Origin of the sequence: Streptomyces sp. NPDC051563 (assembly GCF_044454225.1) — a bacterium.
Lineage (GTDB): Bacteria > Actinomycetota > Actinomycetes > Streptomycetales > Streptomycetaceae > Streptomyces.
On sequence record NZ_JBITDL010000047.1, the window covers coordinates 1 to 51,708 of the forward strand.

Annotated in this window: 39 protein-coding genes; 18 read left to right on the forward strand and 21 right to left on the reverse strand. The window is 72.5% G+C overall.

Going from position 1 to position 51,708, the window contains the following annotated elements; all coding sequences use genetic code 11:
* Positions 1 to 89: 89 nt before the first annotated feature.
* From ACIA8F_RS36565 to ACIA8F_RS36580, 4 genes are all read right to left on the reverse strand, one after another.
* Positions 90 to 509 (reverse strand): CBS domain-containing protein, encoded by a 420-nt coding sequence (locus ACIA8F_RS36565; protein WP_399385351.1) that lies wholly within the window; start codon positions 507 to 509, stop codon positions 90 to 92.
* 180 nt (positions 510 to 689) lie between these two features.
* Positions 690 to 1,379, reverse strand: coding sequence for a DUF305 domain-containing protein (locus ACIA8F_RS36570; protein WP_399385352.1), 690 nt, complete (start codon positions 1,377 to 1,379; stop codon positions 690 to 692).
* 23 nt (positions 1,380 to 1,402) lie between these two features.
* Positions 1,403 to 2,056 carry a DUF3105 domain-containing protein gene (locus tag ACIA8F_RS36575; RefSeq protein WP_399385353.1) on the reverse strand — a complete coding sequence of 218 codons (654 nt, stop codon included), beginning with the start codon at positions 2,054 to 2,056 and terminating at the stop codon, positions 1,403 to 1,405.
* A gap of 73 nt (positions 2,057 to 2,129) precedes the next feature.
* Positions 2,130 to 2,531 (reverse strand): hypothetical protein, encoded by a 402-nt coding sequence (locus ACIA8F_RS36580; RefSeq protein WP_399385354.1) that lies wholly within the window; start codon positions 2,529 to 2,531, stop codon positions 2,130 to 2,132.
* 172 nt (positions 2,532 to 2,703) lie between these two features.
* On the opposite strand from ACIA8F_RS36580, the gene glnA reads away from it, so the two are divergent.
* Entirely contained in the window at positions 2,704 to 4,065 is a 1,362-nt protein-coding gene (gene glnA / locus ACIA8F_RS36585; protein WP_267757824.1) for a type I glutamate--ammonia ligase, read from the forward strand.
* A gap of 93 nt (positions 4,066 to 4,158) precedes the next feature.
* On the opposite strand, the gene ACIA8F_RS36590 is transcribed toward glnA, so the two are convergent.
* Positions 4,159 to 6,252, reverse strand: a complete 2,094-nt coding sequence (locus tag ACIA8F_RS36590; RefSeq protein ID WP_399385355.1) for a PIG-L family deacetylase — start codon at positions 6,250 to 6,252, stop codon at positions 4,159 to 4,161.
* Between the two features lie 318 nt (positions 6,253 to 6,570).
* A complete protein-coding gene (locus tag ACIA8F_RS36595) occupies positions 6,571 to 8,625 on the reverse strand; it encodes a PIG-L family deacetylase (protein WP_399385356.1) in 2,055 nt (684 codons plus the stop codon).
* A 512-nt stretch (positions 8,626 to 9,137) separates the two neighbouring features.
* Between ACIA8F_RS36595 and ACIA8F_RS36600 the strand changes: the two genes are divergently transcribed.
* The 3 genes from ACIA8F_RS36600 to ACIA8F_RS36610 all read left to right on the forward strand — a co-directional run bounded on the left by ACIA8F_RS36600 (position 9,138) and on the right by ACIA8F_RS36610 (position 14,718).
* Positions 9,138 to 12,125, forward strand: coding sequence for a bifunctional [glutamine synthetase] adenylyltransferase/[glutamine synthetase]-adenylyl-L-tyrosine phosphorylase (locus ACIA8F_RS36600; protein WP_399385357.1), 2,988 nt, complete (start codon positions 9,138 to 9,140; stop codon positions 12,123 to 12,125).
* A 355-nt stretch (positions 12,126 to 12,480) separates the two neighbouring features.
* Positions 12,481 to 14,061: a B12-binding domain-containing radical SAM protein gene (locus tag ACIA8F_RS36605; protein ID WP_399385358.1), complete on the forward strand. Its 1,581-nt coding sequence runs from the start codon at positions 12,481 to 12,483 to the stop codon at positions 14,059 to 14,061.
* Positions 14,062 to 14,079: 18 nt separating this feature from the next.
* Positions 14,080 to 14,718 carry a LysE family translocator gene (locus ACIA8F_RS36610; protein ID WP_399385359.1) on the forward strand — a complete coding sequence of 213 codons (639 nt, stop codon included), beginning with the start codon at positions 14,080 to 14,082 and terminating at the stop codon, positions 14,716 to 14,718.
* A 60-nt stretch (positions 14,719 to 14,778) separates the two neighbouring features.
* Here ACIA8F_RS36610 and ACIA8F_RS36615 read toward each other — a convergent pair whose 3' ends face one another.
* Positions 14,779 to 15,654, reverse strand: a complete 876-nt coding sequence (locus tag ACIA8F_RS36615; RefSeq protein WP_399385360.1) for an NAD(P)H-binding protein — start codon at positions 15,652 to 15,654, stop codon at positions 14,779 to 14,781.
* 113 nt (positions 15,655 to 15,767) lie between these two features.
* Here ACIA8F_RS36615 and ACIA8F_RS36620 point away from each other — a divergent pair, with 113 nt between their 5' ends.
* Positions 15,768 to 16,187, forward strand: coding sequence for a winged helix-turn-helix transcriptional regulator (locus ACIA8F_RS36620; RefSeq protein WP_399385361.1), 420 nt, complete (start codon positions 15,768 to 15,770; stop codon positions 16,185 to 16,187).
* Positions 16,188 to 16,194: 7 nt separating this feature from the next.
* Here ACIA8F_RS36620 and ACIA8F_RS36625 read toward each other — a convergent pair whose 3' ends face one another.
* Positions 16,195 to 16,935, reverse strand: a complete 741-nt coding sequence (locus tag ACIA8F_RS36625) for a PP2C family protein-serine/threonine phosphatase (RefSeq protein WP_399385387.1) — start codon at positions 16,933 to 16,935, stop codon at positions 16,195 to 16,197.
* An 86-nt stretch (positions 16,936 to 17,021) separates the two neighbouring features.
* On the reverse strand, positions 17,022 to 17,711 hold the full coding sequence (locus ACIA8F_RS36630) for a TetR/AcrR family transcriptional regulator (RefSeq protein ID WP_399385362.1): 690 nt from the start codon (positions 17,709 to 17,711) through the stop codon (positions 17,022 to 17,024).
* A gap of 122 nt (positions 17,712 to 17,833) precedes the next feature.
* Here ACIA8F_RS36630 and ACIA8F_RS36635 point away from each other — a divergent pair, with 122 nt between their 5' ends.
* Together ACIA8F_RS36635 and ACIA8F_RS36640 are read left to right on the forward strand one after the other, a co-directional pair.
* Positions 17,834 to 19,357, forward strand: coding sequence for an APC family permease (locus tag ACIA8F_RS36635; protein WP_399385363.1), 1,524 nt, complete (start codon positions 17,834 to 17,836; stop codon positions 19,355 to 19,357).
* A gap of 110 nt (positions 19,358 to 19,467) precedes the next feature.
* The gene (locus ACIA8F_RS36640) at positions 19,468 to 21,069 is read left to right on the forward strand and encodes an amidohydrolase (RefSeq protein ID WP_399385364.1); all 1,602 of its coding nucleotides are present in this window, start codon (positions 19,468 to 19,470) and stop codon (positions 21,067 to 21,069) included.
* Positions 21,070 to 21,081: 12 nt separating this feature from the next.
* Here the strand turns inward: ACIA8F_RS36640 and ACIA8F_RS36645 are convergent, their stop codons facing one another.
* The 3 genes from ACIA8F_RS36645 to ACIA8F_RS36655 form a co-directional block, all read right to left on the reverse strand.
* Complete coding sequence (locus tag ACIA8F_RS36645) at positions 21,082 to 21,987, reverse strand: phosphatase PAP2 family protein (protein WP_399385365.1); 906 nt, start codon at positions 21,985 to 21,987, stop codon at positions 21,082 to 21,084.
* A 126-nt stretch (positions 21,988 to 22,113) separates the two neighbouring features.
* Positions 22,114 to 23,154, reverse strand: coding sequence for a LacI family DNA-binding transcriptional regulator (locus ACIA8F_RS36650; RefSeq protein ID WP_383942357.1), 1,041 nt, complete (start codon positions 23,152 to 23,154; stop codon positions 22,114 to 22,116).
* A gap of 26 nt (positions 23,155 to 23,180) precedes the next feature.
* A complete protein-coding gene (locus ACIA8F_RS36655; RefSeq protein ID WP_399385366.1) occupies positions 23,181 to 24,809 on the reverse strand; it encodes a glycoside hydrolase family 13 protein in 1,629 nt (542 codons plus the stop codon).
* Positions 24,810 to 25,029: 220 nt separating this feature from the next.
* Here ACIA8F_RS36655 and ACIA8F_RS36660 point away from each other — a divergent pair, with 220 nt between their 5' ends.
* The 5 genes from ACIA8F_RS36660 to ACIA8F_RS36680 are packed head-to-tail and all read left to right on the forward strand — an operon-like array spanning position 25,030 to position 30,942.
* Entirely contained in the window at positions 25,030 to 26,304 is a 1,275-nt protein-coding gene (locus ACIA8F_RS36660) for an extracellular solute-binding protein (RefSeq protein ID WP_399385367.1), read from the forward strand.
* 7 nt (positions 26,305 to 26,311) lie between these two features.
* Positions 26,312 to 27,358, forward strand: a complete 1,047-nt coding sequence (locus ACIA8F_RS36665; protein ID WP_399385368.1) for a carbohydrate ABC transporter permease — start codon at positions 26,312 to 26,314, stop codon at positions 27,356 to 27,358.
* Positions 27,355 to 28,266, forward strand: a complete 912-nt coding sequence (locus tag ACIA8F_RS36670) for a sugar ABC transporter permease (RefSeq protein ID WP_399385369.1) — start codon at positions 27,355 to 27,357, stop codon at positions 28,264 to 28,266. Before ACIA8F_RS36665 ends, ACIA8F_RS36670 begins: the two co-directional genes overlap by 4 nt.
* Positions 28,267 to 28,318: 52 nt before the next feature.
* Complete coding sequence (locus ACIA8F_RS36675; RefSeq protein WP_399385370.1) at positions 28,319 to 29,935, forward strand: glycoside hydrolase family 13 protein; 1,617 nt, start codon at positions 28,319 to 28,321, stop codon at positions 29,933 to 29,935.
* Positions 29,932 to 30,942, forward strand: a complete 1,011-nt coding sequence (locus ACIA8F_RS36680; protein ID WP_399385371.1) for a LacI family DNA-binding transcriptional regulator — start codon at positions 29,932 to 29,934, stop codon at positions 30,940 to 30,942. The genes ACIA8F_RS36675 and ACIA8F_RS36680 overlap by 4 nt, the downstream gene beginning before the upstream one ends.
* Before the next feature lie 723 nt (positions 30,943 to 31,665).
* On the opposite strand, the gene ACIA8F_RS36685 is transcribed toward ACIA8F_RS36680, so the two are convergent.
* Positions 31,666 to 32,232 carry a DUF6415 family natural product biosynthesis protein gene (locus ACIA8F_RS36685; RefSeq protein WP_399385372.1) on the reverse strand — a complete coding sequence of 189 codons (567 nt, stop codon included), beginning with the start codon at positions 32,230 to 32,232 and terminating at the stop codon, positions 31,666 to 31,668.
* Between the two features lie 49 nt (positions 32,233 to 32,281).
* Here ACIA8F_RS36685 and ACIA8F_RS36690 point away from each other — a divergent pair, with 49 nt between their 5' ends.
* Together ACIA8F_RS36690 and ACIA8F_RS36695 are read left to right on the forward strand one after the other, a co-directional pair.
* A complete protein-coding gene (locus tag ACIA8F_RS36690) occupies positions 32,282 to 33,526 on the forward strand; it encodes a Twin-arginine translocation pathway signal (protein ID WP_399385373.1) in 1,245 nt (414 codons plus the stop codon).
* A 1-nt stretch (position 33,527) separates the two neighbouring features.
* Complete coding sequence (locus ACIA8F_RS36695; RefSeq protein ID WP_399385374.1) at positions 33,528 to 33,842, forward strand: 4a-hydroxytetrahydrobiopterin dehydratase; 315 nt, start codon at positions 33,528 to 33,530, stop codon at positions 33,840 to 33,842.
* A gap of 28 nt (positions 33,843 to 33,870) precedes the next feature.
* On the opposite strand, the gene ACIA8F_RS36700 is transcribed toward ACIA8F_RS36695, so the two are convergent.
* Entirely contained in the window at positions 33,871 to 34,536 is a 666-nt protein-coding gene (locus ACIA8F_RS36700; RefSeq protein ID WP_399385375.1) for an HAD family hydrolase, read from the reverse strand.
* Positions 34,537 to 34,820: 284 nt separating this feature from the next.
* On the opposite strand from ACIA8F_RS36700, the gene ACIA8F_RS36705 reads away from it, so the two are divergent.
* Together ACIA8F_RS36705 and pulA are read left to right on the forward strand one after the other, a co-directional pair.
* Positions 34,821 to 36,587, forward strand: coding sequence for a carbohydrate-binding module family 20 domain-containing protein (locus tag ACIA8F_RS36705; protein WP_399385376.1), 1,767 nt, complete (start codon positions 34,821 to 34,823; stop codon positions 36,585 to 36,587).
* Between the two features lie 41 nt (positions 36,588 to 36,628).
* Positions 36,629 to 42,019 (forward strand): pullulanase-type alpha-1,6-glucosidase, encoded by a 5,391-nt coding sequence (gene pulA, locus ACIA8F_RS36710; protein WP_399385377.1) that lies wholly within the window; start codon positions 36,629 to 36,631, stop codon positions 42,017 to 42,019.
* A gap of 44 nt (positions 42,020 to 42,063) precedes the next feature.
* Here pulA and ACIA8F_RS36715 read toward each other — a convergent pair whose 3' ends face one another.
* The 7 genes from ACIA8F_RS36715 to ACIA8F_RS36745 all read right to left on the reverse strand — a co-directional run bounded on the left by ACIA8F_RS36715 (position 42,064) and on the right by ACIA8F_RS36745 (position 49,091).
* On the reverse strand, positions 42,064 to 42,609 hold the full coding sequence (locus ACIA8F_RS36715; protein WP_399385378.1) for a GNAT family N-acetyltransferase: 546 nt from the start codon (positions 42,607 to 42,609) through the stop codon (positions 42,064 to 42,066).
* A 39-nt stretch (positions 42,610 to 42,648) separates the two neighbouring features.
* Positions 42,649 to 43,422 (reverse strand): TetR/AcrR family transcriptional regulator, encoded by a 774-nt coding sequence (locus ACIA8F_RS36720; protein ID WP_399385379.1) that lies wholly within the window; start codon positions 43,420 to 43,422, stop codon positions 42,649 to 42,651.
* A gap of 35 nt (positions 43,423 to 43,457) precedes the next feature.
* Positions 43,458 to 44,510 (reverse strand): PDR/VanB family oxidoreductase, encoded by a 1,053-nt coding sequence (locus ACIA8F_RS36725; RefSeq protein WP_399385380.1) that lies wholly within the window; start codon positions 44,508 to 44,510, stop codon positions 43,458 to 43,460.
* Complete coding sequence (locus ACIA8F_RS36730) at positions 44,507 to 45,457, reverse strand: metal-dependent hydrolase (protein WP_399385381.1); 951 nt, start codon at positions 45,455 to 45,457, stop codon at positions 44,507 to 44,509. Before ACIA8F_RS36730 ends, ACIA8F_RS36725 begins: the two co-directional genes overlap by 4 nt.
* Before the next feature lie 111 nt (positions 45,458 to 45,568).
* The gene (locus ACIA8F_RS36735; RefSeq protein ID WP_399385382.1) at positions 45,569 to 47,497 is read right to left on the reverse strand and encodes a hypothetical protein; all 1,929 of its coding nucleotides are present in this window, start codon (positions 47,495 to 47,497) and stop codon (positions 45,569 to 45,571) included.
* A gap of 78 nt (positions 47,498 to 47,575) precedes the next feature.
* Positions 47,576 to 48,391 (reverse strand): tyrosine-protein phosphatase, encoded by an 816-nt coding sequence (locus tag ACIA8F_RS36740; RefSeq protein ID WP_399385383.1) that lies wholly within the window; start codon positions 48,389 to 48,391, stop codon positions 47,576 to 47,578.
* Positions 48,392 to 48,440: 49 nt separating this feature from the next.
* Positions 48,441 to 49,091, reverse strand: a complete 651-nt coding sequence (locus ACIA8F_RS36745) for a rhomboid-like protein (RefSeq protein ID WP_399385384.1) — start codon at positions 49,089 to 49,091, stop codon at positions 48,441 to 48,443.
* A gap of 66 nt (positions 49,092 to 49,157) precedes the next feature.
* Here ACIA8F_RS36745 and ACIA8F_RS36750 point away from each other — a divergent pair, with 66 nt between their 5' ends.
* Together ACIA8F_RS36750 and ACIA8F_RS36755 are read left to right on the forward strand one after the other, a co-directional pair.
* The gene (locus tag ACIA8F_RS36750; protein ID WP_399385385.1) at positions 49,158 to 49,952 is read left to right on the forward strand and encodes a hypothetical protein; all 795 of its coding nucleotides are present in this window, start codon (positions 49,158 to 49,160) and stop codon (positions 49,950 to 49,952) included.
* Positions 49,953 to 50,038: 86 nt separating this feature from the next.
* On the forward strand, positions 50,039 to 51,604 hold the full coding sequence (locus ACIA8F_RS36755; RefSeq protein WP_399385386.1) for a PepSY-associated TM helix domain-containing protein: 1,566 nt from the start codon (positions 50,039 to 50,041) through the stop codon (positions 51,602 to 51,604).
* Positions 51,605 to 51,708 lie beyond the last annotated feature (104 nt).

The following is a 51,708-nucleotide window of genomic DNA, read 5'->3' on the forward strand; positions in this document are numbered from 1 at the left end:
TCGCGTACTGGGCGTACGTGGTCGCCCCGGCAGTGCGGCCGGGTGCGGTGCCGGGCGTCGCGGGCCCGGCAAGATCCGAAAGAGACGGCCTAGCCGCGGGCGTAGACCCTCTCGGCCCAGCCCGCTATCTGCTCGTCCGAGAGGTGCTTGGCCAGATCGGCCTCGCTGATCATTCCGACCAGCCGCTTGTTGTCGATGACGGGAAGCCGGCGGATCTGGTGGCTCTGCATCTCCTCCAGCACCTCGGAGACGTCCGCGCCCGCGTCGATCCAGCGCGGGGTGCCCTGCGCCATGTCGCCGGCCGTGATCTTCGACGGGTCGTGCCCCTTGGCCACACAGCCGATGACGATGTCGCGGTCGGTCAGGATGCCGCAGAGCCGTTCGTTGGAATCACTGATGGGCAGGGCGCCCACATTGAGCCGGCTCATCAGCTGAGCGGCCCGGTCCAGGGTCTCGGTGGCGGGGATCCACTGGGCCCCGCGGTGCATGATCTCTCCGGCGGTGGTCATCTCGTCAACCTCCTGAGCACGCCGTAACGGCCGGGCACGGATGCGCCCGCCTCGGCGTCCTCATCGTCGTTCGCCCGTTCGGAGTACGCGACCCGGCGAGGACGGGAGGGGGCCGTACGGGTGACGCGCGGGGGGTCCGGGTGCGGAGCCCCAGGCGGGGCGCCGCACCCGGACGGCGGGTCATTCCGCGGCCGTCGGATCCGCCCCGCGCTGCTTCAGCATGTCGGCCATCAGCCGGAGTTCCGACTGCTGGGCTTCGACCATGCCCTGGGCCAGCGCCCGCTCGGCCGGGTTCGCGCACACGTCGGCGCACCCCTGGGCCATGGCGACGCCGCCCTTGTGGTGGTCGGTCATCAGCCGCAGGTAGAGCACCTCGGCGTCCCGGCCCTCCGCGGAGCCGAGCCGGGCCAGGTCCTCCTTGGTGGCCATGCCGGGCATCAGCGCGCCGGGCTTGGTGACGGCCCCGCCCATGTCGTGTCCCGCCATGTCGTGCCCGGCCGTGCCGTGCGCGTCGCCCGCCCCCATCCAGGACATCGGCGGCTCGTCGGCCACCACCTTGGGCAGGCCCCACATGTCCAGCCAGCCCAGCAGCATGCCGCGCTGGTTGGCCTGGGTGTTGGCGATGTCGTAGGCGAGGACGCGCACCGGCTCGTCCTTCGTGCGGTCCCGCACGATGAAGGACATCTCCACCGCCTGCTGGTGGTGCACCGCCATGTCCCGGGCGAAGCCCGCGTCGGCGGAGTAGAGCCCGGGCGTACGGGAGGCCTCGGGGGCGGAATCGGCGCCCCCCGCGGTGGCGACCGTGGCCCCCACCGCGAAGAGCAGCGCCAGGCCCACGGCCGAGCCCGCGGCCCAGTATGTACGGGCCACGGAACCGCTGCCGGCCGTACGGGTCACTTGTCGGCCAGCCCGTTCGTGCAGGCCGCGCCCGGCTCGGGGGTCTGCGGGCCCTGCACGTACTTGGTGAGGAACGTGGCCACCCGGGCGTCGTCCGCGTTGTCCACCGTCAGCTGCTTGCCCCACGCGCTGAGCATGATCGTGCCGGCCTGCTCCTTGACGGGGCTCATCAGCGTGTACGGGCGCTTGGCCACCGTGCCGGCGAGCTTCTCGACGTCGGCCGGGGCGGCCTTCTCGTTGTACGTCACCCACACGGCGCCGTGCTCCAGCGAGTGGACGGCGTTGACCTCGGGGATCGGGTTCTTGTAGACGTCGCCGTTGCAGTTCATCCAGCGGGGGTTGTGGTCCCCGCCGACCGGCGGGTTCATCTCGTACTTCACCGGGGTCTCGACGTGGTTGCGGCCGAGCTTCTTGGCGTCCCAGGTCTGCTCGCCGGCGACGGGCGCCTTGGCGGCGGCCTCCTTGGCCTCCGTCTTGTTCTGCTCGTTGATCATCACCCATGCGCCGAAGCCGATGAGCGCGGTGACGATGGCGGCCGACGTGGTGATCGCGATGGCCTTGTTGCGCCGGTCGCGTGACTGGTCGGCGCGGCGCATCTCGGCTATCCGCGCCTGGCGGGAGCTGTTGGTTTCGGACTTCCTGCTGGCCATGGCCCTGAATCCTTCGTGCTGAGGGGGGTGGAGGGGAGTACGCGCTGCCCGAGCGCAGTCGGACCGGGACCGGTCAGGTCCGCAGCACCTGCAGGGCGTACAGGTCGGGGCCGCGTGCGAGCGCCGCGGGGGTCCGGATCCGCGCCGCCGGCCCGGGCCGCTCCGCGGGCGCGGACACCCCGCCGGCCGCCGGGACCGCGGGTGGCGCCGGCGGCAGGAGCCCGGGGAGCACGTGCGAGAGCGGGGAGCAGCCCGGCCGGTCGTACGGCGCCACGCAGACGGCGCGCTGCGCGCCGGGAGCGTGCGCGGTGTGCCCGGCCCAGGTGACCGCCGCCGCGGCGGCCGGATGCCCGGCCCCGGCGGGCCAGCAGAGGAACGCCCCGCCGGCCAGCACCCCGAAGGCCATCAGGAGGACGGCACGGCGGAGCAGCGGACGTCTCCGACGTCCCTGCTCGTCATGCGCATGGCCCCCCATGGGCGCCGATGGTAATGCTCATGACCGGCCGAAGGTCAGTGCGGGGGTGCCACCGGCTTTCGGGGGTGCGTAATCTGGCGGAAACCACCGCTGGCGATACTGGGGCGGCCCGACTGTGCCCACGCCCCCGCGGCTGTGGTGCACAGGCCGCCTGAACTGCGAGGATGAAGCCATGGACAAGCAGCAGGAATTCGTCCTCCGGACGCTCGAGGAGCGCGACATCCGCTTCGTGCGCCTGTGGTTCACCGACGTGCTGGGCTTCCTGAAGTCCGTGGCGGTCGCGCCGGCGGAGCTGGAACAGGCCTTTGACGAGGGCATCGGGTTCGACGGCTCGGCGATCGAGGGGTTCGCGCGGGTCTACGAGTCCGACATGATCGCCAAGCCAGACCCGAGCACCTTCCAGATACTGCCGTGGCGCGCGGAGGCCCCCGGAACGGCGCGGATGTTCTGCGACATCCTGATGCCGGACGGCTCGCCCTCCTACGCGGACCCGCGGTACGTCCTCAAGCGCATCCTGAACAAGACCTCCGACCTGGGCTTCACCTTCTACACCCACCCGGAGATCGAGTTCTTCCTGCTGAAGGACAAGCCGCTGGACGGCACCAGGCCCACCCCGGCCGACAACTCGGGCTACTTCGACCACACCCCGCAGAACGTCGGCATGGACTTCCGCCGCCAGGCGATCACGATGCTCGAATCCATGGGCATCTCGGTCGAGTTCAGTCACCACGAGGGCGCCCCCGGCCAGCAGGAGATCGACCTGCGCTACGCCGACGCCCTCTCGACGGCCGACAACATCATGACCTTCCGCCTGGTCATGAAGCAGGTCGCCCTGGAACAGGGCGTCCAGGCCACCTTCATGCCGAAGCCCTTCTCGGAGTACCCCGGTTCGGGCATGCACACCCACCTCTCCCTCTTCGAGGGCGACCGCAACGCCTTCTACGAGTCGGGCGCCGAGTACCAGCTCTCCAAGGTCGGCCGTTCCTTCATCGCGGGCCTGCTCAGGCACGCGGCGGAGACCGCCGCCGTGACCAACCAGTGGGTCAACTCCTACAAGCGCATCTGGGGCGGCTCCTCGCGCACCGCCGGCTCCGGCGGCGAGGCCCCCTCGTACATCTGCTGGGGCCACAACAACCGCTCGGCCCTGATCCGCGTCCCGATGTACAAGCCGGGCAAGACGGGCTCCTCCCGCGTGGAGGTCCGCTCGATCGACTCGGGCGCCAACCCGTACCTCACCTACGCCGTCCTCCTGGCCGCGGGCCTCAAGGGCATCGAGGAGGGCTACGAGCTCCCGGCCGGCGCCGACGACGACGTCTGGGCCCTCTCCGACGCGGAACGCCGCGCGATGGGCATCGAACCCCTCCCGCAGAACCTCGGCGAGGCCATCGCCCTGATGGAACGCAGCGAACTGGTGGCCGAAACCCTCGGCGAGCACGTCTTCGACTTCTTCCTGCGCAACAAGAAGCAGGAGTGGGAGGAGTACCGCTCGGAGGTCACGGCCTTCGAACTCCGCAAGATGATGCCGGTGCTGTAACCCCGGGCTCCCGCACCACACCGCCTCCGGGCCGCCGGTCACCGACCGGCGGCCCGGAGGCGTGTGTGCCGGGCCCCGGGGGCCGCGGCGCGGCTACGCCGGCGGGATCGCCGGGTGCCAGGTGGTGCGGGTGGGGACGGGGAGGGAGGTGGCCACGTGGAGTTCGGCGTCCAGGCCGAGGACCGTCATCGTCAGGGCGCCGCCCGGTTCCTGGATGCCTGCCGGGGCGCCCGCGTAGAGCATGCGGGACTCCGACCAGGCCGGCGGGCCGCCGAGGCCCGTGGTGCTGATGGTGCCCGAGTCGGCGCGGCCCGATATGAGGCGGCCCGCCACGCCCACCGCGCCGTAGCCGGCCCGGCCGCCGGCCTCGGTGACGCTGGAGACGGCCGGCTTCGTGGCGGCGCCGGCCGCCGTGACCAGGGCGGTGCGGACGACCCCGGAGTCGGGGCGCCGGAAGTAGAGGCGGACGCCCGCCGCCTCCGGGGCGGCGGTGAGGGGGACGGTGGTGGCCGGGAGCCCGGTCGGGAAGGGGCCGGCCAGCGGGGCGCCCGGGGCGGGCTGGATCCAGGCCAGCACCGACTGGGTGGTGGCGGCGTAGACGTGGCGGCGCCCGGCGGAGTCGGTGGCCGCCACCGGGTCGGACTGGAGGTCGGCGCCGCCCAGGTGCTGCCAGCCGCCGAAGGCTCCCGAGGGCTCCTGGGTGCGGGCCAGCAGGGCGCGGCGGGAGTCGCGGACGTACACCGTCAGCCGCCCGTCGGGGTCGCAGACGGCCGAGGGCGCGCTGATCGAGGAGGTGCCGGGCTCGTCGCCGGGCTCCGGGGTGCCCAGCGAGACCCACGCCCCGAACGGACCGCCGGGCACGGACTGGGCGGCGTAGACGATCTCGCGCCGGTACTCCTGCGGCCGGTCGCCGAAGACGGTCCGGGTCGCGAGGACGGCGACGCGCCCGTCGGGGAGGCGGGCGGTGCTCGCGCCGGGGTCGATGCCGGTGCCCGGGAGCATGGCCGGGCCCTGCCAGGCGGCGCCGGGGCCGGTGCCGGCCCCGCGGTTCCAGACGGCCATCTGGCCGTCGAGGACGGCGAAGGCGTACAGCCGGCCGGTCGTGCCCTGCACCAGCCAGGAGGAGTGGTCGCCGCGTGCGTACCGCAGCGACTGGGCCCAGTTGCGGCCGGTCGGGCTGCCCGCCACCTTGCGGTCGCCGCAACCGGAGCGCGAGCCGCAGTAGTTCTGCTTGTCCTGCCAGGCGTACGTCTTCAGGTAGCCGGTCTTCGTCTCGGCCGTCTGCGGGTCCAGCGTGTGCGGCAGGGTGCCGTTGTGGTAGCCGAGGTAGTTCTGCACCGTGAAGCGGGGCCGCTGCCCGACCGGGACCCGCGCGGCGTACGAGGCGGCCCCGGCCTGCGCGAACCGCGCCGCGTACATGTGGTCCTGATGGTCGGTGAGCCGTCCGGTATCGAGGTACCGGCCCGGCGACGGGTCCTGCATCCGTATCGTCGTCGGCTTGTACAGCTCCAGGATCCCCGATATCGCCGCTATCACCTGGTCCTTGGTGTACGCGGACGGCTGCGTCACCGGGGTGCCGGCGGCGGGCTGCGGGGTGAGCGCCGGTATTCGGCCGTTCCACAGGCCGCGCAGGCTGTCCGGGGTGTCGGAGACCGGGGCGCGGGCCTCGCGCAGCTGCAGCCAGACCAGGTTGATCCGCGGCTTCGCGACGAGGACGTCGAGCTCGGCGCGGCCGCCGCCCGCGGTGGGGATGACCGTACGGCGCCACGGGCTGGTGCGTTCGCCGGTGGCCATCTGCGCGTAGGCGGACCGTATGCCGTTCTGCCGGGCCTCCGCGTAGTGGCCGCGGTCGGCGGGCTGCTGCGGGTCCTTGGCGGCACCGCCGTTGGCCTCGTTGCGGCCGTCGGCCTCGCCGGCGGTGAGGTAGAGGGTGGTGAGCGGGGTGCCGGAGGCCAGGGAGCGGCTGAGGTCCGGGTTCATGAAGAACAGGTCGTCGTCCGGGTGGGCGACGATCTGGACGACCGAGCCGGCGGTGGCGCTCACCGGGAGGACGGCCGAGGAGTCGGTTCCCGGGACGGCCTCGGCAGCGGTCTGCTGGCCGGAGGCGACGGCGAGCGCGCCGGTGACCCCGATGGTCAGCATCGGGACCACGGTCGCGAGGAGGAAACGTCGGCGGGATACGGGCATCGGCTGCGCCTTGGGGTCGTTCCGGCAGGAAGAACCGGGTGAAGCTGTCGGTCAGTCACTGAGAGGCCGATCCGGGCCAGTTGGTTCACCCGTTTCGCCGATGAGTTCAGATGTGTGGACATGGCCGCCCGCGTACGCCCCTTGCGGGCGGTTCGTACGTGTCCGCGGTCACAGCGCCGACAGGGGGCCGCCCGCCACCGTCCGCGCACACCAAAAAACGCCCCCCTTGGGGGCGTTGATGGGTGGGCGCAGACCGTTACCGGACCGTCAGGACGGTCTCAGGGCAGGCTCAGGGCCGCCTCAGGGCCGGCCGGCCCGTCACGGCGAGCCGTTCGGCCGGCCCACCGGCTGCCACGGAGTCAGGTGCGCGTCCGCGTCGTCCGCCGACGAGGTCACGTACAGGCGCCCGTCCAGTCCCATGACCGCCAGGTCGACCGTGCTCTTGCCGTTCATCGTCGAGGAGGGCGCCCCGACGAACATCAGCGGCGACGTCGCCCACGGCCGGCCGAGGCCCAGGTCCGAGCCCAGTTCCCCGCCCGCCGCCCGCCCGGCCAGCAGGTGGCCGCTCGCCGTCACCGAGCCGAAGCCCGACAGCCCGCCCACGTCGGTGAGCGCGCTCGCCTTCAGCCCGCCGGCGCCCGTGAACAGGGCGGTGGCGACCCCGCCCGAGTCCGGCTTGCGGAACCACAGCCGTACGCCGTTCTCACTGCTCTGCGCCGTGATCGGCAGCGCGGGCGCGGGCAGCCCGGTCGCGGTGGCGGGGCCGAGCGGGGCGCCGGCCTTCGGCTGGGCCCAGCCCAGCACGCTCTTGGTGGTCGCGGCCAGGACGATGCGCCGGCCCGCGGCGTCGGTCGCGGCGACCGGGCTGCCGTGCAGGTCGGAGCCGCCGTACGCGTCCCACGGGCCCCAGCTGCCGCCCGGTGACTGCACCCGCCCGCGCAGGGTGTACGCGCCGTCGCGCACGTAGACCGCGAGCTGCCCGGAGCCGTCGAGGGCCACCGCGGGCGCGCTGATGTCGGAGGTCCAGTTCTCGTCGGAGGTCTCCGGCGTACCGAGGGCCGTCCACGCTCCGAACTCCTGGGCGCCGGGCGCCCGCTGGACGGTGTAGACGACCTCGCGCCGGTAGTCGGCGGGCCGGGCGCCGAAGGAGGTGCGGATGCCGAAGGCGGCGATCCGGCCGTCGCCCAGCGTCACGGTGGAGATGCCCTGGTCCATGACGGTGCCGGCGGCGCCGGGGAGCAGCCGCGGGCCGCTCCAGGCGCCGAGCAGGCCGTCGCGGTGCCAGAGGGCGAGCTGCCCGTCGAGCACCTTGAACGCCCACAGCCCGTGCTCCTTGTCGGAGGTCAGCCAGGAGGTGGCGGTGCCGCGGGCGTAGTTGATGGAGGAGGTCCAGTGGTTGCCGGACGGGTGGCCGGCGACCTTCAGGTCCCCGCAGCCGGCGGCGCTGCCGCAGTCGTTCAGCCGGTCGGTCCAGGCATAGGTGTCCAGGATGTCGAGCTTGGTCCGGGCCTCGTCCGGGCCGAGGGCGCTGGGGAGGGAGCCGTTGAAGTAGCCGAGGTAGTTCTGCACGGAGAAGTGCGGACGGTCCTTGACCTCCTTCGCGTAGGCGCCGAGCGCGACCTGGACGAAGCGGGCGCCGTAGAAGTGGTCCTGGTGGTCGGTGTAGTGCCTGTTGCCGGGGAACCGGCCGGGCGACGGGTCCTGGGAGCGGACGGTGGTCGGCCCGTACTGCGTCAGGAGCCCGACGAGGGTCCGTACGACCTGGTCCTTGGTGTACGTGAACCGTTGCTTGACCGGGGATCCGGAGGCGATCATCGACTCCAGCCGGGGGACCTTGCCGTCCCAGAGGCCGTGCAGGCTGTCGGGCCGGTCCGCCCACACGTTGCCGGCCTCGCGCATCTGCAGCCAGACCAGGTTGACCTGCGGCTTCGCGGTGAGGAGGTCCACCTCGGCGCGGCCGCCGCCCGCGGTGGGCACGACCGTGCGCCGCCAGGGGCTGTCCCGGTCGCCGGTGGCCATCTTCGCGTAGGCGGCGCGGATGCCGTTCTGGCGGGCCTCGGCGTAGGCGGGCTTGTCGGGCGGGGTGGCGGCCGCCCGGGCGTCGTCCGCGTTGATCCCGTCGGCCTCGCCGGAGGTGAGGTACACGGAGGTGACGGGGTGGCCCGCCGCTATCGAATAGCGCAGGTCCGGGTTCATGAAGTAGAGGTCGTCGTCGGGGTGCGCCACGATCTGGAGCACCCGGCCGGGGTCCGCGGGTGCCGCCGGGTCGGCGGCCCCGGAGGCGGCCCCGGTGGCGGCGCCCACCGCCTTGCCGTCGGCGGCGGGGTGGCGGGCGAGGGCCTCGACCGCCCCGGTGCCCCGGACCAGCAGCATCCCCCCGGCGGCGGCCGCCGCACAGAACCCGACGGCCTTGACGACCCGGCCCCGCCGCCTGCGGGCGGCCGCCGGGGCCCGCCGCGCCCGGGCCCCGGCGGGGCCTTCGCCCCGGCTGCCGGCCCCGGCGGGGGCTGCGCTCCGGCTGTCGGCTCCGGCAGGGCCTTCGCCCCGGCTGCCGGAGGGGCTTTGGTCCCGGCTGCCCGATCGGCCGCCGCCGGGGCCGTCGTTCCGCCGGGCTGACGGTTGGTCGGACGGGGGTTCGGGGTCTGACACGGGGCTCCTCCTGGCCGGTACGCGGGGAGCGGGCCCCATTGCGGGACAAGTGTGCCAAAAATCCGACAATTAGTCCCATTGGGCATGCGGTGAGTCGAACGCCTGCTCCGGCTAGGCTCTCCCCGGGCGGAAGCGCGGACCCTGCCGGAGGCGACACCCGCCAAAGACGGCACCCCGCGAAACCGCCCCGCCAGGGCAGAGGCAAGGGCAGGCCGACGTACGCGGGAGGCGGCGGGATGACAGTCCCGGGACGCAGGAGCAGTACCTTCAGCCGGCTGCTGCGCAGCGGGTTCACCGACCCCTCGGCCGCCGCCCGGCTGCTCGACACCGACGCGCTGGCCGCCGTACGCACCGATCCGGTGCTCCTCGACGCTCTCGGGGCCACCGCCGATCCCGACCTCGCCCTCCTCGGGCTGGTCCGGATCGCCGAGGCGCAGGCCCCCGAGGAGCTGCCCGTCCTCCTGGACACCCTGGTCAGTGCCAAACCCCTGCGCGACCGCCTGCTCGGTGTCCTCGGCGCCTCCGAGGCCCTCGGCGACCACCTCGCCCGCCACCCCCGCGACTGGCAGGCCCTCGTCACCTACGAGGCGGCCGATCTGCACCCCGGGCTCCCCGAGTTCGAGAACGGGCTGGCCGGCGCCCACGACCCCGTCGCCCTGCGCATCGCCTACCGCCGCTGCCTGCTCTCCATCGCCGCCCGCGACGTCTGCGGGACCATCGACGTCGCCCAGACCGCCGCCGAGCTCGCCGACCTGGCCACCGCCACCCTCCGTGCGGCCCTGCGCATCGCGAGCGCCGCCGCCCCCGAGGACGCGGCCGTCTGCCGGCTCGCCGTCATCGCCATGGGCAAGTGCGGCGGCAACGAGCTGAACTACGTCTCCGACGTCGACGTCATCTTCGTCGGCGACGCGGCCCCCGGCGCCGACGAGGGCAAAGCCGTCCAGGCCGCCACCCGGCTCGCCTCCCACCTCATGCGGATCTGCTCCGAGACCACCGTCGAAGGCACCATCTGGCCGGTCGACGCCAACCTCCGCCCCGAGGGCAGAAACGGTCCGCTGGTCCGCACCCTCGCCTCCCACCTCGCCTACTACCAGCGCTGGGCCAAGACCTGGGAGTTCCAGGCCCTCCTCAAGGCCCGCGCCGTCGCGGGCGACGAGACGCTCGGCGCCGAGTACATCGCCGCCATAACTCCCCTCGTCTGGCAGGCCGCCGAGCGCGAGAACTTCGTCCCCGACGTCCAGAAGATGCGCCGCCGCGTCGTCGACAACATCCCCGCCGCCCAGGTCGAGCGCGAGCTGAAGCTCGGCCCCGGGGGCCTGCGCGACGTCGAGTTCGCCGTCCAGCTGCTCCAGCTCGTGCACGGCCGCTCCGACGCCACCCTGCACTCCGGCACCACCCTCGACGCGCTCACCGCCCTCGCCGCCGGCGGCTACGTCGGGCGCACCGACGCCGCCCAGCTCCACGACGCGTACCGCTTCCTGCGGGCCATGGAGCACCGCATCCAGCTCTACCGGCTGCGCCGCACCCACCTCGTCCCCGAGGACGAGGCCGACCTGCGGCGCCTGGGCCGCTCGCTGGGCCTGCGCACCGAGCCCGTCGCCGAACTCAACAAGGCCTGGCGCCGGCACGCCTCCGTCGTCCGCCGCCTGCACGAGAAGATCTTCTACCGGCCGCTCCTCGACGCCGTGGCCCAGCTCGCCCCCGGCGAGACCCGGCTCTCCCCGCGCGCCGCCGGGCAGCGCCTGGAAGCCCTCGGGTACGCCGATCCGGCCGCGGCCCTGCGCCACCTGGAAGCCCTGGCCTCCGGGGTCACCCGCGCCGCCGCCATCCAGCGCACCCTGCTGCCCGTGCTCCTCGGCTGGTTCGCCGACTCCGCCGATCCGGACGCCGGCCTGCTGAACTTCCGCAAGGTCTCCGACGCCCTCGGCCGGACCCCCTGGTACCTGCGCCTCCTGCGCGACGAGGGCGCCGCCGCGGAGAACCTCGCCCGGGTGCTCTCCGCCGGACGCCTCGCCCCCGACCTCCTCCTGCGCGCACCCGAGGCGGTGGCCCTGCTGGGCGACCCCGAAGGACTGGTTCCCCGTACCCACGAGGCGCTGGAGCAGGAGGTGCTCGCCGCCGTCGGCCGCGCCGAGAACCCGGAGGCCGGGGTGGCCGCCGCCCGCGGAGTGCGCCGCCGCGAGCTGTTCCGTACGACCGCCGCGGACATCATCGGCTCCTACGGCACGGAGGACAGCCCGGCCGAGGAGGACCACGGAGCACTGGTCGACCGGGTCGGCCGAGCCGTCTCCGAACTCACCGCCGCCACCGTCGCCGGGGCCCTGCGCGCCGCCGTCCAGGGCCACTGGGGCGACACCCTGCCCACCCGCTTCGCGGTCATCGGCGTCGGCCGCTTCGGCGGTCACGAGCTCGCCTACGGCTCCGACGCGGACGTCCTCTTCGTCCACGAGCCGCGCGAGGGAGTCGACGAACAGGAGGCCGCCAAGGCCGCCCACAACGTCATCGCCGAGATGCGCAGGCTCCTCCAGCTGCCCACCGCGGACCCGCCGCTGCTCATCGACGCGGACCTGCGCCCCGAAGGCCGCTCCGGCCCCCTGGTCCGCACCCTGCCCTCCTACGCCGCCTACTACCGGCGCTGGGCCCTGACCTGGGAGTCCCAGGCGCTGCTGCGCGCCGAACCGGTGGCCGGCGACCTCGACCTCGGCCGGCGCTTCATCGAGCTGATCGACCCGCTGCGCTACCCGGTGGAAGGCCTCGGCGAGGACGCCGTCCGCGAGATCCGGCGCCTGAAGGCCCGGATGGAATCCGAACGCCTGCCCAGGGGCGCCGACCCGACCCTGCACACCAAACTGGGCCGCGGCGGCCTCAGCGACGTCGAGTGGACCGTCCAGCTGATCCAGATGCGGCACGCCTGGGCGCAGCCGGGCCTGCGCACGACCCGGACCCGCGAGGCCCTCGCCGCCGCGCACGCGGCCGGGCTGATCCCGACCGAGGAGGCGCAGATCCTGGACGAGGCCTGGGTGCTGGCCACCCGGGTCCGCAACGCCGTGATGCTGGTCCGCGGCCGCGCGGGCGACACCTTCCCCTCGGAGGCCCGGGAACTGGCGGCGGTCGGCCGCTACCTGGGCTACGCGGAGGGGACGGTCGGCGACATGCTGGAGGACTACCGCCGCATCACCCGCCGCGCGAGGGGCGTGGTGGACGAGCTGTTCTACGCGGGATAGGCGGACGCGGCCGGGCGTGCGCGACGGACGCGGTGGGCGTGCGCGACACGCCCACCGGAACGTCAACTGCCAGGTGTAACAGCCCTGTTGCTCATGTCACGTTTCGCCGACCTCCGGCCAGGGGATTCGGTCCCCTCGGGGCGGGCTGAAACCGTAGCGGAACCTCATGGATCATCCGATTCCGACCCATCTCGCATAGCGGGATTCCGTAGAGCGCGTGAGCGGCGATCCGTAGCGTCCCTGATACCAGAGCCCACGCCCGGAGCGGAATGGAATCAACCGTTTCGTCGCCATTGGCGCCTCGGTGGGTGTGGGGTCCCATGCACGTCCATGGCAAGCACGGGGGAGAGTCAAGATGAAGGTACTTGTGGTCAGCCCGCCGAACTCCAACACCGTTCTGGACGGAGTTTCCTGCACGGTCACCCGGCCCGAGGAGCACACCGACTGGTCCGATTTCCCCAACCTCGGGATCCTCACCCTGGCCTCCGCGCTGCGATCCGTCCCCGGCGTCGATCCGGTGTACATCGACGGGACCGTGATGCCCTGGCCGGAGGTGCTCGCCTACGTCGAGGACAACGCCGGCGACATCCTCGCGCTGTGCGTCAGCGCGCTCACCGCCACCTACGAGGCCGGACTGCACTTATGCGCCGCCGCCAAGCGCGTGAACAGCCGGATCGTCACGATCGTGGGCAACGACCACGTGACGGCGCTTCCCCGCGAGTGCCTGTCCTCGCAACGAGGGGTGATCGACTACGCGTTCATCGGGAACGAGGTCGTCGGCAGCCTCGTCGATCTCATAGCCACCCTCCGCGGCGGCGGTGCGGTGGCGGGTGGCGTCTATCCCGGCCTCGCCCGTTTCGACGGCACGGACATGACGGTGCAGCCGCAGCGGAGCGAGCCCGTCTACACCCGGATCGACTACTCGCTGATCGACGCCGTCTTCGATCACTCGTCGCTGTACGACGGCAATTTCGGCAGCCGGGTCGTGCCGACCTTCGAGCACTTGACGGGCCGCAGGGTGACCGCGGGAATGCCCGTCGAGATCGGCCGGGGGTGCATCAAGTTCGCCCGGAACGACGCCTGTTCCTTCTGCTCGATCCAGTTCGGCGGCATGTGGCGCAACTCAGTCCCCGACGGGGAATCGGCGTGGGAAGTGATCCGCTCGGCGCACGCGTCCGGCTACGACTACCTCTACCTGACCGCCGACGAACTGCCCCTGACCTTCGGCAGGCTGCTGCGGGAGATGGTCGGCTCACCGCCCGGATGGTGGGCGGACCTCTCCGAAGACGACCGCCCCGTGATGGTGGGCTACGCCCGGGCGGACGGCCTGTCCGACGAGCGGCACGCCGCCAACCTGCGGGCGCTCGGCGTACGTCAGCTCATGGTCGGGCTCGACGCGGGGACCCCGGTCTCCCTGCAGGCGATGCGCAAACCCCTGGTGTCGATCCGCGAGAGCGACTCCCGGTTCCGCGCCGAGAAGATGTTCGACCACAACGTGAAGGCGCTCCAGTCGGCCAAGAACAACGGCCTCCTCCTCAAAGTCGGCTTCGTCATCGGCCATCTGGGCATGGACGCCGCGCTGATGCGGGAGAACATCGACTCCATGAAGGCGCTGCTGGCCTCCGGGGCCGGCGCCATCGCCTCCCTCGACGTAGAAGTGCTGTCCCCCGAGCCGGGATCCCTGGACTTCAAGATGCTGCTGGACCCGGCGCTGGCCCGCGCGAACGCCGACGAGCTCGCACTGTCGATGCCCAGCCGGCAGGAGCACGAACTGCGGGCCAGGAAGTGGCGGGGCAAGGACATCATCGACAGGGAGGAGGCGATGGCGGACTACGTGGAGTCGGTGATGCCGGGCCTCACCCTGGACGACCTGGCCGGTGCCAGGGCCGAAGTGCGCGACTACGGCAAACAGCTCGGCGTCACCGTCGGCGGCTGACGGCAGGGGCGCCCCGCGATGACTCTCACCCTGCTGACGGGATTCGCCGGACTCTGCCTGATCCTGGCGATCACGCCGGGGCCGGACACGTTCCTGATCCTCAGGTACAGCCTCTCCGGAGCCCGCTACGGCGTCGCCGCGGCGTTCGGATCGGGCATCGGCTCGCTCGTGTGGGCCGCGATCGTGGCGCTCGGCCTGGGCGCCGTCCTCGAAAGGTCGGCATCCGCCTTCCTCGTGGTCAAGGTGATCGGCGGCCTGTACCTGCTCTACCTCGGAGTCACCGGATTCATCGAGTTCGTCCGCGGTGAGGAGGTCTCCGCCGCCGCTCCGCCACGAGACGGCCCACCGCCTCCACGCGGCACCCGGGCGGCCCTGAACTCCGGACTGTTCTCGTGCCTGCTCAATCCGAAGGTGGGGCTGTTCTTCCTCGCCGTCGTACCGCAGTTCCTGCCCGCCGACGACGCCGGCTTCGGATCGATCATGGTCCTCGGCGTCATCGACGGGGTGGTCGCGGTCGCCTGGCTGGTGCTCCTGGCCAAGGCGGCCGCCAAGGCGGTCGGATGGCTGCAGAAGCCGAAGATCACCCGCACGATGGGATGGATCAGCTCGGGCACCCTGGCGCTGCTGGGCGTCGGCACCTTGGTGACGGCACTGTGAGGCGAGTCGGCGCTGCGGGGCGAGTCGGCACTGTGGGGCGAGTCGGCGCGTTCGCCGATGTCAGCCGGTGCCGCGTGCCGAGGCCACGGCCTCGGCGACCGTCAGGGCCATCGGCGTGGTGGGGCGGCCGATCAGGCGGGACAGGTCGCCGGAGGTGCCGGCCAGGCGGCCGCGCTCGATGGCGAGGTCCACGTCGACCAGGATCTCGGCGAACGGTGCCGGGACGCCCGCGCCGGTGAGGACGGCCTGGTGGGCCTCGGGGGTCACGGGGTTGTACGCGATCTCCCGCCCCGTGGCCCGCGCCACCGCCGCCGCGAACTCCGCGAAGGACCAGGCCGCATCGCCGCTGAGTTCGTACGCCCGGCCCAGGTGGCCCTCGCCGGTCAGCACGGCCGCGGCCGCCGCCGCGTAGTCGGCCCGGGCCGCCGAGGCCACCCGGCCCTCGCCCGCGTTGGAGAGGACCGCCCCGTGCGCGAGCACCGGCGCCAGGTTGCCCGTGTGGTTCTCGGTGTACCAGCCGTTGCGCAGGAAGGTGTACGGCAGCCCGGAGGCGAGGATCAGCTCCTCGGTCGCCCGGTGCTCGGCGGCCAGCGCGAAGTCCGCCTCGGGGCCGCCCAGGATGCCGGTGTACGCGAACTGCGCCACCCCGGCAGCCTTCGCCGCGTCGATCGCGGCGGCGTGCTGGGGCACCCGCTGCCCGACCTCGCTGCCGGAGATCATCAGGACGCGGTCGCCGGAGCGGAAGGCCCCGGCGAGGGTCTCGGGCGCGTTGTAGTCGGCGAGGCGCAGTTCGACGCCCCGGGCGGCGAGCGGGGCGGCCTTCTCCTCGTCGCGGACGACGGCGGCGATCTCCCCGGCGGGGACGCCCCGGGCGAGCAACTCGTCGATGACGAGACGGCCGAGGGCTCCGGTGGCTCCGGTGACGACGATGCTCATGGCGGTTCACTCCTGGTGCGGTGCTTGCTGCTGCTCCCGTTTCCGGGCTGTGCACTCACCGTACGGCGGGTACTAACGAAACGACAGTACCCACTTTGAAGTAAGGTACTGGCATGGGAGTAAGCGAGATGCGCGAGAAGTGGGCCCGGGCCGAGGCCATGTGCCCGCACCGGCTCGTCCTGGAGCACGTCACCAGCCGCTGGGGCGTCCTCGTGCTGGACGCCCTGCTCGACCGCTCGTACCGCTTCAGCGAACTGCGCCGGGAGATCGGATCGGTCGCCAAGGTCAGCGAGAAGATGCTGACGCAGACCCTCCAGACGCTGGAGCGCGACGGCTTCGTGCACCGCGACGCCAAGCCCGTCATCCCGCCCCGCGTCGACTACTCGCTCACCCCGCTGGGCCGCGAGGCCGCCGAGCGGGTCCGCGCCCTCGCCCACTGGACGGGCCTGCGCATGGACGACGTGGAGAAGGCCCGCGCGGCCTACGACGAGGCCAAGGAGCGGGCGGCGGCCCTGGACCGGGACCCGGCGTAGCGGGAGCTCACGCCCCGATGCGCACCAGCGCGAGCGTGATGTTGTCGGGGCCCCCGGCCTCGATGGCGGCCCTCCACAGCTCGAAGGCGGCCTTGCCGTCGTCGTGCATCCGCAGTACCTCGTCGATGGCCTCGTCGGGCACCGGGTCGGTCAGCCCGTCGGTGCACACCAGGTAGCGGTCGCCCGTGGCCAGCGGGAAGGCGGCCACGTGCGGGGTGAGGACGTGCTCGGCGCGGCTCCCGCCGAGGGTCTGCGTCACAGCCGAGGTGGTGCGCTGCCCCGGCGGAAGCGGCGGGCTGTCGTCCACGCTGACCTGGCGCATCCCGTCGTCGGCCACCCGGTACACCTTGCTGTCGCCGACGTTGAACGACAGCAGGGACTCCGGCATGACCAGGGTCCCGGCGACGGTGGTCCCCATCGAGGCCAGCTCCGGACGGCCCTCGGTGGCGGAGTGCACCGCGCGGTTGCAGAGGTTCAGCGCGTCCTCGACCGCCTCGGCGCCGTCCAGGGTGGGGCCGAGCAGGGCGAGTTCCCGGGCGACCAGCTCGCTGGCGACCTCGCCGGCCGGCTGCCCGCCGAGCCCGTCGGCGACCGCGACGACCAGCGGTCTGGCGAGGGGGAACAGCAGCGTCTGGGGGCTCCGGGTCGTGGTCCCGCACAGTGTCCACGGCCCGATGACCAGGCTGTCCTCGTTGTGCGAGCGGACCAGTCCGACATGGCTCAGAGCGGTCACGGCTATGTAGGCCACCACCAGGTCCCGCCTCTCCACGACGGCGGACGCGCCCCTCCCCGCCGCGCGTCCCTTCCCGCCCCCATTGTCACGCCGCAGGGCGGTTACTGCTCCTGCGCCCCGGACGCGCCCGGGGCGGCCGCGGCGGCCCCGGCGGCCCCGGCGTCCAGGTCGGCCCCGCCGTCCGGGCCGGCCCCGCCCCGCAGGTCCCGCGCGTACGCCAGGAACGCCGTCAGGCCCACCTCGAAGGCGGCCTCCGCGCGCCCCGGGCCCTGGGCGGCCAGGGCCCGGGCGAGCAGCGGGGTGCCCGGGGTCGGCTCCCACATGGCGTCCGGGGCCGCGAGGTCCAGCGCCGAGCCCAGGACCAGGTTCTCCAGGCCCGTGAGCAGCGGCATCACCTGCTCCGCGGCGAAGCCGGCGCGGAGCATCAGGGACACCGCCCGTTCGTACTGCGCGAGCACCGCGGGGGCCCGTACCGGAGTGGTCATCAGCAGCGGGATGGCCCGCGGATAGGCGGCGAAGGCGGCCCGGTACGAGCGGGCCCAGGCCTCCAGTGCGCCGTCCCACGGCTCCGTAGAGGACAGGGTGCCGCCGTCGATCGCGGCGCACACGCGCTCGCGGATCAGCTCGATCACCCCCGCCCGGCCGTCCACGTGGTGATACAGCGACCCGGTTTGCACCCCGAGCGCCCGGGCGATCTGCGGGACGCTGAACTCGCCCTGCTCCGCCAGTAGTTGCAGGGCCGCAGCGCCGATCCGCTCCCGGTCGAGCAGTGGGGTGCGTGGCCGCGCCATCGTATTTCTCCCGCCGTCAGGTCTTCCCGTACGCCAAAACCGGAGGCTACATTGCCGCAAACCGAAAGACTTTAGGTTTTCGGCTTCCCGCCGCCTGCCGTTCGCAGAAGGGTGCCTCCCGCATGCCCGAAACAGCCGAGCCGCCGAGCACGAGTACCGACCTGCGCCGCGGCGCGCTCGGTACCGCCGACATCTCCTTCTTCGTGGTCTCCGCCGCCGCCCCGCTCACCGTCATGGCCGGAGTCGCCCCCGTGGCGATCCTGCTCGGCGGCATCGGAGCCCCCGCCGGCTACCTCCTCGCCGGCCTCACCCTCGCGGTCTTCGCCGTCGGCTTCACCACCATGAGCCGCCACGTCCGGGGCGCCGGCGCCTTCTACGCCTACATCGCCCGCGGCCTCGGCAAGCGCGTGGGCATCGGCGCCGCCCTGCTCGCCCTCATCGGCTACAACGGCATGGAGATCGGCGTCTACGGGCTCCTCGGCACCACCACCGCCGACACCGGGCACGCCCTCGCCGGCCTCGACGTCCCCTGGCTGCCCGTCTCCCTCGCCGGCCTCCTCCTCATCTGGTACGGCGGCTTCCGCTCCATCGACTTCGGCGCCAAGCTGCTCGGCGTCCTGCTCGTCGCCGAGACCGGGATCCTCGTCCTGCTCGCGGGCGGCGTGCTCATCGAGGGCGGCGCCCACGGACTCTCGGCCGGCTCCTTCGCCCCCGGCGCGGTGCTCGTCCCCGGCACCGCGGCGGTGCTGGCCTTCGCCTTCGCCGCGTTCACCGGCTTCGAGTCCACCGTCATCTACCGCCGCGAGGCCCGCGACCCCGACCGGACCATCCCGCGCGCCACCTACATCGCCGTCGCCTTCCTCGGCCTCTTCTACGCCTTCATCGTCTGGACCGTCATCCAGGCCTTCGGCTCCTCCGAGGTCATCGCGGCCGCCGCCGACGACCCCGCCGGCCTCTTCTTCACCGCCATCACCACCTACGTGGGCCCCTGGGCGGCCGACCTGATGCACGTCTTCATCGTCACCAGCGTCATCGCCTCCCTCCTCGCCTTCCACAACGCCATCAACCGCTACGCGCTCGCCCTCGCCGAGGAAGGCGTCCTGCCCGCCGTCCTCGGCCGGATCCACCCGCGCCACGGCTCCCCGTACGTCGCCGGCGCGGCGCAGACCGCCCTCGGCGCCGTCATCGTGCTGGGTTTCGCCCTCGCCGGAGCCGACCCGTACCAGCAGCTCCTGCTCTGGGTGAACACTCCCGGCATGATCGGCCTCATGGCCCTGATGCTGCTCGCCGCCATCGCCGTACCCGTCTACTTCCGCCGCGTCCGCCACGACGAGGGGCCCTGGCGGACCCTGATCGCGCCCGTCACCGCCGCCGTGCTGCTGGCCGTGGCGATCTGCCTGGTCGTCTCCAAGGTGGCCCTCTTCACCATGGCCTCCAGCACCGTCAACACCCTGCTCGTGGCCCTCGTGCCCGCCGTCTTCCTCGCCGGGCTCGCCCTCGCCCAACGCCTGAAGACCCGCCGACCCGAGGTCTACGCCCGCTTCGCGGAGGAGCCGGGCGGGGCCGGGGCGGCAGCCGGGGTGCCCTCGGCGCCGTCAGCGCCCGCAGCGCACGGGGAGTCCGCGGCACCCGTGGCTTCCGCATAGCCGCATGGCCGCAGGGCCGCAGCACCCGTACAGCCCGATCATCACCCGCCCCAGCCGCCCCACCCGCCCGATCAGCCCCACCAGCCCGAACCCCCGCAAGGAGCAGAGCCGTGCCCGCTGCCGACACCGTCCTCACCGGAGCCCGCGTCCGCACCCTCGACCCCGCCCGCCCCGAGGCCCGCGCGGTGGCCGTCCTCGGCGGCGAGATCGTCGCCGTCGGAGACGAGGCCGACGTCCGCGACTGGCGCGGCCCCGGCACCGAGACCGTCGACCTCGGCGGCGCCACCCTCACCCCCGGCCTCACCGACGCCCACAGCCACCCCGTCTGGGGCATCGAGATGGCCACCGGCACCGATCTCTCCGCCGTCACCGACCTCGACCAGCTCCGCGCCGCCCTGCGCACCGCCGACCGGGGCCCCGGCGGCTGGATCACCGGCTTCGGCCTCGACCACAACGCCTTCGGCGGCCGCCCCGTCGACAAGGCCCTGATCGAGGAGGCCCTCGCCGGGGCCCCCGCCTTCCTGCGGCTCTACGACGGCCACTCCGCGCTCGCCTCCGGCGCGGCCCTGGCCGCCGCCGGGATCACCGGCCCGCGCGCCTTCGCCCAGCGCTCGGAGATCGTCTGCGGCCCCGACGGGCGGCCCACCGGCCACCTCGTCGAGCACGCCGCGATGGACCTGGTCGGCTCGCTCGCACCGAAGCCCACGTACAGCGAGCGCCGCGAGCGCCTCACCGCGCTGCTCTCCGACATGGCCGCCACCGGCCTGACCGGCGCGCACGTCATGGACCTCGGCGACGGGGACGTAACCGCCCTGCTCGCGACCGCCGAGTACGAGGGCGACCTGCCGCTGCGGCTGAACCTCTCGCCCTGGTGCATGCCCGGAGCCACCGGCGAGGACCTCGACGAGCTGATCGAGCTCCAGCGGCTCGCCGGCCGCCACTGGAGGGTCGGCGGGGTCAAGTTCTTCATGGACGGCACCGTCGAGGGCGGCACCGCCTGGCTGGAGCACGCCGACTGCCACGGTCGGGGCACCGACGCCTTCTGGCCCGACCCGCAGGCCTACGCCGGGGCGGTACGGATCCTCGACGCGGCCGGGGTGCGCACCGCGACCCACGCCATCGGCGACGCGGCGGTCCGGCACGTCCTGGACACCGTGGAGTCACTGGGGCTGCGGGGCCGGATGCGGCACCGGATCGAGCACATCGAGACGGTCCCGGACGGCCAGCTGAAGCGGTTCGCAGAGCTCGGGGTGATCGCCTCGATGCAGCCGCCGCACACCGCGTACACCCGGGCCGACCACAGCGACGAATGGTCCAAGCGGCTGGGGGAGGAGCGGGCCGGCCGCGCCTGGCGCTGCCGGGACCTGCGAGAGGCCGGGGCGGTGCTCGCGCTGGGCTCGGACTGGCCGATCGCCCACTACGACGCCCGCCAGGTCCTGGCCACCGCCCGCAGCCCGCGCGGCGCGGCCTCGGCCGGTACGGGTGCCTGGACCGGGGCGGCCCTGAGCGGACTGATGGCCCTGGAGGGCATGACCTCGCACGCCGCGCTGGCGGCGGGGGAGGAAGCGGTGGCGGGGCGGATCGCGGCCGGCCACCGGGCCGACCTGACCGCCTTCGGCCTGGACCCGGTGGACGCTCCGGCGGACGAGCTGGCGGGGGCACCGGTCCGGCTCACCATGTCGGGGGGCCGGATCACCCACCGGGAGGGGTGAGGGGGCCGCGGCTCAGCGCTGGAAGCGGGCCAGGGCCGGATGGTTCAGGAGGGCCGCCGTCACCGGATGGCGGCCGGTCTCCTCCGGCCTGCGCGGCAGGTGGTGCGGCAGGGAGCCGTACCAGGCGCGGGAGACCGTGTAGCCGAAGGCCAGGCAGAGCATGCCGCCGACGGCGTCGAGCCAGAAGTGGTTGGCGGTGGACACGATCACGATCAGCGTCGCCGTCGGGTAGAGCAGGCCCAGGATCCGGGCCCAGGGGGCGGAGGCGACCGCGAAGATCGTCAGCCCGCACCAGAGCGACCACCCTATGTGCATGGACGGCATGGCCGCGTACTGGTTCGACATGTGCTTGAGGTTCCCGGAGGCCATGGAGCCCCAGGTGTGGTGGACCAGCACGGTGTCGACGAAGTTCTGCCCGTTCATCAGCCGGGGAGGCGCGAGCGGATAGAAGAAGTAGCCGACCAGGGCCACGCCCGTGGTGGCGAAGAGGACGAGCCGCGTCGCCGCGTAACGCCCCGGATGGAAACGGTAGATCCAGACCAGTACGCCGATGGTCATCACGAAGTGGAGGGTGGCGTAGTAGTAGTTCATGCCCACCACGAGCCAGGTCACCGAATTGACCGCGTGGTTGATCCGCTCCTCGACGGCGATGCCGAGCGACTGCTCCACCTTCCAGATCCAGTCGGCGTTCGCGAGTGCGGCCGCCTTCTGCTCGGGCACGGCGTTGCGGATCAGCGAGTACGTCCAGTAGCTGACCGCGATGAGCAGGACCTCGAACCAGATCCGGGGTCGCCGGGGGGCGCGCAGCCGAGAGAGCAGTGCACGCTCGGACGACTCCGGGCGGTCCTTGCTCTCGGTCACGGGGGGTGACGAGACGTCCGTCCGGGTATCCAGTGTCTTCACGCTCGCTTCACCCATAGGAAAAGAGTCTGCCAGATGGCAACTCGCCTCCGATCATCCCTTGGGACGGTCTTGCGCGCAGCCTCTCCACCTCGCGGACGACCGGAGGCCATACGTCCCTAGGGGAAATGCCAGGGGCGCCCGTCAGGGGCGTGCTGGTCCGCGGCCCTGCTGGGGGCCCGACGCGGTCGAACCGCGGACCACCAGCTCGGGCAGGAACACGAACTCGCTGTGCGGGGCCGGCGTACCGCCGATCTCCTCCAGCAGGGTCCGTACCGCGGCCTGCCCCATCGCCTGCACGGGCTGGCGGATGGTGGTCAGCGGCGGATCCGTGAACGCTATGAGCGGGGAGTCGTCGAAGCCGACCACCGACACGTCCTGCGGGACCTTCAGACCCTGCTGCCGGGCCGCCCGGATCGCGCCGAGCGCCATCATGTCGCTCGCGCACACCACCGCCGTGCAGCCGCGCGCGATCAGCGCGGCCGCGGCGGCCTGCCCGCCCTCCAGCGTGTAGAGGGAGTGCTGGATCAGCTCCTCGACCTCGTCCTCGCCGAGTCCGAGCCGCTCCTTCATGCCGAGGCGGAACCCCTCGATCTTGCGCAGCACCGGCACGAACCGCTTGGGCCCCACGGCCAGCCCGATCCGGGTGTGCCCGAGCGCGGTCAGATGGGTCACGGCGAGCTGCATCGCGGCCCGGTCGTCGGGGGAGACGAAGGGGGCCTGCACCTTGTCGGAGAAGCCGTTGATCAGGACGTACGGGACGCCCTGCCCGCGGAGTTGGTCGTAGCGGCCCATGTCGGCCGTGGTGTCCGCGTGCAGTCCGGAGACGAAGATGATCCCGGAGACCCCGCGGTCGACCAGCATCTCCGTCAGCTCGTCCTCCGTGGACCCGCCGGGCGTCTGCGTGGCCAGCACCGGGGTGTAGCCCTGCCGGGTCAGCGCCTGGCCGATGACCTGGGCGAGCGCCGGGAAGATGGGGTTGTCGAGCTCGGGCGTTATCAGGCCGACGAGTCCCGCGCTGCGCTGGCGCAGCCGTACGGGGCGTTCGTAGCCGAGGACGTCGAGGGCGGCCAGCACGGATTCACGGGTGCCTGCGGCCACACCGGGCTTGCCGTTGAGCACGCGGCTGACTGTGGCTTCGCTGACCCCCGCCTGGGCTGCGATGTCGGCTAGCCGTGCGGTCACGGGATTGGACTGTACCGGTCGGACGTTCACCATGACCACCACGTGCACGAATCGGGGGGAAGCCGGACGGTGCGCCCGTCCGTCTCCACCGGCGCGCTCGACAGGACGGGCCGCCCGGGCGAGGGCAGTTCGAGCGGGACCGGGCGGGTGTTGAGCGTGCACGCGAAGCCGGGACGGGTGAAGAGCAGCACCCCCTCGGGCGCGGGCAGCCACTGCATCCCGGCGGCCCCGGACTCCGTCCCCGCCTCCGGCGCCCCCAGGCCGGGCATCGCGCGGCGCAGTTCCAGGGCGGCCCGGTAGAGCTCCAGGGTGGAGTGGGGGTCGCCGGTCTGCGCGGCGACGCTGAGCCCGCCCCAGCCGGCCGGCTGCGGGAGCCAGCTCCCGGCCGGCCCGAAGTCGTACGGGGGCTCCTGCCCGGACCAGGGGATCGGTACGCGGCAGCCGTCGCGCAGCCCGTCCTGCCCGGCGCCGCGGGAGAAGGCGGGGTCCTGGCGGACCTCGTCCGGGAGGTCGGTCACCTCGGGCAGGCCGAGCTCCTCGCCCTGGTAGACGTACGCCGAACCGGGCAGCGCCAGCATCAGCAGCGCGGCCGCCCGCGCCCGCGCCAGGCTGCCGTAGCGGGTGCGGTGCCGTACGACGTCGTGGTTGGACAGCACCCAGGTCGTCGGGGCCCCGACGGAGGCGGTGGCGGCGAGGGACTCGTCGATGACGGTGCGCAGCGCGACGGTGTCCCACGGGCAGTTCAGGAAGCGGAAGTTGAAGGCCTGGTGCAGTTCGTCGGGGCGGACGTACAGCGCGAGCCGCTCGGAGGTGGGCGCCCAGGCCTCGGCGACCCCGATGCGCGGGACCTCGTAGGAATCGAGCAGCCGCCGCCAGGAGCGGTGGATCTCGTGGACCCCGTCCTGGTCGAAGAAGGGGAGCGGCTCGATGCCGATCAGGGTGGCCTGCGCACCGCGGCCGATGTCCGGCAGGCCCGGGGCCTTGACCATGCCGTGGGCCACGTCCACCCGGAACCCGTCCACGCCGAGGTCGAGCCAGAACCGCAGGACGGCGGAGAACTCCTCGGCGACCTCGGGGTTCTCCCAGTTCAGGTCGGGCTGCTCGGGGGCGAAGAGGTGCAGGTACCAGGCGCCGTCCGGGGTCCGGCTCCAGGCGGGCCCGCCGAAGACCGACTCCCAGTCGTTGGGCGGGAGCTCCCCGGCGGGGCCCCGGCCGGGGTGGACGTGGTAGCGCTCGCGGGCTCCGGGCTCCCCGGCCAGCGCCGCCCGGAACCAGGCGTGCTGCTCGGAGGTGTGGTTCGGGACCACGTCGACGATCACCCGCAGTCCCAGGGCGTGCGCGGAGCGGATGAGGGCGGCGGCGTCGGCGAGGTCCCCGAAGAGCGGGTCGACGGCCCGGTAGTCGGCGACGTCGTAGCCGCCGTCGGCCTGGGGGGAGAGGTAGAAGGGGGTCAGCCACACGGCGTCCACCCCGAGCCGGGCCAGGTGGGGCAGCCGCTCGCGGACCCCGCGCAGGTCCCCGACGCCGTCGCCGTCGCTGTCCGCGAAGGAGCGGACGTACACCTGGTAGATGACGGCATCGCGCCACCAGCCGCCGCCCGCGGTGGCGTTGCTGGAAGCGCTTGCAAGCCGGGAGGCGGTCAACTCGTGGGTCATATCGGGTCAACGCGCGTACGCGCCCCCTGGTTGCGGGCCCGGACAGTCGAAGAGGGTTCGAACTAACAGCAAGCTGCGGCAACCGTCCGGACACACGGATGTAACGATCACCCCTTCTTGCAGAAAGTTCCCGCAAGGTCTTTCGGTCGGCTTTCAGGCTTGTTACGTTCTCGGCAACTCGGGACCGCGAGGCGCGGCCGGGATCATCGAAGGAGTTCATATGCGGCGTGGCATAGCGGCCACCGCGCTGGTCGCGGCTCTGGCGCTCGCGGCGACGGCTTGCGGCGGTGACACCAAGGACGGCAACGGCGGCGCCAAGGCCGACGGGGAGCTCTCCGGCACGGTCACGTGGTGGGACACCTCGAACGACGCCGAGAAGGCGTCCTTCCAGAAGCTCGCCGAGGCGTTCACCGCCAAGCACCCCAAGGTGACCGTCAAGTACGTCAACGTCCCCTACGGCGACGCCCAGAACAAGGTCAAGAACGCCTTCAGCAGCGGCTCCGAGGCCCCCGACGTGATCCGCGCCGACGTGGGCTGGGTCGCCGACTTCGCCTCCCTCGGCTACCTCGCCGAGGTCCCGGCCGAGACCGCCAAGAAGGTCGACACCGAGTTCCTGCCCCAGGCCGCGGCCAGCGGCAAGTACGAGGGCAAGACCTACGGCGTCCCGCAGGTCATCGACACCATGGGCCTCTTCTACAACAAGAAGATGCTCGCCGACGCCGGCGTCGAGCCCCCCAAGACGCTGGAAGAGGTCAAGACCGCCGCCGCGGCCATCAAGGCCAAGACCGGCAAGGCCGGCCTCTACCTGCGCGGCGACGACTCCTACTGGTTCCTCCCCCTCATCTACGGAGAGGGCGGCGACCTCGTCGACGCGAAGACCAAGACGGTCACCGTCGACAACGCGGCGGGAGTCAAGGCCTTCAAGGCCGCCCGCGACCTGGTCACCTCCGGTGCGGCGATCACCAACGCCACCGACGGCTGGACCAACATGCAGACCGCCTTCAAGACGGGCGAGGCCGCCATGATGATCAACGGCCCCTGGGCCGTGGCCGACACCTACGCGGGCGACCAGTTCAAGGACAAGGCCAACCTCGGCATCGCCGCCGTCCCGGCCGGCTCCGTCAAGGCGGGCGCCCCCCAGGGCGGCCACGACCTCGCCGTGTACGCGGGCTCCAAGAACATCGCCGCCGCGAACGCCTTCGTCGACTACATGACCTCGCAGGAGGTGCAGGTCCAGTCCGCCAAGGAACTGAGCCTGCTCCCGACCCGGACGGCCGCCTACGAGCAGCCCGACGTCAAGTCCAGCGAGATGGTGCAGTTCTTCAAGCCGGCCGTGGACAAGGCCGTCGAGCGCGCCTGGATCCCGGAGAACGGCTCCCTGTTCGAGCCGCTGAAGGTCGAATACACCAAGGCCATCACCGGAGCCTCGAGCCCGGAGGACGCGGCCAAGGCGGCCGGCGCCGAATTCCGCAAGATCCTCAAGGGCTGGAAGTAGCGAAAAGATGGCTGCTCACACCAGCCAGTCCGTGGTGAAGGCCGCGGGCAGCGGGACCGGTTCTGACGCCGGTTCCGCCGCCCGCGGCCGGAGCCGCAGGGCTGACGGCAACGCCGGCGGACGCAACCGCCCCGGGCTGAAGCGGGCCCTGGCCACCCACTGGTACGCCTGGGCCATGATCACCCCCGTGGTGCTCGTGCTCGGCGTGATCATCGGCTGGCCGCTCGTCCGCGGCGTCTACCTGTCGCTGACCGACGCCACCGAGCGCAACGTCGGCCGGACCATCGGCGCCAACCACATCGAGGCCACGTACCAGTTCATCGGCCTCGACAACTACGCCGAGGTCCTCGCCGACCCGGTGTTCCTGCAGCGGCTGGTGTGGACGGTGACCTGGACCGTCGCCTGCGTCTCGGTCACCTTCGCGCTCGGCCTGGGCCTCGCCACCGTGCTCAACCGCGAGTTCAAGGGGCGCGCCGCCTACCGGATGGCGCTCATCCTGCCCTGGGCCGTGCCCGGCTTCGTCTCCGTCTTCGCCTGGCGGTTCCTGTTCAACCGCGACAACGGCATCCTCAACAAGATCCTCGAAGGCGGCGGCATCTCCGCCGTCCCGTGGCTCGACGACCCGACCTGGGCCAAGATCGCGGTCATCGCCGTCAACGTCTGGCTCGGCGTCCCCTTCATGATGGTCGCCCTGCTCGGCGGCATGCAGTCCATCCCCGGCGAGCTCTACGAGGCGGCCGAGATGGACGGGGCGAGCCCCTGGCAGCGGTTCCGCCACATCACCCTGCCGGGACTGCGGACGGTCAGCATGACCGTGATCCTGCTCTCCACCATCTGGACCTTCAACATGTTCCCGGTGATCTTCCTGCTCACCCGGGGCGGCCCCGGAGACAGCACCGAGATCCTGGTGACCCAGGCCTTCCGCGAGGCGTTCGTGACCAGCCCGCGCGACTTCGCCGTCTCGGCGACCTGGGGCGTACTGATCCTCCTGCTGCTCATGATCTTCGCGCTGGTCTACCGGCGCTCGCTGCGCAAGCAGGGAGAGGTGTGGTGACGACCGTGACGACGACCGACTCCGTACGTTCCACGCGTTCCGTACGTTCCACGTCCGCCTCGCGCGGGGATTCCCCCCGTCCGCGCGGCAAGCGCTCCGCACTCGCCTCCGCCGGACTCCACGGCACCCTGGCCGTCGCCGCCGTGATCGCCGTCTTCCCGGTGCTGTGGATCCTGCTGACCTCGCTCAAGCCCGCGAAGCACGCCATCTCCACGGACTTCGTCAAGGAACCCACCCTCGACAACTACCGCTACCTGGTGGAGTCGACCTCCTTCCTCACCTGGTTCGGAAACTCCGTCCTGGTAGCCGGCATCACCACCGTCCTCGGGGTGTTCATCGCCGCCACCACCGGATACGCCGTCAGCCGCTTCAAGTTCCCCGGAATGAAGCCCCTGATGTGGACCCTGCTCATCACGCAGATGTTCCCGATGGCCATCCTCATCGTCCCCCTCTACAACCTCATGGGAGACCTGGGGCTGCTGAACCAGCCGCTCGGCCTGGTGATCACCTACCTCACCATCGCCGTGCCGTTCTGCGCCTGGATGATGAAGGGCTTCTTCGACACCATCCCGGTCGAGATCGACGAATCGGGACGGGTGGACGGGCTCAACCCCTTCGGGACCTTCTGGCGCCTCATCCTGCCGCTGGCCAAGCCGGGGCTCGCCGTCACCGGCTTCTACGCCTTCATCACCGCATGGGGCGAAGTCGCGTACGCCTCCGCCTTCATGGTCGGGGACGAACACCTCACCCTGGCCGGCGGGCTGCAGACCTTCGTCACCCAGTACACCTCCAACTGGGGTGCGATGAGCGCCGCTTCCATCCTCATCGCCATCCCCGCGGCGTTCTTCTTCCTCTTCGCCCAGCGCCACCTCGTCGCCGGGATGACGGCGGGCGCGACCAAGGGCTGACCACCCCGCGCCCCGCCCTCGTACCACCCGGCCCGACCTCTTCAAGGACGACATGACCCAGCACCTCGCCGCCGAACCCTCGCTGGACGGCCTCCCCACCTCCGCCGGCACCCTGCCCGGCTGGTGGAGAGAAGCGGTGATCTACCAGGTCTATCCGCGCAGTTTCGCCGACTCCAACGGGGACGGCATGGGGGACCTCGAAGGCATCCGCAGCCGACTGCCCTACCTCAAGGACCTCGGCGTCGACGCCGTGTGGCTCAGCCCCTTCTACGCCTCCCCGCAGGCCGACGCCGGCTACGACGTCGCCGACTACCGGGCCATCGACCCGATGTTCGGCGGCCTCCACGACGCCGACGCCGTCATCCGCGAAGCGCACGGCCTGGGCCTGCGGATCATCGTGGACCTGGTGCCCAACCACTGCTCCGACCAGCACGAATGGTTCAAGCAGGCGCTGCGGGAAGGGCCGGGGACACCCCTGCGCGACCGCTTCCACTTCCGCCCGGGGCGGGGCGCGGACGGGGCCGAGCCCCCGAACGACTGGGAGTCCATCTTCGGCGGGCCCGCCTGGACCCGGGTCGCCGACGGGGAGTGGTACCTGCACCTCTTCGCCCCCGAACAGCCCGACTTCAACTGGGAACACCCCGCCGTACAGGACGAGTTCCGCTCGATCCTGCGGTTCTGGCTCGACCTCGGCGCCGACGGCTTCCGCATCGACGTGGCCCACGGCCTGGTCAAGGCCCCCGGCCTGCCCGACCTGGGGCGGGGAGAGCAGCTGAAGCTGCTCGGCAACCAGGTGCTGCCCTTCTTCGACCAGGACGGGGTCCACGAGATCTACCGCTCCTGGCGGAAGGTGCTGGACGAGTACGCCGGCGACCGGATCGGCGTGGCCGAGGCGTGGACGCCGAGCGCCGACCGGACGGCCCTCTACCTGCGGCCCGACGAACTGCACCAGGCCTTCAACTTCCACTACCTGAACACCGGATGGGACGCGCAGGCGCTGCGCGCCACCATCGACGAGTCGCTGGACGCGATGCGCCCGGTGGGTGCGCCGACCACGTGGGTGCTGTCCAACCACGACGTGGTGCGGCACGTGACCCGGTACGGGGGAGGGGCGGAAGGGCTGGCGCGGGCGCGGGCGGCCGCGCTGCTGATGCTGGCGCTGCCCGGTTCGGCGTACGTCTACCAGGGCGAGGAGCTCGGCCTGCCCGAGGTGACCGACCTCCCGGACGAGGTCCGCCAGGACCCGGCCTTCTCCCGCGGCGCCGGGCAGGACGGGCTGCGCGACGGCTGCCGCGTACCGATCCCGTGGTCGGGCACCGAGGCCCCGTACGGATTCGGCGACGGCGGCAGCTGGCTGCCGCAGCCCGACGGGTGGGCGGACCTGAGCGTGGCCGCGCAGACCGGCGACCCGGCCTCCACCCTGGAGCTCTACCGGTCCGCGCTGCGGCTGCGCCGCTCGCACCCGGAGCTGGGTGCGGGCGACGCCGTGGAGTGGCTGGAGGCCCCGGCGGGCGTCCTGGCCTTCCGCCGCGGGGACTTCACCTGCACGGTCAACACCACGGCCGAGCCGGTACCGCTGCCCGCGCCGGGCACCGTACTGCTGGCGAGCGGGCCCCTGCCCGACCCGTCGGAGCTGCCGGCCGACACGGCGGTGTGGTGGCGGGGATGACCTCCCCGCTGCGGCTGACGGACATCGCCGCGCAGGCCGCGGTCAGCGAGGCGACCGTCAGCCGTGTGCTCAACGGCAAAGCGGGCGTGGCGTCCGGCACCCGGCACAAGGTGCTGGCCGCCATGGACCTGCTGGGCTACGAACGCCCGGTCCGGCTGCGCCGGCGCAGCAACGGGCTGGTGGGGTTGTTGACCCCGGAGCTGACCAATCCCATCTTCCCGGCGTTCGCCCAGGTCATCGAGCAGACCCTGGCGGGCCACGGCTACACCCCGGTGCTGTGCACGCAGACCCCGGGCGGGGCCACCGAGGACGAACTGGTGGAGCAGCTGGAGGAGCGCGGGGTGACGGGGATCGTGTTCCTGTCGGGCCTGCACGCGGACTCCTCCGCCGACCCCTCGCGCTACCAGCGGCTCGCGGCGCGGGGGGTCCCCTTCGTGCTGATCAACGGCTTCAACGAGCAGGTCCAGGCCCCCTTCATCTCCCCCGACGACCGCGCCGCCGCGGAGATGGCGGTCCGCCACCTGGAGGACCTCGGCCACCGGCGCATCGGCCTCGCGATAGGGCCGACGCGCTACGTGCCGTCGGCGCGGAAGGAAGCCGGCTTCGTCGCCGCCCTCCCGTCGGCGGCGGCCGACGGCCTGATCCAGCGCACCCTGTTCACGGTCGAGGGCGGCCACGCCGCGGGCGGAGCCCTGATCGACCGCGGCTGTACGGGCATCGTGTGCGGCAGCGACCCGATGGCCCTGGGCGTCATACGCGCCGCCCGCGAACGCGGCCTGCGCGTCCCCGAGGACATCTCGGTGGTCGGCTTCGACGACTCCCCGCTGATCGCCTTCACCGACCCCCCACTGACCACGGTCCGCCAGCCGGTCCGCGCCATGGCCACCGCAGCGGTGGGCGCCCTCCTGGAGGCAGTCGGAGGCACCCCGGTCCAGCGCACGGAGTACGTGTTCCAACCGGAGCTGGTGGTCCGGGGGTCGACGGGACAGGGGCCTGGGGTGGGGTAGGGGGGCATTCGGCCGGGAAGGGGACTACGGGCCTGCGCTCGGGCGGGGCCTCCACCCCCCTCTCACCACCGCCCCCGAGCGGTGGTTGCCCACCCGCCCCCTCGGTGGCGAGGCTGAGGCGCGAACACTGCCGGTCGGAGCCGGGGGTGGGCCTGTGCTGCGGGCCGGTCCTTGGCGTTGGCAGGGTCCGGGGGGAGCCCGGCAGTCCAGTGTCCTTTCGGTGCGGGCCGGTCCCTCAAGGGCGCTCCCTGCGGTCGCGTCGCTTCGCGATGGCCTTCGGCCACCCTTGACCGACCGGCCCACCCCGAAACGCCACAAGACTTCCGGGATCCCCCCGGGGAACGGCCGGGAGGGAGGAGTGGGGAGGAGCGGCCTCGTCGGAGATGCGCAGCCCTGCTCGGCTGGATGGGCATCCACGCACGGCCCCGGCAGGACCGTGACCTCGGCCGGTACGGACGTGTGGGGCGATCGGAGCATCCAGGGCCGGGCGTCTGGACACCCTTCCCGTGACCGTCGAGTGCCATCCAGAGCGCAAGGTGGACGAGAAGCCCCTCAGGGTCGGTGGGCGCGACAGATTGCTACACAGTCCCACTCGGCTTAGCGACTGCGGACCGGTCGTGGGCCCTCGTAGCCGGCAGTGTTGAGGTCAATAGGTGCTGGCGACAATGACGGCAAGGATTCCGAGGACGATCAGGACGTAGATGATCTGTCGCAGGCGCTCAGTCACCGGTTACCCGGCCGGATCGGCCGGCACTCAGGATCCGTCCGGTCATGAGCGTTCTGGTCCGGGCGGGCGCCGGACATCGAATGCCCGGGAATCGTCTCGTAGCCATCGCTCAGGATCGGTCGGTCGCAGAGGCAACAGATGGGTGTTGATGGATGCTCGGACTCACTGAGAACTGCCTTCAAGGTGCGCGCAATTCTGGCCAGGCCGCGGGCGTGGTTCCAATTGGCGTTCGGTTCGGAAGTCCGTGGGCCTACCGCTGAGGTGTACTCCCATTCCGCGACCGCGTTGGAGGCTCGCGCGTCCGGTCGGTGAGGAAGGCATTTCACGGCATGGTGGAGTTGCCGGCCGCAGGTGATGAGATCGTCGATGAGCCGTGCCACGCGCTCAGCCGACGGGCGCTGCGGATACGGGCCAAGGGCCTCAGTGATCAAATCCTGGATGTTGCCGCCTGCTTGCGTCGTCACCGTGTACCTCGGTTCGTCAGCACGTCCTGTGTTCTTAGGTGGATGATTTCGCTGCCTGCAGATGGGCGGATAGGCCATCGCATGGCCATCGCTGGCCATGTCGCGGTCATGGATGGGGATACGCGCGATGACACCTCACACTGGGGTCATGAGCCACCGAAATGACGCGCTCAGGGCCGCCCGGCTTCGGGTCGGATGGCGCAGCATGGATGCCGCTGCTGCGGCGCTCAGCACGCATGGGCAGAGGTTTCTCGACGACCGCTCGTATGCGGTGTCCGCGCGAACATGGCGGCGCTGGGAAGGCACCAGCCCGGGGTGGCCGTCTGAGGAGACGGCGATCGTGTTGCACGACGCACTCGGCCGATGGCCCGAGGACCTCGGCTTCCGGGTCCCTGACGGCTGGATTCGACCTGAAGCCCACCCAGAGGAAGACGTGAACCGCAGGACGTTCGTATCCGTCACGGCGGCCGCGCTCATGCCCGGTCCTGTGGCCACGCAGCACGTGGACCCGGCTCTCATCGACTACTTCCAGCAGCAACTAGAAGGCCACTACCGCGCCGATATGTTCCTCGGCCCTCACGATCTCGTCGCCACCGTCAGCGCCCAGTTCCAGCTCATCGACAAGCTCATCCGCAGTGCGAAGGGCGAGACTCGTCGTGGGCTCCTTCGGGTGGGCGCCGCTTACGCCGCTCTCGTCGGCTGGCTTTACCAGGATGCCGGGGACCTCGGTGCGGCTGCGTTCTGGCGGGGCGTCACGCAGGAGATCGCGGCGCGCGCCCGTGATCCGCACCTGGTCGGGTACTCGCTCGTCAACCTTGCGCAGGTGCGTACTGACCTGGGAGACGGGTACGGCGTCATCGACTTGTGCTCGGCCGTGCTCGATGGCGACCGCGTCGTTCCCAAAGTGCGGGTCATGGCGATGCAGCAGCAGGCCCACGGCGCCAGTCTCACGGGTGACAGGAGCGCCGTCGACCGTCTGATCGACTCTGCGGGTGGGCTCATCTCCCGCGTGGACGACGACCTGCCGTGGGGTAATGCCTGCCGCCGCACGCCCGGCTACCTTGAGGTGCAGCGGGCCACCTGCTACGGCCGTCTCGGGCTGGGGCGGGAGGCGGCGTCGTTGTGGTCGCAAGTCCTCGACGCGGTTCCTGCGACCGCCCGTAGGGACCGCGGTGTGTATCTCGCCCGGCACGCCACGGCGGCCGCCGTGGCCCGGGAGCCGGAACAGGCGTTGGAGATCGCTCGTGTGGCTGTGGAGATCGCGACGGAGACGCGGTCGGCGCGGATGCTGCGCGAACTACGCGCCCTGGAGGGGGAGATGAGGCCGTGGCACGATGCCCCGGTAGGCCGGGACCTCGCGGAGGTCCTGGCGCCCGTTCACGAGGGGAGCTGACATGGGCGTACCGAAGCCGTTGTCCGATGAGGAGATCGCCGAGCACCTGACCGGGTTGCCGGGGTGGGAGCGCAAGGGCGACGAGATCACCCGAACCTACGAGATCCGCTACCACGCGGCGGTCGCCGCGATCGTGACCATCGCGGACCGGTCCCGGCGCATCCAGCACCATGCTGACCTGGACCTCCGCATCGACAGTCTGCGTGCGTCGATCACCACGCATGATGCCGGCCACCGCCTGACCCGCGCGGACTTCGACCTCGCACACCGCATCGACGCCATCGTGGCCGCGCACCAGGCGCTCCCGCTGGACTGACGCGGGATGGCCGACGTGCGCGTTCTGGTCAGTTCGCTCGCTTGTTGAACTGGGTGATCAGCGGGGACAGGTCGGCGAGGGTCTCGACGCGGAACGTCGGGAGTTCCTGGGCCTCGGCGGTGTTCCACTGGATGGTGGCCCACGGGCCCCGGCGGATGAGCGCCGTGTGCATTCCTGCGTGTTTGCCGGGGCGGAGGTCGTTGTCGACGCGGTCGCCGACGTAGAGGATCTCGTGCGGCGCGAAGGGGACGGCCTTGGCTACGCGGACGAAGAACTCGGGGTCGGGTTTGCTGGCGCCCCAGTCGTCCGACGTACCGATCAGGTCGACGTCGTCCGTGAAGAGCTCGCGCAGGAGGCCGCTGGCCCGGACGGTCTGGTTCCCGGCGATCCCGAGCCACAGGCCGTGGGCTCGGAGTTGTGCGAACGCGGGGCGGACGTCTGGGTACAGGTCGGACTCGTCGAAGTGTTCCGGCTGGCCGGCGGCGGCGCGGGCCTCGCGCTGTTCGGTGAGGTCGAAGCCGGGGCGGAACTCCTGGAACACCTCGCGATAGTCCCGATTCTGCGCCACGACAGCGCCGAACATCGAGGCGAAGGTGTGGCGGGGTACGCCCAACCAGTCGGCCCAGGTGCCGTACTCCCGGGTCTCGTCCACAAGGCACTCGCCGACATCGAAAACCACAGCGCGAATCCTCATGCGGAGCAGCCTAGTCACGGGTTTGGACGGGTGGAGGCGCCCCTTGCATGGCCTGACAGGCGGGTGGAGGGGCGCCGTTTCAGGTCTGCTGTCGATGGGATGGGCCTTGCATGTGGTGGTTGCGTCCGGGCCCGCGCCCCCGACTCCTCCCGGAAACAATTCTGCAATCTCTTGCGCAAAGTCTTGCAGCGGTTCTGCCGGGCACCTACGGTCGCTGCAATCCCCGACTCGGCCGTGACCGGTCCCCACCCGGTTCCGAGCCTCTCCGCCAGGAGGAACACCGCATGCCCACCCGTGCCCGCGCCGTCAGAGCCGCCGCCGCGCTGCTGTCCGTGTCCGCCGTCACCGCCGTGGCCGCCCTCGCCGTCGTCGGGGGGCCCGCCGCGCAGGCGCGCGCGGCCGCCCCTGGTGAGAAGGACGTCACCGCCGTCCTGTTCGAGTGGCGGTTCGATGCCGTGGGCAAGGCCTGCGGGGAGAGTCTCGGGCCCGCCGGGTACGGCTACGTCCAGGTGTCGCCCCCGCAGGAGCACATCCAGGGGGGCCAGTGGTGGACCTCGTACCAGCCCGTCAGCTACAAGATCGCCGGGCGGCTGGGCGACCGTACCGCCTTCAAGGCCATGGTCGACGCCTGTCACGCCGCCGGTGTGAAGGTCGTCGCCGACTCCGTCATCAACCACATGGCGGCGGGGGACGGCGTGGGGACCGGGGGGAGTTCGTACACGAAGTACAACTACCCCGGCCTCTATTCCGGCGGGGACATGGACGACTGCCGGTCCTCGATATCGAATTACGGGGACCGCGCGAACGTCCAGAACTGCGAGCTGGTGCAGCTCGCCGACCTGGACACGAGTGAGGACTACGTGCGCGGCCGCATCGCCGGCTACCTCAACGACCTGCTCTCGCTGGGTGTCGACGGCTTCCGGATCGACGCCGCCAAGCACATGCCCGCCGCCGACCTCGCCAACATCAAGTCCCGGATGTCGAATCCGAACGCCTACTGGAAGCAGGAGGCGATCTACGGGGCCGGGGAGGCCGTCTCGCCGGGCGAGTACCTCGGCACCGGGGACGTGCAGGAGTTCCGGTACGCCCGGGACCTCAAGCGGGTCTTCCAGAACGAGAACCTCGCCTACCTGAAGAACTTCGGCGAGGCCTGGGGGTACATGCCCTCCGGGCAGTCCGCCGTCTTCGTCGACAACCACGACACCGAGCGCGGCGGTGACACCCTCAGCTACAAGGACGGCTCCGCCTACACGCTGGCCAGCGTCTTCATGCTGGCGTGGCCCTACGGCTCGCCCGACGTCCACTCCGGCTACGAGTGGACCGACCGCGATGCCGGACCGCCGAACGGCGGCGCCGTGAACGCCTGTTACGCCGACGGCTGGAAGTGCCAGCACGCCTGGCGGGAGATCTCCTCCATGGTCGGCTTCCGCAACTCCGCGCGCGGCCAGGCCGTCACCGACTGGTGGGACGACGGGGGCGACCGGATCGCCTTCGGCCGCGGCGCCAAGGCGTACGTCGCGATCAACCACGAGGGCTCGGCGCTGACCCGGACCTTCCAGACCTCCCTCGCGGGCGGCGACTACTGCGACGTGCAGAGCGGCCGGACCGTGAGCGTGGACTCCGGCGGGCGGTTCACCGCCACCCTCGGGGCCGGGACGGCCGTCGCCCTGCATGTGGGCGCCCGCGGATGCGGCGCCACCTCCACCCCGACGCCGACCCCGACCCCGACCGTGACCCCGACCGTGACGCCCACCGCCACCGCCGGCGCCGCCTTCGCCGTCAACGCCACCACCGTCGTCGGACAGAACATCTACGTCACCGGCGACCGCGCCGAGCTCGGCAGCTGGAACACCGGCGCCGCGCTCAAGCTCGACCCGGCCGCCTACCCCGTCTGGAAGCTCGACGTCACGCTCCCGCCCGGCACGGTCTTCGCGTACAAGTACGTCCGCAAGGACGCCGCCGGGAACGTCACCTGGGAGAGCGGAGCCAACCGCTCCGCCACGGTCCCCGCCAACGGCAAGGTCACGCTGACCGACACCTGGCGCAACTGACCCTTCCGTCCCACCCCGTCCCGCACCCGAGGAGATCCGCCTTGATACGCCCCGCCCTCGCCGGCGCCGCGGGAGTGCTCGCCGCCACCCTGGCCGTGACGCTCCTGCCCGCCCTGCCCGCCGCCGCGGCGGCCGCCGCCAAGGCGCCACCGGCCCCGCCCTCGGACGCCAGGCTGGCGGCCGAGTCCGCGCGGCACGACCTGACCCGGGAGCAGTTCTACTTCCTGCTCCCGGACCGGTTCGCGAACGGCGACCCGCGCAACGACCGGGGCGGACTGACCGGTTCCCGGCTGGAGACCGGGCTGGACCCGACGGACAAGGGCTTCTACCAGGGCGGGGACCTCAAGGGGATCACCGACCGGCTGGACTACATCAAGGGGCTCGGCACCACGGCCATCTGGATGGCGCCGATCTTCAAGAACCAGCCGGTGCAGGGGACGGGCAAGGACGTCTCGGCCGGCTACCACGGCTACTGGATCACCGACTTCACCCAGGTCGACCCGCACTTCGGGACCAACGCCGATCTGGAGCGGCTGATCGACAAGGCGCACGCGAAGGGGATGAAGGTCTTCTTCGACGTCATCACCAATCACACCGCCGACGTCGTCGACTACCGGGAGGCCTCGTACGGGTACCTGTCGAAGGGGGCCTTTCCCTATCTGACCAAGGACGGGGAGCCGTTCGAGGACTCGGACTACGCGGGAGGGAACGGCGCGTTCCCCGAGACCGACGCCGACTCCTTCCCCCGCACCCCCTTCGTCCCCGCGGCGAAGAAGAACCTGAAGTCCCCGGCCTGGCTCAACGATCCGACGATGTACCACAACCGCGGCGACTCCACCTTCGCCGGCGAATCCTCCGACCAGGGCGACTTCTTCGGCCTCGACGACCTGTGGACCGAGCGTCCCGAGGTGGTGGAGGGGATGGAGAAGATCTACGAGAAGTGGGTCAGGGAGTTCGACATCGACGGCTTCCGGATCGACACCGTCAAGCACGTCGACACCGGCTTCTGGACCCAGTGGGCCACCGCCCTCGACGCGTACGCCGCCCGGCACGGGCGCAAGGACTTCTTCATGTTCGGCGAGGTCTACTCCGCCGACACCGCGATCACCTCCCCGTACGTGACCCGGGGCCGGCTGGACGCCACCCTCGACTTCCCGCTCCAGGAGGCGATCCGCGCGTACGCCGCCCAGGGCGCGGATGCCGGGCGCCTCGCCGCAGTCTTCGGCGACGACTACCGGTACACCACCGACAAGGCGAACGCCTATGAGCAGGTCACCTTCCTCGGCAACCACGACATGGGCCGCTTCGGGACCTTCCTGAAGCAGGACCGGCCGGGGGCGGGGGAGCAGGAGCTGCTGGACCGGTACCGGCTGGCCAACGAGCTGATGTTCCTCTCCCGGGGCAACCCGGTGATCTACTCCGGCGACGAGCAGGGCTTCACCGGCGCAGGCGGGGACAAGGACGCCCGCCAGCCCCTCTTCGCCTCCCGGGCGGCCGACTACCTGGACGACGACCAGCTCGGAACGGTGCGCACGCATGCGAGCGATGCTTACGATCCGGAGCACCCGCTCTACAAGCAGATCAGTGCTCTCGCCAAGCTGACCAAGGACCACCCGGCCCTCCGCGACGGCATCCAGAGCGAACGGGCCGTCGGCGGCGCGGACGGGTCGGCCTACGCCTTCGCCCGTACCGACCCCCGCACCCGCACCGAGTACCTCGTCGCGGCCAACAACGCCACCGCACCCCGCACCATCGAGCTCGACGCCCCGGCCGGAGTCCAGTACGCCGCCCTCTACGGCGGCACGGCCACGCTGATCCGCTCCTCCGCGGCCGGCAAACTGACCGTCACCCTCCCCGCCCTCGGCACCGTGGTCCTCCGGGCCACCACCCCCGCCGCCAAGCCCACCACCCGGCCCGCCCTCACCCTCAAGGCCCCCGCCCCCGGCGCCACCGGCACCGTGGAGCTCTCCGCCGAGGTCACCGGCGACCCCCTCAGCCGGGTCGTCTTCGCCGCCCAGACCGGCACCGGCCCGTGGCAGGTCCTCGGCTCCGCCGACCACGCCCCGTACAAGGTCACCCAGTTCATCGACCCGGCCACCGCCGCCGGCACCCCGCTGCGCTACAAGGCCGTGGCCGTGGACTCGGCCGGCCGCACCGCGAGCGCCCTCGCCGCCTCGGCCACCGGGCAGACCCCGCCCGCCGAGGTCCCCACCGCCACCCAGCGGGACTACGCGATCGTCCACTACAACCGCCCCGACGGCGACTACACCAACTGGCGCCTGTTCGCGTGGGGCGACATCGCCGAAGGCGAGACGACCCCCTGGCCCGCCGGCCACGAGTTCACCGGCCGCGACGCCTACGGCGCCTTCGCCCACGTCAAGCTCAAGCCCGGGGCGAGCAGCGTCGGCTATCTCGTCATCGACAAGGACGGCACCAAGGACGTCGCCGCCGACCGCACCATCGACGTGACGAAGACCGGCGAGATCTGGCTGGAGCAGGGCAAGGAGCCCGCCCGCACCGAACGCCCCGCCTACCCGCCGCAGGACACGGCGAAGGCCGTCCTGCACTACCAGCGCCCCGACGGCGCCTACGAGGGCTGGGGCCTGCACGTCTGGACCGGGGCGGCGAGCCCCACCGACTGGTCCAAGCCGGTCCTCCCCGCCCGTACCGACTCCTACGGCGCCGTCTACGAGGTCCCCCTCGCCGCCGGAGCCACCAGCCTCAGCTACATCCTCCACAAGGGCGACGAGAAGGACCTCCCCTCCGACCAGTCCCTCGACCTGAAGAGCACCGGGCACGAGGTGTGGATGCTGGGCGGCACGGAGAAGTACCTCCTCCCGCAGCCCGCCGGCAGCGCCGCCGCCCTGGACCTCACCAAGGCCCAGGCCGTCTGGATCGACCGCGACACGGTCGCCTGGAACGCCCCGCCCGCCGCCGCCTCCCTCCAGCTCCTCGCCTCCCGCGAAGGCGCCGTCAAGGCCGAGAACGGCACCCTGACCGGCCGGGCCCAGTGGCTCCGGCTGGCCGCGACCGAGCTGACCGCCGCGCAGAAGCAGAAGTACCCGCACCTGGCCGCGTACGCCGCCTACACGGTCGACCCGCGCGACCGCGACCGCGTCCGCGAAGCCCTGCGCGGCCAGCTCGTGGCGAGCGCCCGCGCCGCCAACGGCGCCGTCCTCGCCGCCACCGGGGTCCAGCTCGCCGGGGTCCTCGACGACCTCTACGCGACCGGCGCGCAGAAGACGGCCCTCGGCCCCGTCTTCAAGGACGGCCGCCCCACCCTCTCCGTGTGGGCCCCGACCGCCCGGCAGGTCGCCCTCGAACTCGACGGCGGCCGCACCGTCCCGATGCGCCGCGACGACGCCACCGGCGTCTGGTCGGTGCGCGGCGAGCGCGACTGGGCCGGCAAGCGCTACCGCTACGCCGTCACCGTCTGGGCCCCGAGCACCGGCCAGGTGGTCCGCAACCTGGTCACCGACCCGTACTCCACCGCCCTGACCACGGACTCCGCGTACAGCCTGGCCGTGGACCTCGCCGATCCGAAGCTGGCCCCGCCCGGCTGGCGCGAGCTGAAGAAGCCCGCTCCCGTCCCCTTCGCCTCCGCGCAGATCCAGGAGCTGCACGTCCGCGACTTCTCGGTCGCCGACCGCACCACCACCCATCCCGGCCAGTACCTGGCCTTCACGGACACCGCCTCGGCGGGCATGCGCCACCTGCGCGACCTGGCCGCCGCCGGTACCTCCTACGTCCACCTGCTGCCCGTCTTCGACATCGGCACCGTCCCCGAGAAGCCCGCGGACCGCACCGAGCCCGCCTGCGACTTGAAGGTCTACGCCCCCGACTCCGAGGAGCAGCAGGCCTGCGTGGCCGCCGCGGCCGCGAAGGACGCCTACAACTGGGGCTACGACCCGCTGCACTACACGGTCCCCGAGGGCTCGTACGCGAGCGACCCGAACGGCACGGCCCGCACGGTGGAGTTCCGCCGCATGGTGCAGTCCCTGAACGGCGCGGGCCTGCGCACGGTCATGGACGTGGTCTACAACCACACGGTGGCCGCCGGCCAGTCCGACAAGTCGGTGCTCGACCGCATCGTCCCCGGCTACTACCAGCGGCTGCTGGCCGACGGCTCCGTCGCCACCTCCACCTGCTGCGCCAACACCGCCCCCGAGAACGCCATGATGGGCCGCCTCGTCGTGGACTCGGTGGTCACCTGGGCCAGGCAGTACAAGGTGGACGGCTTCCGCTTCGACCTCATGGGCCACCACCCGAAGGCCAACATCCTGGCCGTGCGCGCCGCCCTCGACGCGCTGACCCCCGCCAAGGACGGGGTCGACGGCAAGAAGATCGTCCTCTACGGGGAGGGCTGGAACTTCGGCGAGGTCGCCGACGACGCCCGGTTCGTGCAGGCCACGCAGCGCAACATGGCCGGCACCGGCATCGCCACCTTCTCCGACCGGGCCCGTGACGCGGTCCGCGGCGGCGGCCCCTTCGACGAGGACCCGCGCGTCCAGGGCTTCGCCTCCGGCCTGTTCACCGCCCCCAACGCCGCCCCGGCGAACGGCACTTCGGAGCAGCAGCGCGTCCGGCTCCTGCACGACCAGGACCTGATCAAGGTCGGGCTGACCGGCAACCTCGCCGGGTACGCCTTCACCGACTCCGCCGGCCGCGCCGTCAAGGGCTCCGAGGTGGACTACAACGGGGCTCCGGCCGGATACGCGGCGGCCCCCGGCGACGCGCTCGCGTACGTCGACGCCCACGACAACGAGACCCTCTTCGACGCCCTGGCCTTCAAGCTTCCCGAGGGCACCCCGGCGGCCGACCGGTCCCGCGCCCAGGTCCTGGCGATGTCCGTCGCCGCCCTCTCGCAGGGCCCGGCCCTCTCCCAGGCGGGCACCGACCTGCTCCGCTCCAAGTCCCTGGACCGCAACTCCTTCGACAGCGGCGACTGGTTCAACGCCGTCCACTGGGACTGCAAGGACGGCAACGGCTTCGGCCGCGGCCTGCCCCCGGCGGCCGACAACCGCGCGAAGTGGCCCTACGCGAAGCCCCTGCTGACCGCGCCCGCACCCGGCTGCGCGGAGATCGACGGCGCCTCGTCCGCGTACCGGGACCTGCTCAGGATCCGTACGACGGAGCCGGCCTTCGCCCTCACCACCGCCGAGGCGGTCCAGGCGAAGCTGGCCTTCCCCCTCTCGGGGACCGGGGAGACCCCGGGCGTGATCACGATGGCTGTGGGCGACCTGGTGGTGGTCTTCAACGCCGCCCCCACGGCCCTGACCCAGCGGGTCCCGGCCCTCGCGGGCACGGCCTACGCACTGCACCCGGTCCAGGCCTCGGGCGCGGACCCGGTGGTCCGGCAGGCGTCCTACGACCCGGCGAAGGGGGAGTTCGCCGTCCCGGGCCGCACCGCGGCCGTCTTCAAGCGGGGGTGACCAAGGAGGGGCGGGTCGGGCGGGATCGATGAAGGAGCGGCGGATCAGGCCGGGTTGACCAGAGTGAGCTGGTCCAGCCGCTTCTCCAGCAGGATGACCCCGTACACCCGCCCGTCCGCGCCCTCCTTGTGGGGGAACTCCCCGACCACCCGGTAGCCCGCGGAGCGGTAGTAGGCGAGCAGCCGGGGGTTGGTGGAGACGCAGTCCAGCCGCGCCCGTTCGCGGCCGGTCCTGGCGATGCGCCGCTCGGAGTGTTCGAGCAGCCGCCGGCCGGCCCCGGGGGGCGCGGCCTGGCGTTCGACCATGAGCCGGTGCACGTAGCCGGCCACGGGCGGCTGGATGCCCCAGGCCTCCTCGTCGGACCACCACAGCTCGTAGGCCCCGACGGCGTGCCCGTTGCCGTCCGAGGCGATCCACACCTCGCCCTCGCGCATGATCTTCAGGAAGTGCGCGGGGTCCTTCTCGCCGGGCTTCCACTGGTCGATCCCGTGGGCGGCCATCCAGTGCGCGGCCTGGTCGTACAGCGCCACCAGCGTGCCGGCGTCCTTCTCCTCGGCCTGGCGGAACACGATCCCGTCGTCAATGATCACGCGGGCATTATTGCGTGCTATTCGATCAAGGACCGCTGATCAACGCGGACCGGGAACGGAGGGACCGGGAACCGGGGCACCGGGAACGGAGGGACCGGCCCCCGTCGCGCCGCGTTCCGTGGGGACGAGGGCCGCCAGCCGCCCCACCAGCTCCCCGAACGGCCCGTCGGCCGGCTCGTCCACGAGGATCCGTACGAGGATGCCCGCCATCTCCGCGTCGTAGGCGGCGCTCACCGCGGCCAGCGCCGCGAAATCGTGCACCAGCTGCAACTCCAGCTCGGCGCGCGGGATCCGCCGGCCGTCCAGCCAGATCAGCGCCGTCGACTCGGCCAGCGACACCCAGGAGCGCACCACGAGTTCCAGCCGGGCCGGCGGGGCCTGCCGGTCGACGCCCAGGTGCGCGAGGATCTGCTCGTACGCCGCCTGGCGCACCTCGTCGACCATCGCGCTGGCCCGGCTGCTGCCGACCGCCGGTCCGCCCCGCATCAGTGCCGAGAAACCGGGCCCGTGGTCGTCGACGAAGGCGAAGAACCGCCCCATGACCCGCAGCAGCCGGGTCCCGAGCGGCCCCTCCCGGGGCTCCACGAACCGCAGCGCGAGCTCGTCGGCCGCCCGCCGCAGCGCAGCCTCGTAGAGGCTCAGCTTGCCGGGAAAGTAGTGGTAGACCAGCGGCCGCGATATGCCCGCGGCCGCCGCGATCTCGTCGATGGACACATCGTCGGGCGACCGGTGGCTGAACAGCTCCAGCGCCACCCCGATCAGCTGCTGCCGCCGCTCCTCGACACCCATCCTGCGCCGCACCCCGGTTGTCATGCGGCCACCCTACTGCGCACCCCCGCAAGGACCCCCTACAGGTCCAGGACCAGCCGGTCCGAGGCGGCGCGGGAGACGCACAGGAGCATGGAGTCCTCGCGTTCCCCGTCGGTGAGCAGGGTGTCGCGGTGGTCGATGTCCCCCGACAGCACCCGGTGTTGGCAGGTGCCGCAGAAGCCCTGCTCGCAGGAGTACGGGGTACCGGGGAGCTCCCTGCGGACGGCGGTCAGGGCGGATTCCGTCGCCGCCACCTCCACGACCCGCCCCGAGCGGTGCAGTTCCACCGTGAAGGGCCTCGCGTCCCCGCCCGCGACCGCCGGGGCGAACCGCTCCAGGTGGACCGGGGTGCCCGCCGGTGCGGCGGCTTCCACCGCAGCCATCAGCGGGGCCGGGCCGCAGCAGTAGACCGGGGTGTCCGGGCCGAGGGAGGCGCCGAGCGCGCTCAGGTCGGGGAGGCCCGCCTCGTCCTCGGGGACGACCGTGACCCGGTCCCCGTACGGCGCGAGGTCGCCGAGGAAGGGCATCGAGGCCCGCGAGCGGCCCCCGTAGAGCAGGGTCCAGTCCGCGCCGGCCGCGGTGGCCGCCCGGAGCATCGGCAGGAGGGGGGTGATGCCGATCCCGCCCGCGACGAAGGCGTAGGACGGGGCCGGGACCAGGGGGAAGCGGTTGCGGGGCGGGCGGACCGGGAGTTCCGCGCCCTCCACCAGCTGGGCGTGCGCCTCGCGCGAGCCGCCGCGGCCTTCCGGTACGAGCCGGACCGCGATCGTGTAGCGGCCCCGGTCGGTGGGGTTGCCGCACAGGGAGTACTGGCGCACCAGTCCCGACGGGAGCTGCACGTCCAGGTGTGCGCCCGGGGCCCACTCCGGGAGCTCCGCCGACTCCAGGGTCAGGGACAGCACCCCGTCCGCCGGCTCCGTGCGGGAGACGATCAGCGCCGGGATCCACCGGCGCGGCGAGTACCCCGAGACCGGGGTCTCCAGCGCGGGCAGCGGCCACAGCGGGGATCCGGAGTCGATGCGCCGGCCGATCGCGCGCTTCGCCACCCACGCGGCGCCCGCCAGCGCGGTCACCGTCAGGACGCGCCTCATGCGGGGGCACCGCCGTTCGCGCCGCCCTGGAGGCCGCCCTGGAGGCCGCCCGGGAGACCCCCGTTGGCCCCGGGGGAGGAGGCGAGGTAGGCCACGGCCTGGGCGGTGGAGCCTTCCTGCGAGGGGTGGTAGGAGCGCGAGAGGTACGTCGGTATCGACTTCAGCATCGCGCCCGCGGACGGCAGGGTCCCCTTGCGGCCCGAGCGGTAGAACTGGCCCACCGAGGCCCTGGAGCCGGGCGGGAGTCCGGGGTCGTGCTCCATGAAGTAGCGCGATCCGCGCTGCCACAGGAAGACCAGCGCCGTGAAGGCCGTGGCCCAGGTGCGGGCCCGGCGGCGGTAGCCGCCGTCGAGGTGCATGAACAGGTCGAAGGCCACCGACCGGTGCTCGACCTCCTCCGCGCCGTGCCAGCGCAGCAGGTCCAGCATCACCGGGTCAGCGCCGCGCCGGTCCAACTCCTGCGCGTTGAGGACCCAGTTGCCCAGGAAGGCCGTGTAGTGCTCGATCGCTGCGATCATCGCCACGCGCTCCATCAGCCACCACTTGCGGGGTGCGCCCGGCGGCAGCGTCCGGTCCCCGAGCAGCTTCTCGAAGAGCCAGTCGATCTGCGCCGTGTAGGGCGTCGGGTCCAGGCCCAGCCGCTTGAGGTGGGGGAGCACGTCGTCGTGCGCGCTCGCGTGCATCGCTTCCTGGCCGATGAACCCGACCACGTCCGCGCGCAGTTGCTCGTCCGTGATGTACGGGAGCACCTGCTTGTAGACGTGCACGAACCAGCGCTCGCCCGCCGGGAGCAGCAGGTGCAGCACGTTGATCGTGTGGTTGGCGAAGGGGTCGCCGGGCAGCCAGTGGAGCGGGGTGTCCTCCCAGGAGAAGGACACGTTGCGGGCCTTCAGCTCTATGTGTTCCGACGCCACGGGGGCGGGCGACGCGGGCGGCGTATTAGACATGGCGTCAATGTACTGATGGGTAGAGGGGAGGGAAACCCCTCTACCGCCACTTCCTGCCGCCCCCGGGCCGGGCCGCGGCTAGCGCAGCCCCGCCCCCGGGCCGGGCCGCGACTAGCGCAGCACTCCCGCCTTCGAACCGTCCGTGAGCTTGCCCGTCAGTTCCACCTGCGCGCCCGCCGGAGCCTTCACCGCCAGCCGGTTGCCCACCGCGACCCCGCTCACCTGGCCGCCGCCCACGGTCAGCGAGGCGAACTGCGCACTGCCCGCCGCCAGGACGTACCACTGCCCGGCCTTCGACTTCCACAGCACCCCGGCCAGCACCCGCGGCTCCCGCGGCCCGCACGCCGGCGAGCCCTCCGCCTTCGCCGCCTGCGCCGCCAGCGGCGCGCCCGGGGCCAGGAACTGCGCCTGCACCCGGTCCGCCGTGCCCTGCCAGGTTTCCGCCCGGGTGCACAGCCAGGTCGCCGTGCCGTCGCCCTCGGGCAGCGGCTGCTTCGCGTACGTCCACGTGTTGACCGTGCGGACCCCGTGCGAACGCACCGAAGGCAGCAGGCAGGCGATCCGCGACCAGTCGCCCAGCTCCGCGCCCTCGGTCACGTTCCGCTCGGCGCCGGGCGCCCCCGAGGTCAGCCGGGCCGGGGTCAGCTCGCCCAGGTCGGTGATCAGCCGGGTCGCGCCGTCACCGGTCACGGCCAGCGCGTTCCAGCTCGTACAGGTCCCCTCCGGGGCGGGGCTCGGCACCGGCGGAGTGACCCCCTCCGGCGTCAGCTTGAGTCCGGTCGGGGCGTCCCCCGGCTTCAGCAGGTCGCGCTGCGTCGCGGCCGTCACCCAAGGGGCCGTCAGATAGCGGACGTTGCCGTCGACCCGGCTGAGCACCAGGGCCGCGGCCGTGTCCGCCGAGGCCCCGTCGGTCCGGGCGAAGTCGAGGGCCGCGATGTCGGTGCCGGAGCGCGGCTCGGCGTACCGCACCACGCGCAGGCCGTCGTACAGCAGGACCACGACGGCCTGGTCGACAGTCCCGGCGAACAGCAGCTGCGGCGGTCCCATCGGCGGCCCGGACGGGGTGCCGGGGGTGGCCGAGACCACGACCGAGCGGCCCGGCCGGGCCCAGACGGCCAGCGCCCGCCGCAGCAGCGCTGCATCGTCGACGCGGTCCCCGCGCGCGGGCCAGCCGGAGTAGTCGGTACGGGAGGCCGTACGCCAGACCGTGGGCGCGACCCGGACCAGCTGCCCGGGGTCCAGCGCCTGCTCCGCCGCCGCGTTCTTCGCGTAGAGCGGGGCCGCGGCCCCGTCGGCGCCCCATCCGCCGCCGGGCAGCGACAGCAGTACCCCGCACACGGCGAGGGCGGCCCCGGCGGCGATCCCGGCCCGCACCAGCCGGCGCCGGCGCAGCAGGTCGGTGGGCCGGGCCTGGAGCACGCAGGGGTCGAACTCGGGGGAGGCGAACAGCTCGTCGGTCGAGGGGTCCCCGGACTCCGCGACGGCGGCGGCCGGGTTGGCCACGCCCGCCTCGGTCAGTACCCGCAGCACCTCCGGCTCGGGCAGCCGCTCCAGCGCCCGCAGGACGCACGCCGCCCGCCCCGGCCCGTCGAGCGTGGCCAGCCACTGGTCGAGCGCCAGCTCCTCGGCCCCGCCCGAGCGCGGGAACAGCCGCAGCCCCCACACCTGGGGGAGCAGCGGCGGCAGTTGGGCCCGCCGGGGCAGTGCGCGGAACGTCAGCGGGATCCCGGCCTCCAGCGCGGACCGCAGCACGCGCAGCCGTACGTACGCGTACCCGGACTCGGGACCCGCCCCGCCCCGCTGTCCCGGCACCCCGCCCTGCACCGCCGACTGCGCGGCGGCCGCCCCGTCCCGCCGGCCGCGCGGCAGGGCGCGCTGCGCCAGCGAGTGGGCGGTGAGCACCCGGCGGTTGCGGCCGAGGGCGGGCGGCAGCACCAGGTAGGCCAGTCGCACCAGCCGGGGATAGTGCTCGACGATGGCGGCCTCGGCCTGCTCGACATCGGGGGAGAGGGGGCGGGTGGCGGTATCCGGCGCAGTCACGTTCAGCAGAACGAGCGAATGGTCGGATGGTCACCGGGTCCCAGGGCGCATGTTCGGTCCCGGGCGACCGGCCGGCGGTCAGACGATCAGGCGGGCGCGCAGCGCCTCGACCGTTTCGTCGGAGACTCCGAGACCCTCGCGCACGTACTTCTCCATCGAGCCGTAGCGCGTGTTCACCTCGTCCAGTCCGGCCTCCAGGTAGGAGGGGAAGACCCCGATCAGGGCCAGTGCGATGTCCGGGTCGCCGCCGGCCGCCGTGAAGCCCTCGATCATCGGGGCGAAGGCGATCCGCACCGCCGGGTTGACCGACAGGTACTCGCTCATCAGCGTCTCGTCGTCGGCGCCGAGCAGCGACAGCACCACGGTCGCGCCCCAGCCCGTACGGTCCTTGCCCGCCGTGCAGTGGAAGAGCACCGGCCCGGACCGCGGATCGGCGAGCTCGGTGAGCAGCAGCCGGTACGCGGCCTGCGCGGAGGCGGAGCTGACCAGGGACCGGTAGAGGCTGGTGAACAGGGTCTGCACCTTGCCGCCGCCCAGGTGCTCCTCCGCCACCACCGGGTCGGACAGGATGTCCTTGAGCTGGGCGGCCGGTATCTTCCCGGGGCCGCCCTCGCCCGTGCTGTCGGCCGCCATCTTGTCGGCCAGGGCGTCTGCTATGAGCAGCCGGGCGCCGGCCGGCACCCGGTCGGGGTGCTGGCCGCGCTCCACACCGGTACGGAAGTCGATGACGGTGCCGATGCCCAGAGCGGCCACCGCCTGGTCGACGTCGAGGTCGAGCCGGTCGAGCTGGCCGGAGCGCAGCACCAGACCGGGGCGGACGCTGCGGCCCCCGGCGAGCGGGGTGCCGCCGAGGTCCCGGAGGTTGGCGACGGTCTTGGCGGTGGTGACGGTCATCGTGGCGGCTCCAACGTGATCAGAGAGTCATGATCAGAGAATCGAATGATCAGAGAAGTGGATGGGCTCGGAATGAAGCGCACTGGGTGACGCGTGTCATCCGTATGATTTTCGGAGATTTCGCTCCGGAAAGGTAATCGGCGGCCAGCGAGACCCCGAGTCCGAGACTCAGGGCCACCAGGTGCCCGGCGTCGGTGAAGGTCCGCTCCCGCCGCAGCACCGGCCGGACGGCGAGCGCCAGCAGACCGGCCCGGGCGGTGGTGCGCACCGGCCCGCGCGGAAGCACCGAGGTCAGCGCCCCGAGCACGGTGTTGAACCCGTAGCTGGTGCCCACGTCCACCGCCCGCCGGGTCCGCGGACCGGCCGTCCGGCGCAGCGCCCCGTAGACCAGCAGGGTGGCCGTGACGTGCCCGAACAGGAAGGTTGCCGCCGTCCACCAGGCCCCGTAGGCGTACTCGGCGTACCCGAGGACGGCCGTCAGCAGGAGCGCGTACGGCAGCGGCATCGGCTCCTCGACGAGGAGGGCGCTGGCCGGCAGGGTCTCCCAGCGGCCGGCGTCCAGATTGTCGGTGTTGGTGGAGCACCGGCGCAGCAGCCGCTCCCGCGCCGCCGGATCCAGCCGCTCCAGGGCGTACGCCCCGAGCTGGACCGCGCCCGTGTACACCGCGCTCAGCGGGACCGTCAAGGACAGGGGGCTCATCGGTCCATGATCGGCCACGGGGGTGCCCCGCGGCGAGGCGGGGGACCGTGGCAATATGCGCTGGTCATGTCAGACAGCCCCGCGCCGATGCGCGCCCTGCGAGCCGCGCTCTTCGCGGCAGTGGCCGTCGCACTGGGTGCGGCGGGGCATTCGTACATGTCCGGCACGGACCTTCCCGCACTGGGCCTTCTGTCCGCATTCGGGCTGACCGGAGGGCTCGCCTGGCTCTCCGCCGGGCGCCGCCGCGGACCGCTCTCCATCTCCGCGGCCCTGCTCGCCGTACAGGCGGTCCTGCACCTCGTCTTCTCCGCCTCCACGGCGGGTGCCCGGCACGGGACGGGCACGGGAGCGAGCGCGGGAGCGGGAGCGGAGGGCACGGCTGCCGGGGCGGCGCACGGGGCGCACTCCGCGCACGGAGCGCACTCCATGGACGGCATGAGTGCCATGGACGGCATGGGCGCGGCGGACGGCATGACCGCGGCGGACGGCATGAGCGCCATGGCCGGCATGGGTGACATGGCCGCCGGCCACGCCCACGACGGGCTCGGCATGATCGCCGCGCACGTCCTCGCCGGACTGTTCTGCGCCCTCTGGCTGGCCTGGGGCGAGGCCGCCGTCTTCCGGCTCACCGCCGTCCTGGCGGCCGGGGCGCTGCTCGCCGCCCGGCCGCTCTCCCGGGTCCTCGCCCTGCTCCGCACGCGCGGGATCCCCGTACCGCAGGCGCCGGCGTTCCGGCCCGCCGGGTACCGGCGGCCGCGCACCCTGCGCGGAGCCGTACACGCACACACCGCCGAGCGGCGCGGGCCGCCCGCACGCGGACGGATCCGTATCACGGCCCCCGGCCGTCCTGCCCGCGCCTGATCGCCCGATCGACCGGCGCACCTCCCTGGCGAGGGGGCGAGACCTGGGGCCGCTCACCCCTGTCTTCGCCAACACCTAGGACACCCATGTCTCTCGACGAGGCCGTCGTCCGCACAGCGGACCCCGACGCACCCGAAACCGAAACCGGCACCGAAACCGAAACCGGCACCGAAACCGAAACCGGCACCAGCGCCGGCACCGAAACCGCCACCGGTACTGCCGCCGCACCCGGAACCGCCCCCGGATCCACGCCCGGTTCCTCCTCCGCCCGCGCGGCCGGCACCTGGGCCGCGCTGCGGCCGCTGCTCCTGCGCCTGCACTTCTACGCCGGGGTGCTGATCGCCCCGCTCCTGCTCGTCGCCGCCACCACCGGACTGCTCTACGCCGGCTCCTGGCAGGCCGAGAAGATCCTCTACGCCGACCAGCTGACGGTCGACCGCGTCGGCGCGAGCGCGCAGCCGCTCGCCGCCCAGGTCGCGGCGGCCAAGAACGCCGCGCCTCAGGGCACGGTGTCGGCCGTATGGCCCGCCCCGGAGGCGGACGCCACCACCCGGGTGATCATGGAGAGCCCGGGACTCGCCGAGGGCGAGACGCTCACCGTGTTCGTCGATCCGTATACGGCCGAGGTCCGCGGGAAGCTCACCACCGTCGGCGACGCGCTGCCGCTGCGGGCCTGGCTGAGCGAGTTCCACTCCAGCCTCCAGCTCGGGGAATTCGGGCGGAACTACAGCGAACTCGCCGCCAGCTGGCTGTGGGTGGTCGCGCTCGGCGGACTGGCGCTGTGGATCGGCCGCAGGCGGACCCGCGCGGCCGGCCGTGCCGGGCTCGTCCTGCCCGACCGCACGGCGACCGGCCGCCGCAAGACCCTGTCCTGGCACGGCTCCGTCGGCGTCTGGATCGTGCTCGGCCTCGTGGGCCTCTCCGCCACCGGCCTTACCTGGTCGCGGTACGCCGGCGAGAACATCGGGGAGCTCAAGGACGGTCTCGGCGGGGGCACCCCGGCCGTGGCCGCCAAGCTCCCCGGCGCCCCTGCCGCCGAGGCGGGCGGCGAGCACGCCGGACACGGCGCGGCGGCGGGTGACCGAGCGGCGGTACCCGCCCCGGTCGATGTCATCGGCATCGACGGAGCCGTGGCGGCCGCCCGCTCCGCCGGGGTCACCGCATCGCTGCGGATCACCGTGCCCGCCCAGGGCAAGGGCTACGTGGTCAAGGAGCAGGACAAGCAGGTGCCGGTGCACCTGGACGCGGTCGCCGTGGACCCCGCCGACGGCCGGGTCATGGACGAACTCCGCTTCGCCGACCACCCGCTGCTGGCCCAGCTGACCCGCTTCGGCATAGACCTGCACATGGGCCTGACCTTCGGGCTCGCCAACCAGCTGGCCCTGGCCGTGCTGGCCCTCCTGGTGATGGCCATGGTCGTCTGGGGCTACCGCATGTGGTGGCTGCGCCGCCCGACCAAGGACCGCACGCTCTCGGTCGGCCGCCCCCAGCCGCGCGGGGCGTGGCGCAAGCTGCCGGTGACGGTGCTGCTGCCGCTGGCCGCGGCGACGGCCCTGGTGGGCTGGTTCGTACCGATGCTGGGCATCAGCCTGCTGGTGTTCCTGGCGGGCGACCTGGCGCTGGGCTTCGTGGCAGCGAGGCGCACCCCCTAGGGGGTGTCGTGTCGATCAGGCCGGGCTCGCGGGGTCTGGCACCGCGCCTCGCCGCGTTGTCGTCACTCGCCGACGCTCCGCGTCGACTCCCTCCTCCGCCTTGC

Coding starts and splice junctions, on each gene's coding strand:
- ACIA8F_RS36645 (WP_399385365.1), bottom strand. CDS start 21,987: ATGGGTGAAGCGAGCGTGAAGACACTGGATACCCGGACGGACGTCTCG.
- ACIA8F_RS36685 (WP_399385372.1), bottom strand. CDS start 32,232: ATGGCCAGCGATGGCCATGCGATGGCCTATCCGCCCATCTGCAGGCAG.
- ACIA8F_RS36750 (WP_399385385.1), top strand. CDS start 49,158: ATGTCAGACAGCCCCGCGCCGATGCGCGCCCTGCGAGCCGCGCTCTTC.
- ACIA8F_RS36690 (WP_399385373.1), top strand. CDS start 32,282: ATGAGCCACCGAAATGACGCGCTCAGGGCCGCCCGGCTTCGGGTCGGA.
- ACIA8F_RS36740 (WP_399385383.1), bottom strand. CDS start 48,391: ATGACCGTCACCACCGCCAAGACCGTCGCCAACCTCCGGGACCTCGGC.
- ACIA8F_RS36565 (WP_399385351.1), bottom strand. CDS start 509: ATGACCACCGCCGGAGAGATCATGCACCGCGGGGCCCAGTGGATCCCC.
- ACIA8F_RS36610 (WP_399385359.1), top strand. CDS start 14,080: ATGACTCTCACCCTGCTGACGGGATTCGCCGGACTCTGCCTGATCCTG.
- ACIA8F_RS36755 (WP_399385386.1), top strand. CDS start 50,039: ATGTCTCTCGACGAGGCCGTCGTCCGCACAGCGGACCCCGACGCACCC.
- ACIA8F_RS36630 (WP_399385362.1), bottom strand. CDS start 17,711: ATGGCGCGGCCACGCACCCCACTGCTCGACCGGGAGCGGATCGGCGCT.
- ACIA8F_RS36705 (WP_399385376.1), top strand. CDS start 34,821: ATGCCCACCCGTGCCCGCGCCGTCAGAGCCGCCGCCGCGCTGCTGTCC.
- ACIA8F_RS36605 (WP_399385358.1), top strand. CDS start 12,481: ATGAAGGTACTTGTGGTCAGCCCGCCGAACTCCAACACCGTTCTGGAC.
- ACIA8F_RS36635 (WP_399385363.1), top strand. CDS start 17,834: ATGCCCGAAACAGCCGAGCCGCCGAGCACGAGTACCGACCTGCGCCGC.
- ACIA8F_RS36745 (WP_399385384.1), bottom strand. CDS start 49,091: ATGAGCCCCCTGTCCTTGACGGTCCCGCTGAGCGCGGTGTACACGGGC.
- ACIA8F_RS36700 (WP_399385375.1), bottom strand. CDS start 34,536: ATGAGGATTCGCGCTGTGGTTTTCGATGTCGGCGAGTGCCTTGTGGAC.
- ACIA8F_RS36660 (WP_399385367.1), top strand. CDS start 25,030: ATGCGGCGTGGCATAGCGGCCACCGCGCTGGTCGCGGCTCTGGCGCTC.
- ACIA8F_RS36730 (WP_399385381.1), bottom strand. CDS start 45,457: ATGTCTAATACGCCGCCCGCGTCGCCCGCCCCCGTGGCGTCGGAACAC.
- ACIA8F_RS36725 (WP_399385380.1), bottom strand. CDS start 44,510: ATGAGGCGCGTCCTGACGGTGACCGCGCTGGCGGGCGCCGCGTGGGTG.
- ACIA8F_RS36595 (WP_399385356.1), bottom strand. CDS start 8,625: ATGCTGCTGGTCCGGGGCACCGGGGCGGTCGAGGCCCTCGCCCGCCAC.
- ACIA8F_RS36590 (WP_399385355.1), bottom strand. CDS start 6,252: ATGCCCGTATCCCGCCGACGTTTCCTCCTCGCGACCGTGGTCCCGATG.
- ACIA8F_RS36615 (WP_399385360.1), bottom strand. CDS start 15,654: ATGAGCATCGTCGTCACCGGAGCCACCGGAGCCCTCGGCCGTCTCGTC.
- ACIA8F_RS36665 (WP_399385368.1), top strand. CDS start 26,312: ATGGCTGCTCACACCAGCCAGTCCGTGGTGAAGGCCGCGGGCAGCGGG.
- ACIA8F_RS36675 (WP_399385370.1), top strand. CDS start 28,319: ATGACCCAGCACCTCGCCGCCGAACCCTCGCTGGACGGCCTCCCCACC.
- ACIA8F_RS36680 (WP_399385371.1), top strand. CDS start 29,932: ATGACCTCCCCGCTGCGGCTGACGGACATCGCCGCGCAGGCCGCGGTC.
- ACIA8F_RS36580 (WP_399385354.1), bottom strand. CDS start 2,531: ATGGGGGGCCATGCGCATGACGAGCAGGGACGTCGGAGACGTCCGCTG.
- ACIA8F_RS36720 (WP_399385379.1), bottom strand. CDS start 43,422: ATGACAACCGGGGTGCGGCGCAGGATGGGTGTCGAGGAGCGGCGGCAG.
- ACIA8F_RS36620 (WP_399385361.1), top strand. CDS start 15,768: ATGGGAGTAAGCGAGATGCGCGAGAAGTGGGCCCGGGCCGAGGCCATG.
- ACIA8F_RS36575 (WP_399385353.1), bottom strand. CDS start 2,056: ATGGCCAGCAGGAAGTCCGAAACCAACAGCTCCCGCCAGGCGCGGATA.
- glnA (WP_267757824.1), top strand. CDS start 2,704: ATGGACAAGCAGCAGGAATTCGTCCTCCGGACGCTCGAGGAGCGCGAC.
- ACIA8F_RS36695 (WP_399385374.1), top strand. CDS start 33,528: ATGGGCGTACCGAAGCCGTTGTCCGATGAGGAGATCGCCGAGCACCTG.
- ACIA8F_RS36600 (WP_399385357.1), top strand. CDS start 9,138: ATGACAGTCCCGGGACGCAGGAGCAGTACCTTCAGCCGGCTGCTGCGC.
- ACIA8F_RS36655 (WP_399385366.1), bottom strand. CDS start 24,809: ATGACCCACGAGTTGACCGCCTCCCGGCTTGCAAGCGCTTCCAGCAAC.